Source organism: Acinetobacter sp. ANC_7504, from assembly GCF_056779995.1.
The window spans coordinates 1-47,675 of record NZ_JBWYIZ010000017.1 but is presented as its reverse complement, the minus strand read 5'-3'; the positions used below and the strand labels follow the sequence as shown (position 1 = coordinate 47,675).

48 protein-coding genes and 1 pseudogene are annotated in these 47,675 nt (G+C 38.8%); 12 read left to right on the top strand and 37 right to left on the bottom strand.

The features are described 5' to 3' along the window. The 5 genes and pseudogenes from AC1M9F_RS13870 to AC1M9F_RS13850 all read right to left on the bottom strand — a co-directional run. Nucleotides 1-80 (bottom strand): annotated as a pseudogene (locus AC1M9F_RS13870) (hypothetical protein); the annotation flags it as partial. Nucleotides 81-172: 92 nt separating this feature from the next. Continuing rightward, nucleotides 173-2,308, bottom strand: coding sequence for an elongation factor G (fusA, locus tag AC1M9F_RS13865; protein WP_035268315.1), 2,136 nt, complete (start codon nucleotides 2,306-2,308; stop codon nucleotides 173-175). A gap of 131 nt (nucleotides 2,309-2,439) precedes the next feature. Continuing rightward, the gene (gene rpsG, locus AC1M9F_RS13860) at nucleotides 2,440-2,910 is read right to left on the bottom strand and encodes a 30S ribosomal protein S7 (protein ID WP_004648014.1); all 471 of its coding nucleotides are present in this window, start codon (nucleotides 2,908-2,910) and stop codon (nucleotides 2,440-2,442) included. Between the two features lie 180 nt (nucleotides 2,911-3,090). Next, complete coding sequence (gene rpsL / locus AC1M9F_RS13855; RefSeq protein WP_004648013.1) at nucleotides 3,091-3,465, bottom strand: 30S ribosomal protein S12; 375 nt, start codon at nucleotides 3,463-3,465, stop codon at nucleotides 3,091-3,093. A 210-nt stretch (nucleotides 3,466-3,675) separates the two neighbouring features. Next, nucleotides 3,676-5,064, bottom strand: coding sequence for an EcsC family protein (locus AC1M9F_RS13850; RefSeq protein ID WP_481598055.1), 1,389 nt, complete (start codon nucleotides 5,062-5,064; stop codon nucleotides 3,676-3,678). A gap of 272 nt (nucleotides 5,065-5,336) precedes the next feature. Between AC1M9F_RS13850 and AC1M9F_RS13845 the strand changes: the two genes are divergently transcribed. Both AC1M9F_RS13845 and AC1M9F_RS13840 read left to right on the top strand, forming a co-directional pair. Further along, the gene (locus AC1M9F_RS13845; RefSeq protein ID WP_035268310.1) at nucleotides 5,337-6,566 is read left to right on the top strand and encodes a beta-ketoacyl synthase N-terminal-like domain-containing protein; all 1,230 of its coding nucleotides are present in this window, start codon (nucleotides 5,337-5,339) and stop codon (nucleotides 6,564-6,566) included. Between the two features lie 28 nt (nucleotides 6,567-6,594). Next, the gene (locus tag AC1M9F_RS13840) at nucleotides 6,595-7,047 is read left to right on the top strand and encodes a CopD family protein (RefSeq protein WP_481598054.1); all 453 of its coding nucleotides are present in this window, start codon (nucleotides 6,595-6,597) and stop codon (nucleotides 7,045-7,047) included. A 52-nt stretch (nucleotides 7,048-7,099) separates the two neighbouring features. Here the strand turns inward: AC1M9F_RS13840 and AC1M9F_RS13835 are convergent, their stop codons facing one another. From AC1M9F_RS13835 to AC1M9F_RS13820, 4 genes are all read right to left on the bottom strand, one after another. Beyond that, nucleotides 7,100-8,521: an amino acid permease gene (locus tag AC1M9F_RS13835; protein ID WP_481598053.1), complete on the bottom strand. Its 1,422-nt coding sequence runs from the start codon at nucleotides 8,519-8,521 to the stop codon at nucleotides 7,100-7,102. Between the two features lie 134 nt (nucleotides 8,522-8,655). After that, nucleotides 8,656-9,015 (bottom strand): RidA family protein, encoded by a 360-nt coding sequence (locus tag AC1M9F_RS13830; protein ID WP_481598052.1) that lies wholly within the window; start codon nucleotides 9,013-9,015, stop codon nucleotides 8,656-8,658. A 56-nt stretch (nucleotides 9,016-9,071) separates the two neighbouring features. Next, nucleotides 9,072-10,175, bottom strand: coding sequence for an alanine racemase (gene alr, locus AC1M9F_RS13825; protein WP_481592387.1), 1,104 nt, complete (start codon nucleotides 10,173-10,175; stop codon nucleotides 9,072-9,074). A gap of 44 nt (nucleotides 10,176-10,219) precedes the next feature. Next, nucleotides 10,220-11,479, bottom strand: a complete 1,260-nt coding sequence (locus tag AC1M9F_RS13820; RefSeq protein ID WP_481592386.1) for a D-amino acid dehydrogenase — start codon at nucleotides 11,477-11,479, stop codon at nucleotides 10,220-10,222. Nucleotides 11,480-11,617: 138 nt separating this feature from the next. On the opposite strand from AC1M9F_RS13820, the gene AC1M9F_RS13815 reads away from it, so the two are divergent. Further along, nucleotides 11,618-12,082: a winged helix-turn-helix transcriptional regulator gene (locus AC1M9F_RS13815; protein WP_092768640.1), complete on the top strand. Its 465-nt coding sequence runs from the start codon at nucleotides 11,618-11,620 to the stop codon at nucleotides 12,080-12,082. 54 nt (nucleotides 12,083-12,136) lie between these two features. Here AC1M9F_RS13815 and AC1M9F_RS13810 read toward each other — a convergent pair whose 3' ends face one another. Then, a complete protein-coding gene (locus AC1M9F_RS13810; protein WP_481589576.1) occupies nucleotides 12,137-12,784 on the bottom strand; it encodes an HAD-IA family hydrolase in 648 nt (215 codons plus the stop codon). 83 nt (nucleotides 12,785-12,867) lie between these two features. On the opposite strand from AC1M9F_RS13810, the gene AC1M9F_RS13805 reads away from it, so the two are divergent. Continuing rightward, a complete protein-coding gene (locus tag AC1M9F_RS13805; protein ID WP_035268321.1) occupies nucleotides 12,868-13,635 on the top strand; it encodes a hydroxymethylpyrimidine/phosphomethylpyrimidine kinase in 768 nt (255 codons plus the stop codon). A 31-nt stretch (nucleotides 13,636-13,666) separates the two neighbouring features. On the opposite strand, the gene AC1M9F_RS13800 is transcribed toward AC1M9F_RS13805, so the two are convergent. From AC1M9F_RS13800 to rpe, 5 genes are all read right to left on the bottom strand, one after another. Next, entirely contained in the window at nucleotides 13,667-14,335 is a 669-nt protein-coding gene (locus AC1M9F_RS13800; RefSeq protein WP_481598051.1) for a nuclease-related domain-containing protein, read from the bottom strand. Between the two features lie 36 nt (nucleotides 14,336-14,371). Beyond that, nucleotides 14,372-14,860, bottom strand: coding sequence for a methylated-DNA--[protein]-cysteine S-methyltransferase (locus tag AC1M9F_RS13795; RefSeq protein ID WP_481598050.1), 489 nt, complete (start codon nucleotides 14,858-14,860; stop codon nucleotides 14,372-14,374). A 32-nt stretch (nucleotides 14,861-14,892) separates the two neighbouring features. Further along, nucleotides 14,893-15,210 (bottom strand): quaternary ammonium compound efflux SMR transporter SugE, encoded by a 318-nt coding sequence (sugE, locus tag AC1M9F_RS13790; protein ID WP_035268289.1) that lies wholly within the window; start codon nucleotides 15,208-15,210, stop codon nucleotides 14,893-14,895. A 53-nt stretch (nucleotides 15,211-15,263) separates the two neighbouring features. Further along, the gene (locus AC1M9F_RS13785) at nucleotides 15,264-15,581 is read right to left on the bottom strand and encodes a DMT family transporter (protein ID WP_092768625.1); all 318 of its coding nucleotides are present in this window, start codon (nucleotides 15,579-15,581) and stop codon (nucleotides 15,264-15,266) included. A 614-nt stretch (nucleotides 15,582-16,195) separates the two neighbouring features. Further along, the gene (gene rpe / locus AC1M9F_RS13780) at nucleotides 16,196-16,882 is read right to left on the bottom strand and encodes a ribulose-phosphate 3-epimerase (RefSeq protein WP_481594039.1); all 687 of its coding nucleotides are present in this window, start codon (nucleotides 16,880-16,882) and stop codon (nucleotides 16,196-16,198) included. 229 nt (nucleotides 16,883-17,111) lie between these two features. On the opposite strand from rpe, the gene AC1M9F_RS13775 reads away from it, so the two are divergent. Then, nucleotides 17,112-17,402: a DUF2218 domain-containing protein gene (locus AC1M9F_RS13775; RefSeq protein WP_481594038.1), complete on the top strand. Its 291-nt coding sequence runs from the start codon at nucleotides 17,112-17,114 to the stop codon at nucleotides 17,400-17,402. Nucleotides 17,403-17,431: 29 nt separating this feature from the next. Here AC1M9F_RS13775 and AC1M9F_RS13770 read toward each other — a convergent pair whose 3' ends face one another. From AC1M9F_RS13770 to AC1M9F_RS13730, 9 genes are all read right to left on the bottom strand, one after another. Continuing rightward, nucleotides 17,432-18,457, bottom strand: a complete 1,026-nt coding sequence (locus AC1M9F_RS13770) for a M48 family metallopeptidase (protein WP_481592380.1) — start codon at nucleotides 18,455-18,457, stop codon at nucleotides 17,432-17,434. A gap of 11 nt (nucleotides 18,458-18,468) precedes the next feature. Further along, a complete protein-coding gene (locus AC1M9F_RS13765; RefSeq protein ID WP_481598056.1) occupies nucleotides 18,469-19,479 on the bottom strand; it encodes a YjgN family protein in 1,011 nt (336 codons plus the stop codon). Nucleotides 19,480-19,698: 219 nt separating this feature from the next. Further along, nucleotides 19,699-20,535: an S-formylglutathione hydrolase gene (gene fghA / locus AC1M9F_RS13760; protein WP_481598049.1), complete on the bottom strand. Its 837-nt coding sequence runs from the start codon at nucleotides 20,533-20,535 to the stop codon at nucleotides 19,699-19,701. Nucleotides 20,536-20,566: 31 nt separating this feature from the next. After that, entirely contained in the window at nucleotides 20,567-21,991 is a 1,425-nt protein-coding gene (locus AC1M9F_RS13755; RefSeq protein ID WP_180028728.1) for a C13 family peptidase, read from the bottom strand. Nucleotides 21,992-22,109: 118 nt separating this feature from the next. After that, nucleotides 22,110-22,928 carry a class I SAM-dependent methyltransferase gene (locus AC1M9F_RS13750; protein WP_481598048.1) on the bottom strand — a complete coding sequence of 273 codons (819 nt, stop codon included), beginning with the start codon at nucleotides 22,926-22,928 and terminating at the stop codon, nucleotides 22,110-22,112. Next, nucleotides 22,922-23,746: an undecaprenyl-diphosphate phosphatase gene (locus AC1M9F_RS13745; protein ID WP_481592376.1), complete on the bottom strand. Its 825-nt coding sequence runs from the start codon at nucleotides 23,744-23,746 to the stop codon at nucleotides 22,922-22,924. The genes AC1M9F_RS13750 and AC1M9F_RS13745 overlap by 7 nt, the downstream gene beginning before the upstream one ends. A 12-nt stretch (nucleotides 23,747-23,758) precedes the next feature. Beyond that, nucleotides 23,759-24,424 carry a tRNA (adenosine(37)-N6)-threonylcarbamoyltransferase complex dimerization subunit type 1 TsaB gene (tsaB, locus tag AC1M9F_RS13740; RefSeq protein WP_481598047.1) on the bottom strand — a complete coding sequence of 222 codons (666 nt, stop codon included), beginning with the start codon at nucleotides 24,422-24,424 and terminating at the stop codon, nucleotides 23,759-23,761. Nucleotides 24,425-24,546: 122 nt separating this feature from the next. Beyond that, complete coding sequence (locus tag AC1M9F_RS13735) at nucleotides 24,547-25,077, bottom strand: gamma carbonic anhydrase family protein (protein ID WP_481598046.1); 531 nt, start codon at nucleotides 25,075-25,077, stop codon at nucleotides 24,547-24,549. Nucleotides 25,078-25,104: 27 nt separating this feature from the next. Beyond that, complete coding sequence (locus tag AC1M9F_RS13730; RefSeq protein ID WP_035268255.1) at nucleotides 25,105-25,719, bottom strand: CoA pyrophosphatase; 615 nt, start codon at nucleotides 25,717-25,719, stop codon at nucleotides 25,105-25,107. Between the two features lie 130 nt (nucleotides 25,720-25,849). Here AC1M9F_RS13730 and AC1M9F_RS13725 point away from each other — a divergent pair, with 130 nt between their 5' ends. Next, entirely contained in the window at nucleotides 25,850-26,398 is a 549-nt protein-coding gene (locus tag AC1M9F_RS13725; protein WP_035268253.1) for an NUDIX hydrolase, read from the top strand. Nucleotides 26,399-26,433: 35 nt separating this feature from the next. Here the strand turns inward: AC1M9F_RS13725 and filF are convergent, their stop codons facing one another. The 6 genes from filF to filA form a co-directional block, all read right to left on the bottom strand. Next, nucleotides 26,434-28,341, bottom strand: coding sequence for a putative pilus system protein FilF (gene filF / locus AC1M9F_RS13720; protein WP_481598045.1), 1,908 nt, complete (start codon nucleotides 28,339-28,341; stop codon nucleotides 26,434-26,436). Nucleotides 28,342-28,353: 12 nt separating this feature from the next. Beyond that, a complete protein-coding gene (gene filE / locus AC1M9F_RS13715; RefSeq protein ID WP_481598044.1) occupies nucleotides 28,354-29,610 on the bottom strand; it encodes a putative pilus assembly protein FilE in 1,257 nt (418 codons plus the stop codon). After that, entirely contained in the window at nucleotides 29,610-31,277 is a 1,668-nt protein-coding gene (filD, locus tag AC1M9F_RS13710) for a putative pilus system OmpP1/FadL family transporter FilD (RefSeq protein WP_481598043.1), read from the bottom strand. Before filD ends, filE begins: the two co-directional genes overlap by 1 nt. A gap of 12 nt (nucleotides 31,278-31,289) precedes the next feature. Next, the gene (filC, locus tag AC1M9F_RS13705; RefSeq protein ID WP_092768595.1) at nucleotides 31,290-32,498 is read right to left on the bottom strand and encodes a putative pilus system protein FilC; all 1,209 of its coding nucleotides are present in this window, start codon (nucleotides 32,496-32,498) and stop codon (nucleotides 31,290-31,292) included. Between the two features lie 65 nt (nucleotides 32,499-32,563). After that, nucleotides 32,564-33,397 carry a putative pilus system C39 family peptidase FilB gene (filB, locus tag AC1M9F_RS13700; RefSeq protein WP_035268934.1) on the bottom strand — a complete coding sequence of 278 codons (834 nt, stop codon included), beginning with the start codon at nucleotides 33,395-33,397 and terminating at the stop codon, nucleotides 32,564-32,566. Nucleotides 33,398-33,580: 183 nt separating this feature from the next. Next, nucleotides 33,581-34,450, bottom strand: a complete 870-nt coding sequence (gene filA / locus AC1M9F_RS13695) for a putative pilus system protein FilA (protein ID WP_481598042.1) — start codon at nucleotides 34,448-34,450, stop codon at nucleotides 33,581-33,583. 246 nt (nucleotides 34,451-34,696) lie between these two features. Here filA and pabB point away from each other — a divergent pair, with 246 nt between their 5' ends. Next, nucleotides 34,697-36,043: an aminodeoxychorismate synthase component I gene (pabB, locus tag AC1M9F_RS13690; protein ID WP_481598041.1), complete on the top strand. Its 1,347-nt coding sequence runs from the start codon at nucleotides 34,697-34,699 to the stop codon at nucleotides 36,041-36,043. Between the two features lie 48 nt (nucleotides 36,044-36,091). On the opposite strand, the gene hisC is transcribed toward pabB, so the two are convergent. Both hisC and hisD read right to left on the bottom strand, forming a co-directional pair. Continuing rightward, nucleotides 36,092-37,183 carry a histidinol-phosphate transaminase gene (hisC, locus tag AC1M9F_RS13685; RefSeq protein WP_035268929.1) on the bottom strand — a complete coding sequence of 364 codons (1,092 nt, stop codon included), beginning with the start codon at nucleotides 37,181-37,183 and terminating at the stop codon, nucleotides 36,092-36,094. A gap of 150 nt (nucleotides 37,184-37,333) precedes the next feature. Next, complete coding sequence (gene hisD / locus AC1M9F_RS13680) at nucleotides 37,334-38,635, bottom strand: histidinol dehydrogenase (RefSeq protein ID WP_171076792.1); 1,302 nt, start codon at nucleotides 38,633-38,635, stop codon at nucleotides 37,334-37,336. Between the two features lie 165 nt (nucleotides 38,636-38,800). On the opposite strand from hisD, the gene AC1M9F_RS13675 reads away from it, so the two are divergent. Then, entirely contained in the window at nucleotides 38,801-39,571 is a 771-nt protein-coding gene (locus AC1M9F_RS13675; protein WP_481598040.1) for a hypothetical protein, read from the top strand. On the opposite strand, the gene hisG is transcribed toward AC1M9F_RS13675, so the two are convergent. The 5 genes from hisG to AC1M9F_RS13650 all read right to left on the bottom strand — a co-directional run bounded on the left by hisG (nucleotide 39,494) and on the right by AC1M9F_RS13650 (nucleotide 43,842). Continuing rightward, nucleotides 39,494-40,204, bottom strand: coding sequence for an ATP phosphoribosyltransferase (hisG, locus tag AC1M9F_RS13670; RefSeq protein ID WP_481590807.1), 711 nt, complete (start codon nucleotides 40,202-40,204; stop codon nucleotides 39,494-39,496). The two genes, AC1M9F_RS13675 and hisG, sit on opposite strands and share 78 nt — an antisense overlap. Before the next feature lie 4 nt (nucleotides 40,205-40,208). Beyond that, the gene (murA, locus tag AC1M9F_RS13665) at nucleotides 40,209-41,468 is read right to left on the bottom strand and encodes a UDP-N-acetylglucosamine 1-carboxyvinyltransferase (RefSeq protein ID WP_180000148.1); all 1,260 of its coding nucleotides are present in this window, start codon (nucleotides 41,466-41,468) and stop codon (nucleotides 40,209-40,211) included. 7 nt (nucleotides 41,469-41,475) lie between these two features. Continuing rightward, nucleotides 41,476-41,727, bottom strand: coding sequence for a BolA family iron metabolism protein IbaG (gene ibaG, locus AC1M9F_RS13660; RefSeq protein ID WP_180000146.1), 252 nt, complete (start codon nucleotides 41,725-41,727; stop codon nucleotides 41,476-41,478). Between the two features lie 142 nt (nucleotides 41,728-41,869). Beyond that, nucleotides 41,870-42,202, bottom strand: coding sequence for a ribosome hibernation-promoting factor, HPF/YfiA family (gene hpf / locus AC1M9F_RS13655; RefSeq protein ID WP_035268921.1), 333 nt, complete (start codon nucleotides 42,200-42,202; stop codon nucleotides 41,870-41,872). A gap of 188 nt (nucleotides 42,203-42,390) precedes the next feature. Next, a complete protein-coding gene (locus AC1M9F_RS13650; RefSeq protein ID WP_481598039.1) occupies nucleotides 42,391-43,842 on the bottom strand; it encodes an RNA polymerase factor sigma-54 in 1,452 nt (483 codons plus the stop codon). Nucleotides 43,843-44,299: 457 nt separating this feature from the next. Here AC1M9F_RS13650 and AC1M9F_RS13645 point away from each other — a divergent pair, with 457 nt between their 5' ends. From AC1M9F_RS13645 to AC1M9F_RS13630, 4 genes are all read left to right on the top strand, one after another. Beyond that, complete coding sequence (locus AC1M9F_RS13645; RefSeq protein WP_481598038.1) at nucleotides 44,300-45,199, top strand: amino acid ABC transporter substrate-binding protein; 900 nt, start codon at nucleotides 44,300-44,302, stop codon at nucleotides 45,197-45,199. A gap of 69 nt (nucleotides 45,200-45,268) precedes the next feature. Continuing rightward, a complete protein-coding gene (locus tag AC1M9F_RS13640) occupies nucleotides 45,269-46,111 on the top strand; it encodes an amino acid ABC transporter permease (RefSeq protein WP_481592365.1) in 843 nt (280 codons plus the stop codon). Between the two features lies 1 nt (nucleotide 46,112). After that, nucleotides 46,113-46,790 (top strand): amino acid ABC transporter permease, encoded by a 678-nt coding sequence (locus AC1M9F_RS13635; RefSeq protein ID WP_180028741.1) that lies wholly within the window; start codon nucleotides 46,113-46,115, stop codon nucleotides 46,788-46,790. Between the two features lie 11 nt (nucleotides 46,791-46,801). Continuing rightward, a complete protein-coding gene (locus AC1M9F_RS13630) occupies nucleotides 46,802-47,545 on the top strand; it encodes an amino acid ABC transporter ATP-binding protein (RefSeq protein WP_481598037.1) in 744 nt (247 codons plus the stop codon). The last annotated feature ends 130 nt before the right edge of the window (nucleotides 47,546-47,675 follow it).

Below are 47,675 nucleotides of genomic sequence, written 5' to 3'. Positions count from 1 at the left end.
GTTGTTTTACCATGGTCAACGTGACCGATTGTGCCCACGTTAACGTGTGGCTTATTACGTTCAAACTTAGCCTTAGCCATGAGATCTTCCTTTTTAAACTACTCATGGAGGATCACTCCATGAGCACTTGGTTTTAAACTATGAATTAGTTGGGCTTATAGTAATCGAAAGATTACTCGTCGTCACCTTTTTTACCACCAGCTTGGAACTTAGCAATAATGCCTTCAGCCACGTTACGTGGAGTTTCAGCATATTTAGCAAATTCCATAGAGTAAGTCGCACGACCTTGAGACATAGAACGCATGTGTGTTGCGTAACCGAACATCTCAGAAAGTGGAACTTCAGCACGGATTGCTTTAGTACCGCCAGGTAAATCGTCCATACCTTGAACCATACCACGACGACGGTTTAAGTCACCCATGATATCGCCCATGTAGTCTTCTGGAGTTTCTACTTCAACTTTCATGATAGGTTCAAGAAGAACAGGATCTGCTTTCATGAAACCATCACGGAATGCGTAAGAACCCGCCATTTTGAACGATAATTCGTCAGAGTCGACATCATGGTAAGAACCATCGAACAATGTCGCTTTGATGCCAACAACTGGGTAACCAGCTAGGACACCATTCTTCATACGTTCTTGAATACCTTTGTCTACAGCACCAAAGAATTCTTTAGGTACAACACCACCAACAACTTCTTCAGCGAACTCGTAGTCTTTACCAGCTTCAGGATCCATTGGCTCTAAACGTACATATACGTGACCGAATTTACCTTTACCACCAGTTTGACGAACAAACTTACCTTCTTGCTCAACAGATTTTTTAATCGTTTCGCGGTAAGCAACCATTGGTTTACCGATGTTCGCTTCAACACCGAATTCACGCTTCATACGGTCAACGATGATGTCAAGGTGAAGCTCACCCATACCAGCAATAATAGTCTGACCAGATTCTTCATCAGTACGAACGCGGAATGATGGATCTTCTTTCGCCAAGCGGCCCAAAGCAACTGACATTTTTTCTTGGTCAGCTTTAGTTTTAGGTTCAACTGCAAGTGCAATTACTGGTTCTGGGAATTCCATACGCTCCAATGTGATCACGTTGTTTTCATCACAAAGTGTATCACCTGTAGTCGTATCTTTAAGACCTACACATGCCGCGATATCGCCCGCACGAATTTCTTCGATGTCATGACGGTCATTAGCGTGCATCTGTACAATACGGCCAACACGTTCACGTTTAGATTTAACAGGGTTATAAACTGCACTACCAGCTTTTAGAACACCTGAGTAAACACGAACGAATGTCAAGTTACCAACGAATTTGTCGTTCATAATTTTGAACGCAAGCGCAGCAAACGGTGCTTCATCAGACGCTTCACGAGAACCTTCTGTCTCATCTTTGTCGTCTAAGATACCTTTAATTGCTTCAACGTCAGTAGGTGCTGGTAAGAATTCAATAACAGCATCCAACATACGTTGAACACCTTTGTTTTTGAACGCTGAACCACAAAGCATTGGTTGAATTTCATTCAATAATGTACGTGCACGAAGACCACCGATGATTTCTTCTTTAGTCAAATCACCTTCTTCTAGGTACTTATCCATGAGTTCTTCTGATGCTTCTGCAGCAGCTTCAACCATGTTCGTACGCCATTCTTGAGCAAGCTCAACAAGGTCAGCAGGAATTTCACCGTATTCAAACTTCATACCTTGAGATGCTTCATCCCAGATAATCGCTTTCATTTCGATAAGGTCTACTACACCTTGGAAGTTTTCTTCTGCGCCAACAGGAATCACGATTGGCACTGGATTACCACCAAGACGTGTTTTTACTTGTTCAACAGCACGGAAGAAGTTTGCACCAGTACGGTCCATTTTGTTAACGAACGCAATACGAGGTACTTTATATTTATTTGCTTGACGCCATACAGTTTCTGACTGAGGTTGTACACCACCTACAGCACAGTAAACCATGCACGCGCCGTCAAGAACACGCATAGAACGCTCAACTTCGATCGTGAAGTCAACGTGTCCCGGTGTGTCAATTACGTTAATACGGTGTTGTTCGAACTGGTTACCCATACCTTTCCAGAAGCAAGTTACTGCTGCTGAAGTAATAGTAATACCACGTTCTTGCTCTTGTTCCATCCAGTCAGTTGTTGCTGAACCTTCGTGAGTTTCACCTAGTTTGTGGCTCTCACCTGTGTAGAACAAAATACGTTCAGAAGTCGTTGTTTTACCAGCATCAATGTGTGCTGAGATACCAATGTTACGGTAACGAGAAATTGGGGTTTGACGAGCCATGATTTCTTGCATTCCTAAATTTTGTTGTTTAAAACAGGACGCTTTAAGCTGCTGAGCAGCTTAAAGCGATTCGATGACAAATCAGTGAAACCCGACTTACCACCCTCCTGAATAGGGGCTGTTTTATCCGCTTAGAAACGGTAGTGAGAGAAGGCTTTGTTGGCTTCAGCCATACGATGCACATCTTCACGTTTCTTGATCGCTGAACCTTTACCTTCAGCTGCGTCAAGCAACTCACCAGCAAGGCGTAACGCCATAGTTTTTTCAGAACGCTTAGCAGCAGCATCTACTAACCAACGCATCGCTAAAGCAGTACGACGGGATGGGCGTACTTCCATAGGAACTTGGTATGTAGCACCACCAACACGGCGTGCTTTTACTTCGACCATAGGACGAACTTTTTCAAGAGTAGTCTCGAAAAATTCAACTGGGTCTACTTTAGATTTTTCTTGAACGCGGTCTAAAGCACCGTAAACGATACTTTCAGCAATAGATTTTTTACCATCTTGCATTACGTGGTTCATGAACTTAGCGATTGTTTGGCTGCCGAACTTAGGATCCGGAAGGATTTCACGAGCAGCGACTACGCGACGTCTTGGCATTTTAATACTACCTATAAATATGACACTTCAGGTTTATCCAGCAGCAGTACAAAGTGTCATGTACTATTCGCTGGCCTTACTACACGTCGCTTGAATTTCACAAAATTAAATGCAGAAATCAGACAAGCGAGACGATAAAGGATTGCAGTTCTATACGTTTAAGAAAATGATCTATTTAGATTATTTCTTAGGACGCTTAGTACCGTATTTAGAACGAGACTGGTTACGATCTTTAACACCAGCACAGTCTAAAGAACCACGAACGGTATGGTAACGTACACCTGGTAAGTCTTTAACACGACCACCACGGATAAGAACAACACTGTGCTCTTGTAGGTTATGGCCTTCACCACCGATATAGCTAGATACTTCGAAACCTGAAGTTAAGCGAACACGGCAAACTTTACGCATTGCTGAGTTAGGTTTTTTAGGTGTAGTTGTGTAAACACGTGTACAAACACCACGACGTTGTGGACAAGCCTTCAACGCAGGAACTTTTGATTTTTCAATCAAAGTCGTACGACCCTTACGGATCAACTGATTTGTTGTTGCCATGTGGCAATTCTCCCGTTAATAAAAAGCCCCAAAAAATACTACTTTTTGAGGGCATGCAATTGTAAGCCAAGAAGTAAAAATGGTCAACATTCAACATGACATCAAATATTGACCATTGTGTGCTTACAACGAAATTTTCAGAATGATTTGATCAACCATTCATAACTAAATTTATTGTTTTTTCTGTGACGTAGGTAGTGAGTTTGCTGCTTAATCTTTCTTTTTTGAATTACGACGCTTAGGAGACGCTTTTACCTGCACAATAGGTTCGCCTTGAGGCTGGTCTTTATCAGCGTCTTGAACACTTTCATTAGAAGCCGATTCCACATGTTTTTCAGCTAAGGCCTTAAGACCATCCTCAACACTGACCGCTTCTTCTTTTTCAGACTCGGCAGATTTTGCTTCAATTTTAATTGCTGAAATTGAATCATTATGAACTGCAGACTCATCAACTTGAATAGACTCTTCTCCTTCAAGTTTTTTTGCAAACTCTTCAACCTCAACCACTAACTCATTATTGATTGACACTGCGGAATTCAATGCGAGTGAAGATTGCTTTAATAATTCTGTACCGCGCTCAAAGGCCTCCTGAACAGTTACCTGCTCATCTGGATGTTGGAGAATGTACTGCTGTGCTCCTGAAAAAACAGCTCTAGCTTTAGAATGAGCCTCTTCCACCAAACGCCAGCTATATACTGCACCAATACCAGCACCAGCCACAGGTGCTAATTTAGATAAAATTGAAATTTGAGGAATCTGATTCAACCAATTCCATTTATAACCACCTTCAGGATTACTCAGCCATTTTTTTAAAGCCGTGAAGTCGTTACTAGAGCCCAATAGGGTTTGTAGCTGATGAGTATCTTGTGTTTCCAATAAATTTGCGACTGTTCTTAATGCCACTAAAAGTGTTTGCTTTTCCGCAATAACACCTAAATCGACTTGTTTGAATACATACTCAACGATCTCTTGCTCTTGACGATGATTAAGTTCAAAACCGTGCGCGCGCCCTTCTTGGTAAATACTACGCAACGTAAATGCTAACGAGAAAGGAATATCGATGGCCGTACCAACTACACCTGTCGCACCAGACACTGCCCCCTGAACCGCTGCAATCAACTTATTTTGATTGGCTAATGCTTCACCGATACGATTCGCACGATCAGGGCTTGATTTAAGTTCATCCAAGCTTTTTGCACCAACTTCCTTTAACACATGCTCAACTGAACTTAACTCAGAAACAAAATCATTCAATTTATCAAAAAAATAATCTGCAACTTTGTTGTTTAAGTCCGGAGAGATAAAAGAAGCAACATTATTTAATTTACTGTAATGACGACCAAAAATTTTTTGAGAAACTTGAGGGACATGATCACGAAATAATTGTTGAGGGGTTTCGTACTTTTTTTGTTCAGTCATTTTTCTCTCATCTAAAGTTATGTCAATAATTTTTTGTGGATCAGGTTGTTGCGTCAATTTCGCAATTGATCCTGGTGCAACATGTTGTGCCAGTTCAAATCCAGTAGCACTGAGCTTTTTAGCCACTCCAAATGCTTTTGATACCAGTCCGCTTGATTGCTTATTATTAGAATTTGCCATTTACAACCCTCCTTCGCATTTATCACTTATGTTTAAAATTCTATGTGCAGTCAAGAGTTATCTCAACTTTATCGTGTTTTATTCGGTTGCAATATAGTGAACATATCTGCCAATAAGCGTTTTAACGCTGCGATATTGATTTGCCATAAGAATTTAAAATAGATTCTGATATCATGATACGAATTTTTGACAAGATCTTATGGACTTTTACATCCAATCAAATCGATGTGAATTTTTCCATAAAATGACTTCACCATAATAGGGAATTGTAAATGAAACGTGTTGTAATCACTGGTATGGGCATTAACTCATGCATTGGTAATACATTAGAAGATGTAAATCATGCCTTACAAAATGGTATTTCAGGCACACGTTTTAACCCAACTTATGCTGAACTTAATTTTAAAAGTCATGTTAGTGCTGCAGCAGAACAAAATTTTGACGGTATTGACCGTAAACTGAAACGCTTCATGGGTGTATGTGCGATGTATGCCTATAACGCTGCAGTCGCTGCGGTTGAAAATGCGGGTCTAACCGCTGAAGATCTTGCGGGCAATCCTCGTTATGGTATTGCGGGTGGTTCAGGCGGCAACTCTACAGCTTCTGTCGCTGAAATGATTGAACTTCTTGAAGAGAAAGGCGCACGTAAAATTGGCCCTTTCTTTGTTCCACGCAATATGTCAAATACTATTACAGCTAACGTTGGTGTGGCATTCAAATTACAAGGTATCGCCCACTCTATTACAAGTGCTTGTGCAACCTCAGCTGATGCCATTGGTTACGCATACAACCTGATTCAACTTGGCAAACAGGATCTAATGCTCGCTGGTGGTGGTGAAGAAGACCATTGGTCACAAAGTCTATTATTTGATGCAATGGGTGCTTTATGCTCAAAATATAATGACTCACCAGAAACCGCTTCTCGCCCTTACTCTGCTGATCGTGATGGTTTTGTCATTGCTGGCGGCGGTGGTTTCGTGGTACTTGAATCTCTTGAGCATGCTCAAGCGCGCGGTGCAAATATTCTTGCTGAAGTCGTTGCATATGCAGCCAACTCTGATGGTGCTGATATGGTCGCACCATCAGGTGAAGGTGCAACACGTTGCATCTTGATGGCACTTGATGAAGCAAAACAGCATGGTGTTGAAAAAATTGATTATGTAAATACACACGGCACATCTACACCAGCTGGTGATGTGACTGAATTGAAAGCAATGGAACGCGCATTCGGTGAAGGTCAAGTACCACCTTTAAGTTCAACAAAATCTATGACAGGTCATAGCTTAGGCGCTGCAGGTGTACAAGAAGCGATTTACTCTATTCTCATGATGCAGAATGACTTTATTGCACCAAATATCAACGTTACTGAGCTTGATGAAGGTGCAAAACCATTTGATATCGTACTTGAAAAACGCGATACAAAACTGAATACTGTAATGAGTAACAGTTTTGGTTTCGGCGGCGTAAATGCCTGCCTCATTTTCAAGAAATGGGAAGGCTAATTTAATTCCGCCCATAATGGGTGATTAGATGGATGCTCCTTCAGATGCTTTCCTATGGGTAAAAGCATTACATATTATTGCTGTGGTATGTTGGTTCGCTGCTTTGTTCTATCTACCACGGCTTTATGTTTATCATGCGATGAGTGACGATGCCATAAGCCATCAACGCTTTGAAGTCATGGAACGTAAGCTTTATCGTGGCATTATGTGGCCTGCGATGATCGCAACATTGATCACTGCACATTTTTTAGTGGACTGGGGTGATGCAACTCGACATTATCATGAAGCTTTATGGTTTTATTTAAAAGTTTGTTTAGTCGGATTACTGGTCATATACCACCTAACGTGTGGATATTACCGTAAAAAACTCATTGATAATGCACACTATAAAAGTCATAAGTTCTGGCGCTATTTCAACGAAATGCCCACATTGATCTTATTCGCAGTTGTAATTTTAGTTGTGGTTAAACCTACATTCTAACTAAAGAATATAAAAAAAAACCTCCATTCGTGGAGGTTTTTTTCTTTAAAAATTAATTATGGTTACGCTTACGCATACGTGGTTTATAAAGAACACGATATGTTACAGCCAACAAAATTAACCAGATTGGACTAATCATCAAAGCTTTCAGCGTGTCTGGCTCTAAACTTAAAATGATTAATGCAAATAGCAAAAATGCCAATACAACGTATGACATTGCCACTCCACCCGGCATTTTAAAATTCGACTTTTCATGTAGCTCAGGTCGCAATTTACGGTAGCGTATATAGCACACCATGATAATCGCCCAAATACTAATGAAAAGAATCACACACAGCGAACTTGCTAATGTAAAAGCTTCCATCGTATTTGGCACAAAATACTGAAATGCTGCACCGGCCATAATAAATGTACATGAAAAGATTAATCCCTTAGCAGGTACGGCACGACTTGAAAGTTCTGCTAGCTTTTGAGGGGCTTGGCCGTCACGTGCCAATCCAAATAACATTCGACTGGTAGAAAAGACGCCACTGTTCATGGAAGACATCACAGAAGACAAAACCACTAGGTTCATAATCACAGCAGCTGAACCAATACCCGCAAATAAGAATAATGTCACAAATGGACTTTGATCTGCTGGGATATTGATCCAAGGTGTCACAGACATAATCATGATCAACGAAAGCACATAGAAAATGATAATACGTGTCGGAATAGCATTAACCGCTTTTGGTAAATTTTTTTCAGGATCTTTGGTTTCCGCAGCCATCGTCCCGAGTAACTCTACACCAACAAAGGCAAACATTGCGATTTGAAAGCCTGCCAAAAAGCCCATGGTTCCTTTCGGGAACATTCCACCATGAGACCAAATGTTACTGAAGCTTGCAACAGCACCACTTGGTGACTGAAAACTCGTAAACACCATGAAGGCACCCACCAAGATCAATCCAATAATGGCTAGAATTTTGATTAATGCAAACCAAAACTCAATTTCACCAAAAAGTTTTACAGTGACTAAGTTAATTGCGAGTATGAATAAGACACATCCTGCACTAATCGCTGCTTGCCCCATTGGGGTAAACATTTGATCTGGAGGTAACCAAAAACTGAGATAATTGATAATTGCTGCTAAATCAGCAATACCGACCAAAATCCATCCCAGCCAATAGGACCAACCAATATAATACCCTGCACCTGGTCCAATGAGATCATGTGCCATATCAATAAATGATTTGTAGTGCACATTAGATAAAAGAATTTCACCAAGGGCACGCATCAAGAAAAAAAACATAGCACCAATAATCATATAAATGATGATGATTGAAGGTCCTGCAAGTGAAATCGTTTTTCCTGAGCCCATAAACAACCCTGTACCAATCGCTCCACCGATGGCGATGAGTTGTAAATGTCGATTTGAAAGCTTACGCTGTAATTCATTGGGAGATGATTGTTCATCAATATTTGTGGTTGTCATTATTCAACATCCTTTTACACCATCTAATCTAATCGATCAGCCTAAATTCCGCTTCAAACTGAGATTCGAGAGATTTTGTTATTATGAGAGGAGCCATAAATGACTCTTCCTCGTGAAGTCTTACTTATATTCAGTTATTTCAATGCAGCAATCACTGCGATTTCAATTAACCATTCTGGATTAACGAGGTCAGCCTGAATGGTTGCTCGTGATGGTGGTATTGAATCCTCCATCCATTCAATCCAAATTTGATTGAAGATTTGAAAATCTTCCAAATTCTTCACGAAAACTTGTGCTGACAATAAACGAGATTTATCTGTGCCTACTTGAGCCAAAAGAGCGTCGATCGTATTCAGCACATCTTTCGTTTGTAAGGCGATATCAGGCGTCGTAATCTTAGGTACTTGACCAGAAAGATAAGCCACTTGATTAAAGAATGTAACTGCACTCATCACGCCATTACTATTGAATTTTTGAATATCCTGATTTTGCATATTAATTCCTTGATTACTCAGTATCGATCCTAGTGTTGATCGTTGAATTTTTAACATTAAATTTCTACAACAAATGGAACCCGCGTCGTTACGCCACACATTAACTCATATCCCACAGTACTCGCTCCTGCAGCGACCTCATCAATCGGTAACAAACTTCCGTACTTTGAGACGCCCCACAGTACGACTTCACTGCCAATTTTTGCATCTTCAATATGCGTGATATCAACAGCTAGCATGTCCATACTTACACGACCAATCAAAGAAGTTTTTTGTCCATTCACAAGCACTGTTGTGCCAGATTGAGTAATCCGTTGATATCCATCTGCATATCCACAAGCGACAATGCCAATTTTCATAGCTTGTTCTGCAAAAAAAGTCGATCCATAGCCAATACTTTGCTGAGGATTAATTTCTTGAATTGCAATCAATTCACTTCTTAAAGACATTGTTGGTTTTAAGTCCCAATCTTGAATAGTATGGGTTGGATAATCCGGTGAACTCCCATACAACATAATGCCACTACGTACAATGTTAGAGTGGACATGATTGGCATGTCTAAGAATGGCTGCGCTATTACTTACTGAGCAAGGACCACCTAAAGCACTGACGATTTGATTGAATACTGAAATTTGATAGTCAACGCCAACCTGATTCAAGCGCTCGCCATCAGCATCAGAAAAATGTGTCATGTGAGTGATTGATGACACTTGCGGCAATTCAGTTAACAGACTCCAAATTTCAGAGTAACGTTGAGGTTGGAATCCTAAACGATTCATGCCACTGTTCATTTTCAGAAAAATATTAAAATGAGCATCTAAACCGCACCGATTAATCCATTCGACTTGAATCTCATTATGAACGGTAAATTGAAGTTCCAAATCATGACACAACTGTAAATCCGCTTCTTGAAAGATACCTTCCAAAAGCAAAATTGGGCCTTTCCAACCTAAATCTCGAACTCGTTGTGCTTCACTCAGCTCTAGAAGTGCAATCCCATCAGCATCCTTTAAGGCTGAATAAATGCGCTCGATCCCATGGCCGTAAGCATTAGCTTTTACAACAGCAAAAATTTGGGCATTTGGCACATGTTGCTTAGCAACTTTCAAATTATGTTTGATTGCGTTTAAATGAATGACAGCCTGTATCGGGCGAGACATATTCCTTGTCCTATTATATTTTTTAATAGCAAACCACGCAGCCTTTAAGCTGCGTGGTTATAACGTTGAATTGAAAGTCCATCGGTACTAATCTCTGGAGTCCGATTCAGCACTAAATCACTAATCAGCTTTCCAGAACCACATGCCATGGTCCAGCCGAGCGTGCCATGTCCAGTATTTAAAAATAGATTCTTATATTTCGTCGCACCGATAATAGGCGTACTGTCTGGTGTCATCGGTCGTAGTCCCGTCCAGAAACTGGCTTGTGCCATATCTCCACCTGGGAACAAATCACGTGTTACCATCTCTAAGGTGCCACGGCGATCCTCATTTAACTCTTTATTAAAACCACTTAACTCAGCCATCCCACCAACACGAATTCGTTGATCAAAACGAGTTATTGCAATCTTGTAGGTTTCATCCAATACGGTTGATTGAGGCGCATATTGCGCATCCACGATAGGTATAGTTAATGAATATCCCTTTACTGGATAAATGGGCAAATCTAGACCTAATGGTTTAATAAAATCTCGTGAATAGCTACCGAAGGCAAGTACATAACGATCTGCTGTAAGTACTTGACCGTCGACAACAACGCCTTTAATTTCATCACCTTCAACTACGAGTTTTTCAACATTTTGATTAAATTTAAACTCAACACCAATACCTTTTGCATATTCAGCAAGCGCGTTGGTAAAGATATAGCAATCGCCAGTCTCATCATTTGGAAGATGTAAACCACCGACCAATTTGTCTTTAACTTCCGCTAAAGCAGGCTCAACTCGACCTAGACCTTCACGATCTAATAACTCAAATTCGACACCTGTTTCTTTTAAAACTTCAATGTCTCGTTGAACTGCGTCTAATTGCGCATCCTTACGAAAAATTTGTAATGTTCCTTTTGAACGATTCTCATAAGATATGCCAATATTTTCGCGTAATTCTCTTAAACAATCTCGACTGTATTCAGCAACACGTACCATACGCTCTTTATTGATAGCGTAATGTGCCGCATTGCAGTTCTTCAACATTTGAGCCATCCATTTCAGCTGCCACAAGCTTCCATCTACATTAATTGCTAATGGTGCATGATGTTGAAACATCCATTTAACCGCTTTAAATGGAATTCCTGGTGCGGCCCATGGTGTAGAATACCCAGGAGAAATCTGTCCTGCATTGCCAAAACTCGTTTCTTCGGCAGGACCTGATTGACGATCTAATACAGTGACGCTTGCTCCTTGTTGCGCTAGGTAATACGCACTTGCAACACCAATGACACCACTACCTAATACAATAACGCGCATGAACTATCCCTCAGCACTGTGTAGTTTATTTCACTAGTATATTTTTGCTTTAATAGTTTTTTTCACTCTTTTAAACGTTATAATTTAGGTAATTTAAGGGTTTTATCCTAAAAAAATTAAAAAATAAGGAAATTATTCATGCGGAAATTAGATCGCACTGATCGTATGATATTAGATATTCTGCAAAAGGACGGTCGTATCGCCATTAGTGAACTGGCTGCAAAAGTAAATCTTTCTACAACCCCTTGCTCAGAAAGAGTCAAAAGACTAGAACGAGATGGCATTATTATGGGCTATTACGCCCGATTAAATCCGGAGTTATTGGAGCGTAATTTACTCGTCTTTCTAGAAATTAAATTATCGGCGAAATCTGGAGACGTTTTTGATCAAGTCGCCAAGAATTTAGTTGAGATACCTGAGGTATTAGAGTGTCATTTAATTTCAGGTGAATTCGATTACTTGGTGAAAGCGAGACTAAAAGAAATGAGTGCTTATCGCCAACTACTGGGTGACCTGCTTAAAATGCTTCCCTCCTCTGCATCCTCCCATAGTTACATCGTGATGGAAGAGGTCAAAGAGTCCTTGTACTTGGATCTAAGCTAAGCTACGAAGAGCAATCTCTTGAGAGTTGCTCTTGAGCCCAAATTTCGGCTTAGATTAATCAACGTAATTTAAAATTTGATGGAAAGCTTGAATTCTGGCTTTGGGTGCAGCAGCGGCTAACTCTGCATCACTGCCATAACCGTATTCCACCGCAATCGTTTCAATCCCATTTTTTCGAGCACCGATAATGTCATGCTCTCGGTCCCCTACCATTAAACAGGTTTCTGGCTTAATTTTTTCTCGCTCTAAAATATATGCAATAAGTTCAGCTTTATTGGTGCGGTCACCATTTAACTCACTGCCATAGGCATAATCAAAATACGGTGTGAGATTGAAATGTTCAAGAATTTTCTGGGCATACACCTCAGGCTTTGCAGTAGCTAAAAACAATCTGTAACCTTTGTTCTTAAGTGTTGCCAATGTCTCTGCTACATCTTCAAATAATAAATTTTCAAATAAACCTTTTACAGCAAAGCGTTCACGATAACCAAGTAAAGCCTGTTCCGCCAAATCATCATTCACATCAACCTTCAAAATTTTGGCCAACGAGGCTTTTAAAGGTGGTCCAATAATCCAATCAATATTCTCATCCTCCGCGATAAGATGACCTACTTTTTCTAAACCATAGCGTGCAGAAGTCGTAATACCCACTTTAGGATCAGTTAGCGTTCCATCTAAATCAATGAGAATATTTTTAATCATGCTGTACCTTTTTTAGAAATGCTATCGAGACTTCTCAGAAACTTGCCTATACTACTCCAAATTGATCAATGAAGGACATTGTTGTGCGCCCTACTGTATTGTGCTTTTCTGGTTTAGATCCATCTGGTGGTGCTGGCTTACAAGCAGATATTGAAGCGATCGGCCAAAGTGGTGCTCATGCAGCAATCGCATGTACAGCGTTAACCATTCAAAACTCTCAACAAGTTTTTGGATTTGAAGCAACCTCAAAAGATTTACTGCTGGCTCAAGCGAATGCTGTAGTGAATGATCTTCCTATCAAAGTAGTGAAATCTGGCATGCTCGGTACTACCGACAATATCGCCGCTTTGGCAGAATTCCTAAGAGCACATCCTGATTTTCAATACGTACTCGATCCAGTTTTGGTTGCCAATAGTGGTGGCTCATTAGGAAATCAAGCAACATTGGTCAAGGCTTTTGTTGAATTGATTCCTCTTGCTACGATTCTTACACCCAATACCGTTGAACTTCGCGCATTAACAGGCTGTGAAGATTTAGATCAAGCCACACAGAAGCTATTTGAAATGGGTGCTAAAGCTGTATTAGTCAAAGGTGGTCACGAAGACACACCGACTTATATTAGAAATGCACTCTACATTAACGGTGATATGGTCTCTGAAACAAAATGTCCTCGTCTTGAAGGTGAGTATCATGGTTCAGGCTGTTCTCTTGCTAGTTTTATTGCAGGGAGGTTGGCACAAGGTGATCAAATTAAAAATGCAGTTCACCATGCGGAAACATGGCTATTTGGTGTATTAAAACGCGCTGAAATCCCAGTTGAAGGTGGCCAAAGAATTCCAAAACGCTTCTAAATAAAAAGCCCACTGACTGTGGGCTTTTTTATTAATCTTTTAGTCTTTTTTTGACTGATAGGATATGTTCTCTATTGGTTTTCCACGATTTTTGAAGCGCTGCTTTTTCAATACGATATTTAATTCTCTGTAGTCTACGATCATCGATCACTTTCATTTTGTAGCTTTTAACTTCTTCAATCCAACTTTTACCCCAATGAACATGTACAGGAATTGGTGTTTTAAACTCACAATTAGGCACGAAAACCACTAACCCATGTATCGACAGATTTGGATCGATTAAGTCATTTAATAATCCCTCTAAAACCTTTATATGCTTGTAGTTTTGGTGCAATGGATTTTGAAATTTATGGCTGGATTTATAAATTTTTTGAGTCCACATTTTTTGATGTGATGAGCCAAAAATCCAACCTTTATAGTTTTTAGTCTCAATCACAAATATTCCATAAGGACTTAATAAAATATGGTCAATCTGTGTGGTCTGATTGTCCTGATCCAAAAATGTAAGATCATTCAGTAAAATATAGTCCTCATTCAAAAATTTTTTTGCATGATATTGGACAGTGTATTCACCCAATTTTCCTTTGATATAAGGTACAAACATTTTGAATACAGGGATGATTGCTAGAATTAAGATCAACCACCATAACTGCGATATGAGATTAAAAACAATTGTAATTATAGGATTTTCATTAGACATAATTTTTGTATTTCATATGTTTATGCTGTTATAACATCACCACTTATCATCTTCAAGCTGCAGCAGCTTAAGCTTATTCTCCACACCACCTGAAAATCCGACCAGCTTGCCATTGACACCTATTACACGATGACAAGGTACAATGATCGCGATAGGATTTTTCCCATTGGCCAAGCCTACCGCTCGAACCGCTTTTACATTACCAACATCCTCAGCAATTTGCTTATACGTTCTAGACTCTCCAAAAGGAATATTTAACAGCGCATTCCATACCGAACGTTGGAATTCTGTCCCATAAAGTTCTATGGGCAAATCGAATACCTGACGTTGTTTTAAAAAATATTCGCGAAGCTGTTTTTCGGCAATGCATAAAATCTCGTGATCATCCCGCTGAATGATTATTTGATTTTGAATAAACTGAGGAAGTGCATTTTCCCAAGCGACAACAATCAATGCTTGATCATGAGCAACCAATTGAAGTTCACCGACAGGTGTCATTATTTTTTTTAAATAAAGCTGAGTCATTTTTTTAATCGCTTGTAAATTAAATCATCTAACTATGTTGATGATAACTTCATTAAGACCAAACCCGAAATAATCAATACTGCGGCGATCATTCTCATTGCATTTGCAGGTTCTCCAAGAATAAAAATCCCAACCATAAAAGAACCTACAGCGCCTATGCCTGTCCATACGGTATAAGCTGTCCCGAGTGGTAAAGTTTTCATCGCATGGGAAAGTAAAGCAAAACTTGCGATCATGAAAACGATCGTCAAAATACTGGGTGTCAATTTGGTAAAGCCATCTGAAACTTTCATAAAATAGGCCCAGACAACTTCCAACAACCCTGCAACAATCAAGACTAACCAAGCCAAAATAAACCCTCTCTCAATTTAAAAAGCAGCGTATGGATACGCTGCCTTAAATCTTACGCTGAAGCTAATTTCATCATGACTAAACCTGAAATAATCAGAATAGCCGCAATCATCCGCATTGCTGTCGCAGGCTCACCCAGAATAAAAATGCCGACTAAAAAAGACCCTACTGCACCAATCCCCGTCCAAATCGTATAGGCAGTTCCCAGAGGTAATGTTTTCATGGCATGTGCCAACAACCCAAAACTGAGAACCATAAAAAATAGAGTAATTGCAGTCGGTGTGAATTTAGTAAATCCTTCAGACATTTTCATACTATATGCCCAAACGATCTCAAATAAACCCGCGAGAATAAGAATAAACCAAGCCATGATGCCTGCTCCCAATTAAAATAATTTAAGAGTCAGGCCGTCCTGACGATTTTTCTCAGAGAAATGAGGGAGGTCGTTCCTCCAAATGATGGTTGAATTATATCAACACACGCACAAAATAGGCGCAATTTTACAATTTTTGACCCAAAATACACCTACAAAAAATACGTCATTATCGGACTAGCTTTTCTAGATTATTTCTGCATTTTTAGGCTATTGCATTGCGAACGCGATCGCTATTGTCAGATGGAAGACTAAATCCGCACCAAATTAGAACACTTCACTGCACTATAGAAAATCACTGGTCTAGGATGTTTAAATTTAAATTGATTTTTTATCTCGCTCTTTTAAGACTTATTCACGAAGATAAGCCAAATAATGAGCAACGAAAATTTCTCCCCCAAACAATTCAACAGAAAGGATAAGAAGATCCATTTTTTGTAAAAAAGGACTCAAATGAGTCCTTTTTATACATTTATTGTCTAATAAACAAACCATTGAACCAAATATGATTATAATCTAATCAAATTATCCAGACTGTTATCAACACAGATATCCACCAAGTTATCCATAAACTTATCCACAGATGTGTGTAGTGTTATACATGTTTCGGATCAAACGTTAATTGAACCTACTTTCGCCAACTCTGCACGCATTTCATCAATTACAGCTTTATAATCTGGCTTTCCAAAAATGGCAGAACCAGCCACAAACATATCAGCACCAGCTTCAGCGATTTCACGAATATTTGCTGGACCAACACCACCATCAACTTCTAAGCGAATATCTTTACCAGATGCATCAATAATTTTGCGTGCTTCACGAAGTTTATCTAGCGTTATTGGGATAAATTTTTGTCCACCAAAGCCAGGGTTGACGCTCATTAATAAGACTTGATCCACTTTATCCAGTACATAATCAAGGTAATGTAAAGGCGTTGCAGGGTTAAAAACTAAACCTGCTTTAGCACCACCAGCTTTAATCAGCTGCAATGAACGGTCGATATGGTCTGATGCTTCTGGATGAAAAGTGATGATATCTGCACCCGCTTCTAAGAAATCTCCGATCATACGATCGACTGGTTTCACCATAAGATGAACGTCAATTGGAGCCTGAATACCATATTTTTTAAGTGCCTTACATACACCAGCACCAAAAGTTAAATTTGGTACATAATGATTGTCCATTACATCGAAATGGACCACATCTGCACCTGCTTCAAGTACATTTTCGACTTCTTCACCTAAGCGAGCGAAATCAGCAGATAAAATCGATGGAGCAATTAAGAATGGCTTGGACATGTCAGGACCTGGCGGGAAATTAGAATTCAAAAGATGATTATAGCAAAACTTCGTTTATTCATTCCTTCGAAATTACTGCTATTTAAATTTCAACTCAAAATGCAAATCGTTGATTAAAAAATATTAAAGGACGGAATATGACTTATGCAAAGCTATGTTGCATATTCGGAACAACCTTATAGTGAGATGAATGTTAAGATACAATAAATTTCAAGCATTACGGTAAATAATGAAAACAACCACAACGATAGACAGCTCCGAAGCATTACGTATCGCTAAACGATTAAGCAATCATTGGAAACATAAATTTGATGTCACCAATACCGATGACCAATATCAAATTTTTATGCCAAAAGTGACAGTTGAATTATCAATACAACCTGATCAACTTCATGTCAGTATTGTGAATAAAGAAGAAATATCTTTAGAAGAATTAATACGACTAGAAAATGTCGTGCTTGATCATATCAATCGCATGGTTCAAGCTGACTATCAAGTTATATGGTCTAGAGAAAGTTAAAGAAAAACCGACATAAAGTCGGCTTTTCATTATTGTTGCTGTTTAAATTCAGTAACACGGCGAATTCGTTCTTCAGTGGCAGGATGACTTGCAAAGAGATCAAGAATTTTTGATTGATCTTCGTCTTCTCCCATATCATCACTCATACGTTTTAAAAAGTTTGCAAAATGCACTGTATCCATTTCATGTTTATGCATGAGTTCTAGCGCATACTGATCTGATTCTAACTCAAACTTCCGTGAATATCCTGCACCAATCATGGCAACTGGCAAAGTCGCAATTAAATCCGATCCATCACCAGTGATAGCAATATAAAGTACACTGAATCCTAGGCTCGAAAGACCTTGTTGTAAGCTGTGACGTTTTAATAAATGTGCTTGTTCATGTGCCAAAACGCCGATAATTTCCTGATCATTCTTGGCAAGCTTCACTAATTCATCGGTGAGATAAATTGTATTGTTTGGCAATGCGAGTGCATTGGCTCCAAGCGAGGTACCTTCCCTAAATTTCAACTGAGCGGGACGACCCTCAGCAACATATTTCAGATAATCCGCGAGAATCCGATCCTGTCTTTGCTGTGATAACTGAGAAGGTTTAGTGTATTCGGCTAAATAAACTTCTGCCTGTCCACCCAAACGATTCAGCGTATTTTCTGGCAGCTGGAAAGCAACAATGTGCGATGCCGTCGGTATTCCCCATTTAATGACGGAGAAACCAAGTGCGACCACGAAAATAACACTAAAAATAATCAACGATGGTGTACGTTCAAGTTTCCATACTTTTTGATGAAAATTTTTATGCTCAACAGGCAACCATTCAGGAAGCTGACGCTCATGAAATTCAATCCTAGCGTCATGTGTTAACTCTAAAGCTGGATTACGTCGACCAATTTTACCAAGCAATACCATTTCATCTGCATGATAGTAGACTGTTTTCACTTCGCCTTGATCTGTATAACTGACAGCGATACTGTCTTGATTAGCAGGGCGAATCTGTGCTGTAAAAGGCTTAGAAAGAACACCATCATAATATGTCACTGTGAGAGGTTGATTCATTGAATTAACTCCTAAAGTGAAATATCAATATCAAAAATATCACTAATTTCTTCCGCGATGGCACTATGATCACTTTGCGCAATATTCATCATCAGGTTTGGATCATCATTTAATTCTAAGCTCATCGATTCAACTTGGTATCGATAAATGCGAATAGCAGCCCATGCTGACAATAATCCTAAACTTAAGATTCTAGCGATCCAATTACTCGCAACAATCCATGCATAGCGCCATTGATTACAACTGGTCTTAAACTGACTGCTGTTGAGTGTTGTGCTATTCCACGTAGTAATAAAAATTCGTGCCTGTATTAACGGACCAATAAACAACATTCCAATCGCATAAACGGCAAAGATCATCATCAGCATCATATCCATTCCATGACCACTGAGTATTGATAATGTCGAACCACCAAATCCGATGAGCATAAGAATCAATACAAAGAGAATCATGGGAACATATACTGCTCGCATATAACTAGGCCAGTCATTGTTTAATTGAAATTTGAGTTGTCCAACGTACAAATGATTAAGCGTATATTTTTTATAAATCCAAATTGCGACAGGGCTAAATATACCTAATGTAAAAATGGTGATAGCAAGCGCAATTAAAAATTGTTTATAGGCTTCTTTATTCGTGCCAGAAAAATAAAAACGGCTGTTCCCAAATTTACTGTTGCGCGCATTAAATCGAATTGTGGCTCGTACCAACCATGGAAGAGCAATATAAATAATCAGTCCACCAAATGCTGCTATCGTCATATCCATATATGAGGCAATCGCAAATACTGCCCAAATGCCAATGGCTATCAGTCGACCAATCAAAATTTTAGTCGGTAAACCAGTAAAATCAAAAAAGCGATGAAAAAATTCGGTATTGTTATAAAAATATCTTAAACGACGTACTTTCGCCCATGGCGCATATAGGCTCAATGTCGCAATCGTCAACAGAATGTTGATGATCCATATGCCAAAGTACTCCATCGCGTTGCCATGAAATTTAAATTTAAATACTTTCCCCATATAAATCGGTCGATTTTCATCTGCATCAGATAATGGAAATGGATCGTTGATCAATGGTAAGGGTGCTTGTTCAGCGGAGTGTTCTAATGAATTCATTATTATTTTCTCTGATTATAAAAAATGACATCCCGAGAGATGTCATCATTCAACATGGTTTAAATGTGATATCGCACACATTATAACGAACTTAAGTATGAATATCTTAAAATTCAAATGAGATTAATTTTGCAATTGTAAAGCATGGAATTGCAGATGATCATCAATAAAACTTTGGATAAAGAAGTATCCGTGATCATAACCCTCGTGCTCACGCAATGTGAGCTTTTGACCTACGGTTTTACATGATTCAGCAAATAGTGCTGGATTAAGTTGAGCATAAAACTGATCTGCCCCCCCCTGATCAATTAAAACTTCGTGATATAGAGCACCCTTAGCTTTCACGAGCTCATTCGCATCATGTGCTTTCCATAACTCACGATCTTCTCCGAGATAAGCTGAAAATGCCTTTTCACCCCATGGACAAATTGATGGCGCACAAATCGGTGCAAATGCTGAGACTGACTTAAATAAGTCTGGATACTTCCAAGCAAGCGTGAGTGCACCGTGTCCTCCCATGCTGTGACCAAAAATACCAATCCCCTCATCCTGTACAGGAAACGATGTAAGAACTAGAGGATACAGCTCCTGTATAAGATACGACTCCATCTGATAATGCTCAGCCCAAGGTGCTTGAGTTGCGTTTAAATAGAATCCAGCCCCTTGCCCTATATCCCAAGAATCCCCGACCGCCACGTCGTCACCACGAGGCGATGTATCTGGAGTAATCAAGATAATTCCCAATTGTGCAGCTAAACGTTGTGCATGTGCTTTGATAACAAAAGTTTCTTCAGTACAAGTCAAACCTGCAAGATAGTACAACGCAATACATTTTTGACCTTCTAATGCCTGTGAAGGTAAAAATACAGAAAATTTAGTGGGATTTTTCAAAAACTTTGAATTGATCTGATAAACACGTTGTTCACCATCAAAACATTTATTCTTTTGAACCAATTCCATTGCACTGCCTCACACATTTAATTTTTAAACATCATCGCATATTCGTAAACTGAGCACTATCACTCTGGTGTTCACTACTTACGGTTGATAATCCAACCTGAGGAAATAATCTCTTTTCAAGTTGCGGCAACATAATTTCCATATTCTTACCAATGACCCATTGTGGCTCTGATGGCATAAACCCTTGTGCATTTTCCCAATGCGCAATATTGACTGATGCATCTTCAAAGGCTTCACGTAAGCTATTTTTTTCACGCATCGCTAAATCAAAGAAAGCACGTCCAAAATAAGTCGAGTCTGCATCATTTGAACAACCAAAAGACTCTCGATCTGCTGCAGCTGCAGTAATGACTAATGTATCTGGCGATTGCAACGCTGGAATAAAACTACCAGAGAAACATGATGAAATCACAATAACTCTCCACCTGATCCCTGATTTATCAAGCGTTTGGCGCAACCATTTTGGATCTATGTCTTCCAAATCAATTGGCGTATTCTCCATTTGAAATTGGTTACTCAATCCATGGGAAGTCATATAAAGAAACAGGACATCACTTTCACGATTCATCTGAGCGCCAATACGTTGCAATGCCAAATCAATACTGGTCTTTGACGCAATTGGATATTCTTCGCGAGTCGCAGGATTATTAATTAACGCAATTGAACGACCAAAGGTTCCGAAACGCGTATCAAATTGATCTTTAAATCTTTGAATTTCCAATTTGAATACATCTTGATAACTTGCACCAGCTACGCCCATAAAATACCAATGCGAGTTCGCAAACTCTCCAAATTGGATCTGTTCAAGCGCCTGATTTAATAATCTGCTTTGCGCGTAAAATGATTGTTCTGAAATACTTGGAGGCGCCTCATCTACCTTCCAAATTGGTTGACTTTGCGACGAAATCTGCCACACAAAAAGTGTAAAAAACGTGGCGATCATGATGAGCAGTCGCTCCCACCAAGGCCATTTTAATTCACGCGAAAAAACCCAAACAACAGCTAAACTTTGCCAAACAAACAATAAAGAAAATATGTGCTGCAAATGATCAACAAGGAAATTAGGTTGATAGTCAAAGTTATTAAAATAATATTGGATAAGACACTGAATCAAAACAATATGTGTGTCTAGTACTAACCAAAGTAATGCTGGCACCAACATCAAACGTGGATTATTAGTACGCTGTGAAAGGAAAATCCCAACAATTAAAGCAATAAATGGCCAGAGCGCATAACTCACTAATCCTTGAGAGTTAAATTCTCCAGCACCATTCGATAACAACCAGCTAAATAAAGAGCTCGCTGAACCTCCAAGAATTCCCCAAAAAATAAGTTGAAGAATTGATGGCCTTACAATCTGTAGTGATTTCCTTGAACCTAAAAATAACCAAATCCCTGCAAGCTGGTTACTTTTTAAATCATGCCAAAAGTTAATTGAAGGTTTAAGGTCTATCATAAGATTACTGTGTAGGTGCTTGGATCAGCTTTTTTAAGTTTATGCTCGGTTAAATAATTATCAATGCTACTTTTAACTATATAACAATTTTTCGATTATTTTTGAGTCATTTACCAAACTACTCAGAAACAATCGTTTGAAAATAGGCATCAAAGCGACATGCATCACCTAACCATTGATGATCAGGTTTTTGCGCATTGAGATAAACAGCATGCCTTGGTCGCTTTACAATAACTCGCTTAGCAACGCTTTGAGCCAATGCCAACAATTCTTCACCTAAATCCATCTCTCCATCCTCAGGCAACAGAAGATGTAACAGCTGCATTTGTTTTTTAACTTGCGCTTGTTTTTTAATGGCATTTTGATTCTGATCGCGCTGTGGAAACATTGGATCTAAATATACTACATCGGCATCGACGTGTTGGTTTGCACATTGCTTAAGATAATCAGCGGAATCTGAAAAAACCAGCTGAATACGCGCAACAATACTCTTTAAAAATGGGTCAAGACTCGCTTGTTGATGAGTAGATTCTAACAAAGTATATAAAATTGGATGTCGTTCAACTAATGTGACATTTGCCCCTAAATGTGCCATCAGTAAACTGTCATGCCCAAGCCCTGCGGTGGCATCAATGAGCTGGGGTTTTTCAGATAACTGGCATGCCCTCGCAATCATTTCAGATTTCAAGCTAGCACGTTTTAAGCGACCGACTTCGGCTTTCCAATCAGGTTGCATACGCATGCCCTGTGCGCACAGCCACAACCCATCTTGATCAACACAAAGCGCAAGTTCAGGATGATGTCTGAAAAATCGAGCATTCAATTTTTCAACCTCTTCGATTGTTGACTGCACCCCACGAGAAGAAAGCACAGCATTAAAATGCTGTGCTTTCTTAAGAAAATCTCTTTCAGCAAATAAGCGTATTTCGCTTACCATAATTTCCAACCTGTAAATGCAAAGAGAAGGATCACTAAACCTGAAGCAATTCGATACCAAGCAAAAATCATAAAATCACGTTTTGCGACATAGGCAACCAAAGCTCGAATGAGTAATAAAGCTGAGACAAATGAAACAATCAACCCAGTTGTCAACACTGCCCAATCTTCAGCAGTCTGGAACACATCATAGCTTTGATATAAATCTAATAATCCAGCACCAATAATGACTGGAATTCCAAGAAAGAATGAAAATTCGGTCGCTGCTTTGCGGGAAACGCCTAAAAACATTGCCCCGATGATCGTAGCACCAGAACGTGATGTACCTGGGATCAAAGAGAGCACTTGAATTAAACCAATCCAAATTGCATCTTTATAACTGAGCTCTTCAACTTCTTTGACACGTATTCTTGGGGGATTTTTTTCTACCCAAATGATAATTAAACCACCCACAATCAGGCCAATTGCAATCGCGTAGTTATTAAATAATAGCTCTTTTACTGTTTGCCCAAAGGTCAAACCTATTGTAACAATTGGGATTGAAGCCAAGATTAAACCAAATCCGAGTCTTCTACCTTGTGCTTCGCCAGTGACCATACCCGTTGCAGCACCCCATAAGCGCGACCAATATTCATAAATAACCGCTGCGATTGCCCCCATTTGAATGGCAATCACAAAGACATCACTTTTTTCCTTGGTCCAGAAATTCATGAGTTCAGCGGCTAAAATTAAATGGCCTGTACTAGAAATGGGTAAAAACTCAGTAATACCTTCAACGATACCCATAATTGCCGCTTTAAGCAGCAGTAAAAGATCCATAGAAATTCCTAATTATGCTTTGCCTTGTTCTGGAATTTTTTTCCACGCATTGTCACGTAAATAAACGGGTAGTGCGAGATCGGCACTGAGCCATTGTTCTTTAAAAGCATGTTCACGTGCAATCGTCGCTATATCCTCAGCAGTTGCTTGGACATTTGAATAATCATTTAATTCGGGATGAATACATTTTGTTCCCGAACCAATCATTTGAAACTTTTGATAGGCTGCAGCATTTTCATAATTTAATAATTGCTCTTCATCCACCAACTGCATTAAACCTTGAGCATTTAACTGAAAACTTGCGATGTAGACCTCACTCATTCTTGCATCAAGTACAGCCGTAACTTCTGTCAGTTGATAGATTCGATAAGCAGCCTGTGCCAGAGCTTGAAGGGATGAAACAGGAATCACAGGCACGTCATGTGACCATGCAAGCGCCTGAGTGACCGCTGCATTAATACGCACACCGCTGAATGAGCCAGGACCACGACTAAAAGCGATCGCATCCAAATCTGAAACGTGTACTTCAGCTTGCTGAAAAGCTGCTTCAATCATTGGGAGGATAGATTGGGTCTGCGCTTTTGCACGATCATCTAGTTTATAAAAAAGTACTTGATTCTCATCAATTAACGAAACTGAGCACTGCTCATTGGCAGTTTCTAATGCAAGCAATTTCATGCATGCCCCTATAAATCGTTAAAAACGGTGCTAATCATACTCCACTCGAATTATTCCTGCGAGAGCAGATCTGTTCAGATTTAGTGATTATTGAACGCTGGTATCAATCTCAACACTTATATTTAAAATTCAAATTTTTCAAGCTGAGTGAAATTTTTGAAATGATGCGCATAATGCATCGCACTCATTTTAAGTTTAGCTTCTGCAAACTCATCTAATGTTTTAATTACTTTGCCAGGAGAGCCCATCACCAATGAATTATCTGGGATGATTTTACCTTCTGGAATCAACGCATTCGCGCCAATAATGCAATTTTTACCGATTACAGCATTATTTAATACGACGGCGTTGATACCAATCAAACTATTATCTCCAATCGTACAACCATGTAACATTGCTTGATGACCAATGGTGACATATTGCCCAACATTCAATTCAATGCCCGGATCAGTGTGTAAGACGGCATTTTCTTGAATATTACTGAAATCACCAATACGAATTTTGCAGTTATCCCCGCGTATTACCGCACCAAACCAAACACTCACCTCTTGTCCAAGTTCAACATCGCCAATCACAGTGGCATTTTCTGCAATCCATCCATTCCATGGTTGAATCGTCGTTGAAGGGGTTTTGTCTTGAAATTTGTACATCATATGCAGCAATCCTATGCATTTAATATTTTAATGTTGTTTGAAAATTGAAGATTTAAAACTTGGGGAATTGAGCAAAAAGGGCCAGTTTTTTTTATAATTTAAGCCATACTGAAACAACGAAATCAGGATCCTTGCTGTAAGACCCCATATCACCTCATTCTCAACTCTTAAACTTGGAAAATAGATTGATTGCTTAGCCAATCGAACTTCATAAGGTGTTGGGCGAGCATCCATCATTTCGCGGATTGAAGCAAAAAAAATACGATCGATTTCTGTAGGTTGTGGGACAAGCTTCACATTAGGCGGTATCAATCCAACCACAGGTTTTACTAAAACACCCGCTTTTGAGCGCTCTGAAGGCAGATCACCTAGCAACTTTACATCGAACGGATTCAAAGCCGTTTCTTCCCACGCTTCTCGGAGTGCAACAACAATATTACTGGTGTCGTTCGGATCTCTTTTTCCTCCTGGGAATGACACTTCACCCGCATGATTATTCATATAAATAGAGCGACGCGTCAGCAGAATTTTAGGATCATCTTCATTGGTGATTGCAAGTAATACTGCAGCATCAGCTTTTTGAATGCGTTTAGAAAACCTAAGGTGTTGTTGCAGTTGCAATGTTAATGAATGATCCATCATCTTGAATAGCTCGATCTCTCTTTTTTATTCTCATCCCATCATATATGAAATTTTGTGCATAAGGCTATAAATGATGCGAAAGTTATTTTTTTGGGGTATGCTGAATCATCTCATTTTTACTTGACAGCATATGCCTTTTTGCACGGCCTGTGGGCAACCGACGACCGAACAGATTCCTTTAGGTGATCATAAAGTACGCCAAGTCTGTACGCATTGTAAGACCATTCACTATGTGAATCCGAAGGTCATTTGTGGAGCCTTAGCGATTTGGGAAGATAAAGTACTCTTATGTCGTAGAGCGATTGAGCCACGCTATGGTCTTTGGACGCTACCAGCAGGATATATGGAACTCTTCGAGACAATGGAGCAAGGTGCAGCTCGTGAAACTCGTGAAGAAGCTGAAGCTGAAGTGGAAATTGAGCAATTGTACTGTATGTACAATATCCCTCGTATTGGTCAAATTTACGTATTATTTAAATCTCACCTTGTTGAAGGTAAATTTGGGGCTGGTGAAGAAACTATCGAAAGTCGTTTATTTGAAGAACATGAGATTCCATGGGATAGTTTAGCTTTCCCAAGTGTTGAACGAACGCTTCGTCATTATTTTGAAGACCGAAAATCGAATCATTTTCCTACACACTTAGAGACCTTAGGTACTCGACTTGATCAAACAGGTTAAAAAAAACTCCATCTCATAAGATGGAGTTTTTTTGGTTAAGCTTTTCGACCTATTTGATAACAAGGTGTTAAAGCAATTTCAATTGTTCCTGTTCTAAGCTTTGCTAGATTAAGTTGTTCAGTCGTTGGTTTATTCTCTGGAATCGAATTGTACGTGTGTTGGTATGTCGCATGCGTATTCACCCATTCAGCTGCGGCTGTAGAGCCCTTAGTATCCCAACTCGTGATATTAATACCCGCTCTTATGTCATTATTTACGATTAAGTTTTGTAAATTTAAACGTACACCTCCAGATGACACAAGTTCACTATTAGAATCGACTCCAAAGTCTGGTCTGTTATTTAGTCCAGCTCTGACCCCATTTAGGTTCCCAAAAATTGGATTCGCTAGAATCATACGTATTGTCAGAGATTTATCATTTGCAGTTGAATATGTTGTGCCTGTCGTACCAACAATGAATTGTTGAACATCCAATTCATCTGTCATGGTTGAAGTATTCTTAATGCTTGGACAAGTGGTAGATTTTAAACTCGATGCAGTACGATTGGTTCGTATATCTCCATTTTCATCAATGACGATACTCACTGTTTGTGATGGAATCGTTTTATCATTAAAGTTAAACACTAAATCTGCGTATAATGGAAAAATAATTTGATCCCCAGCTTCAACATTTTTACGTGTTTTGAACACTTTACGATCTAAATAGCTCACTGGACTGTATTTTAGAATATCAAGCTTACCTGTATAGCGCTCAGAATTGACATCTTGACGCCACTCCCCATATACCTCAGTGCTTGTAGGTGTATCCTTGCTGCCTAAGAATCCTTGATAAGCATACTGATTACCAGGAATAATGGATTGACCAAACAGAGTTCCTTTATAGATTTCTAATTTGTCATTTGAAGATTCAATACTTTTAAAAACTAAAGGTTTTTGTATTTTTTGTGAGATATTATTCAACCAATCTTTTGAATTAGAAACGACATCTAATTTTTCAGGTGGTACTTGATTGATTAATAATACTCGTGCTAACTCTTCTGAAGTATTACTACCCGTAACAATTGGTTTCCCTCTCCACTGTGAGAGATAACCACTCGCATAACCTTCGCGCGTAGTAATTACGCTCATATCAGCAATTGCTTGATTATTGTTTAGGCTTGAGCCGTGAAACCCTGCGAAATTAGTATTTTGTCCAATAAAGAGTAAGTGATTGGCCTGATAAATACCCACACTTCTCATTCTGATGATCTGTTGTGCTACTTTTTCCGCATCATCAATTGATACCTTATCGACATCTAACCATGGTTTCAGGATCTGAACATAACTGCCATTGTTGAACTCATTGGCCGTTATATTTTGGCTGATCACTTGAAGACCATCCAAATTGTCTTTTGACAGCACAACTTGCTGTATATCACCAGGTACATTACTGATTTGATCTACACCTAATGTTTGCAAAATTCGTATAATTCCGACCATTGCGTTATAGGTAGGATCGGACATATTAAAATTTTCAATTGGCTTACCAGTTAGCCCTTGAGCCATATCTTGTACACCAATCTGAATATAAACATCGCTCATTTTCTTAGGCACAATTGAACCTAGATCGACCGTCCCTAACTCAATTTTTCGAGCACTGGCTTCACCCTGAATATAAAATGTAACTTTGTCTCCCACTTGGCATGAACCAGTTGCAACATTAGGATCGAGTTCAGTTCGATAGTGATTCAGTTTGTCAGTACTACAATCGAACTTTAGTCCCTCTACAGGATAGTCCAAGACAAATCCAAGACAATTAGCATCATTTGAGGTTAAACAACCATTAGAGGTTGTAACGGAACCACGGTTAGGATCTTCATTTATTTTAGCACTCTCTCCACCACATCCAGTCAGTGCTAAAAAAAGCGTGGAAAACGTGAATGGGATAATATTAGACTTTTTCATTCTAGTTCTCTTTTATTTGATGGCCTTAAGCTTTAGCTGACCAGTATTCACGAGTTTTTGATTTTGAATATCAATTGATTCGACTAAAGGGGTGAGTAATAAATATCGTGTTTGAGGTGGTTTTTTTAATATACCTTCGAGTGCAGAGTATGTCGTGACGTTGGCTTGAGTATCTGTACTTTTAAAACCAGTCGCTCCCTCTAAAATGCAACCTTGCTGATCCAAAAATACTGCAATCGGCCAATAAAAAGTTGGGTTATTTTGAGATGAAGCAAATGATTGAATTTGAATCTGATCAATTGATTCATCTAACTCCACCACCTCGTAAGCAAAACGTTCTTTCAATGGCGCAACTGGCCATAAACCAATTTCACCTTGAGCACCCTTCAAACGCTTAGCTTTCTGAATTTTTTTATCTTGAAAACATGTATGTTCCAAAGATTCTGCAAGATCTTTTGCTTCAATACGCATGTACGTACTCGATAAAGCCATTGCTTCTTTCGCTGTAGGCTCTGTCGGCTGTAGGAACTGAGATAAAACGGCTTTGGTAATCCCTTTTTGTCGCTCAATTGTTTCAAAACGAGCTGCACCTACACCCTGCGTATCAGGAACTACATAAAACCGTTTTCTTCCTTCCAGATTAAACTCACGATCTTCAAGATATTCATGATCAATGTATTCAACACCATCAATTACAGTTACAGGACTTCCTGTTTCAGCTTTCAGTGAACCACCTGCGTTTTTGCTATCTGAAATCTGCTCAACACGTTGAACGCTTTCTTTAGAATTTTGATCGTGTGTAGATTTATTTTTTGTTAATGACTGCTCATGTTTTGTATTGACTTTAGTCTGTGCAAGATCAATTTTCGTCATTTGATCTTGAGTCTTTTTTTCAACATTCACTGTTGATTGTTCAACATTGTCATTTTGACTGCGCCCAACTGATTTGCTCGCTGTAGGAGCTTTAATACTCGGCTGAGCGATTTCAACATGTATTTTTTTAGGCTCATCTGCTGGTTTTTTTTGAATGATTTTTGGCTGAATATTTTCTCTTTGAACTGATTTTTGATTTTTAATAGATTCGTTTTTTTGAGCACTAGATGCAGCTCTTTCGATGACAATCGGTCTGCCATCTGGACCTATAATTGTGTAAAAGTCTTGGGCATACAATGTAGGACTTACTAAAAAAGAACCTGTACACATAACACAACCGAGAGACTGGCTCACTCTTGTTTTTATTTGTTTAAATTGCTCAAGATTTAAGTCCATTACCATCTCGTTCTATAATTAATACCTAAAATCGTAACTTTGGTATTTGTCGATACATTTAAGCCTGCATATGGATTAAGTAATAAATTATCCACGGCGTCTAGATTGGCTAGGCTACTTGATCCCGCTGGAATTCTATCGCGGCTACGCAGGAACCCGACTGATAAATCAATATCTGTATCTTCATCAAAACGGTAACCAATACCCAATCCAAACAATTGTGCATTATTGATCGGTACCATTGTATTCCGCTTTCCATCTGGAATCGCACTTGTTCTAGGTTCATAACCAGCACGGAATTTCAAACGGTCATTGGCAGAATATTCAATGCCAACGCCCCAACTCCATGGAGATTGAAAACCTAGAGGCAGAGATAAAGAAGAGTCTGTTACATCATTAGATAACAGTTTTGCAATCTTCAGAGCAGAAATTTGACGATCGAACTCAAATTTAAACTTATCCCAAGCCGCATAGTCAGTCCATCCCACATCGAAATTTACCTGTAAGTCCGGGAATACTTTGTACTTAATCCCCGCTTGGAAATGTGCTGGATATTCTAAATCCATAGACATTAGACCAGTTTCAATCGCAGGTACATAGTTTGGAAAACCAAGTATGGTTGCCAAAACTTGCCCCGTAGGTGAGGAATTTAGTCCTTTGATTAATTCTCGGGATGCGTTTCCATTTTCTACAATATATTTACCCTTCAAGCGCATTTTAGCACCGCTTTGGTAAACCAGCCCCAAACCAAACTCTTCAGTGGGTTCCCACAAGACACCTAAGTTGTAGCTTGGTGATAAACTCTGCTCCATTTCAACATTGATTTTCCCGAAAGTTGAAAATGGATTCATGCCCTCATTGGTATTACATAAGCCGAATAACAAAATATTCGTGACAATATTGTCATTCCCTCCACGGAAAGGGGCACAGACAGACTCATCCACCATCCGAAGAAGACCAATCATTTCATTTGGAAAACGTAAATCTGTTTTCATGGCAATGGCTTGATAAGACATGCCCACTGAAGCACCAATTGAAAGTTCATCATTTACTTGATATGCAATCGATGGTGATAAATATGTAATACGCTCCATGGCAACTTGCTGCCCCATGAAGTTACCCGGATTACCATCTTCTGCACCGAAACCTGCAACCATTGGTGCATAAACTGCTGTAGCGAAAGTAAACTTAGATCCTGGTGGGTTGTAGGAGATTCCTCCAGTTGGAGCTACTACTGGCCATCCCTCTCCTAAATCCACCATTTTTTTCAATATAGGAATATATAAGGATGCGTACTCGACATCACCTCTCACAGAATCCTTAAAATCAGTACAGAGGTTTGATGGATTATCAAGCGCATCATTACAGATTAATGGATCATCAGAATATCCAAAGACGTCATAACCAGATGGCGCGGAAAATTCACGCTGAATATCAAAATTAGCAACTAAGCCTTGAACGTCGGTTTGTAACCCTTTGAGTTTGGTTAAACCCGCAGGGTTAAAGTGAATTGCACTAATCCCGGGTGGATCTGCAGTGACAGCATTACCCATTGATAATGAGCGTACATCTACAGATAAATTCTGCCCAAGGTGTGCAAAGACTTGCGTACTACATCCACTCAGAACAATTGCTGTAACTAAAGGATGCAAACGGAATTGACTCATTTCCGAACTCCTTTAGCTTGCTTTTTTCTTACCGAAGCCAAGTATATCTAATGGGAACGATAGGCCGAGAGAAACATCTGGAGAGTCTTCAGTTAAACCGATACCTATCGTTCCATTGACAATCGTCTTCGGACTAACACGTACACCGAGTGCCACCGCAAACATAGAGCTGGTCTGAGTCGCAGGCTCGTAATATTCACCTGTATCATATGTAAATTTGGTACCCATGTTCATCGATTGCTGATAAGACATGGTCAAGGAGACATCATAGTTAAATGAATATGCAAACCCGAACGAGAATCCAGCCGTAACACCGGGTTCAAAAGTATCTAAAACACGGTTACGCCCAGTTAAACCTTCACCTTGAGTATTTCCTCCCCCTCGGATTTGATTTAAGCCAGATTCTTTAAAACCATAATTTGTTGATACTGACGCAAACAATACAACTGGATCAATATATTTTCTTGTACTTGCACCAACACCAACTGAATAATACCCCTTACCTGTTGAGAGATCCGTCAAAGGATTAATTTCATAGGGGCTATCACCTGTTTTTGTCGATAGATTACCAAACAAAATAAGTGGCAAACGACCTTCTTTCAGTGGAAATGGCTCCCAACGCGCCCCTAAACTAATATCACCCAAACCAGCAGTGGTCGTATCTTTGACACTATCAGACTTTGCAACCAATGGAATTGAAGCGTTTAGCGTGATGTTATCTCTTAAACCATATTGCGCTGTGATGGTATTGGTAATCGTATGATTTGCATCTTCATCAATACGAAGTTGATACAACTGTCCTTCATCGATCGAAGCATTTATTTGTGAATCCCGATAGTACGAATAATCAAGATCATAGAACGTTGAAAACTCACCACGCTTAATCAGTGAATATTGTCGCTCATTAGAGGAAAAAACTTCCTGCAAGTTAGTCTCTTGCGTCGCATCACCTTCTTTTTGTTGGAGCGCATTTGCAGCCTGCCCTTCAACACCTGGCTTAAGAGAAGGTGTTGCATCAACATTTTCAGTAGATTCTGCCGTATAACTTGATTGTGCTTGTTCAAGCTCGGTCGCCGAACTATTTTCAGTATTATTTTGAGTATCTTGAGAAATATTCTCTTCTGATGGAGCTTCAACTGTTTCGGGTGCTGCATAGACGCCTGTGACAATCATTTGAATACTGATTGCGAGTAGCGTTCTTTTCGTCCATTGATTATTCATTTTACTTCCTACCACAATTCTTCATTATTTGGATTTTGTTTCAATTCAATTTAATTGCATTTAAATTACTTACGTTTATAGTAAAGCCGCATATATGTTGTAATGGGTTGATTATACGTTGGAGATTTGGGATCAAGATCTAATACTTTCCGCATAGTTGAGGCTTTATCTGCGATTTTATTCATATAATCTGACGAAAATTGTGCATCAACTAAGGCGTAACGGTTAATTGTTGCATCATCGACATGTCTTAAATCTGTTTCTTGTAATGCCAATAGATCTGTCTGTTGAGATTCAGGAACGTTCACTAAAAATAAGGTATTGTTTTCCCAAATTTCTTTAAATCGTGCTTCATCAAAACTGATATTTCCTAATGCAGGGTCAGCAACATAAACCCTTCCATCTTTATATGCTTTGTATACAACAAAGTGCTTAAAACCCGCATAGTGAATTGGAACAATAGCTGGTTGTGTCTGTTTAATCAGGTCTTTGAATTCACCACGGTAACCCCCACTTTCATAACCTAACGCAGTGACGAAGCGCTTCATATCCAATAATGAAAAGCTTCTACGCTCAATGATTCGATCATACTCGCCAAATCGCAACAATCCCTCCATGGTTTGTTGTTCTGTCAAATTTAGACCAGCGTGACCATTAAGAACTGTCGTCAACGCCGCAGAACCACAACTATAGTCATACGCTTGACGGACTATTCCTCTAAACTGATTTTCGATAGCCGGCTTGATAGCTACAGGTTCACGGTGATTTTTTGTATAAGATAGATGTCGTGAGTCTGCAATCTCACTGTAATAAACTGCTTCGCGTGGTTTTTCTTTAATTTCGAGAGCATGACTCGCAAAAAAATACATAATTGCAGAGCCTAAAGTAATTTCTATCATAATGTTAACTGTTCTAGTTCGGCGTACTTGCCTTTATGATTCTGTAGTTGGAGTTTGCACTCACATTTATTCTTATATTCAGAATACCTTTTTCATCCTAAAAATACAGTACTTTTACTTTTTAATTTCAAATTCGCAAAATTTAAAAAACGCGTGATCAACACGCGTTTTTTGTATAAAAACTTAGTGACCAGAAATTTTGATTGAAGTGCTACCCAAATTCAAACCTTGAACTTCGATTGAACCGATACTCTTACTAGCTTCACCTAAAGAAACTTTTTGGATGTAAGCATTCAATGGTGATTGAGCTGGGCTGATATATAATCCATCTTTTGTTACACCAATTTTGGCGTCAGCATTCAGGTTTTTACTGCCTGAACTTGTAACTTTCAAGCCCTCGATTCCAATGCTACCACCACCCGATGTAGATGTATCATTAATAGTTAAGCTTGTAGATAAACCACCAGTGATTTCAGAATCAACGACAATCATAGCGCCTTGAGGTGCATTACCTAATTGAACGTTTGCTTTGGTTGCACCTAATGATAATGTTAAACCTGTAATAATTTGTTTTTCAGAACCTTCAACAACACCACGAACATTGTCATCAGAACTGTAAGTGCCAGAGCTTGCAACCCCAATAGAACCAACATTGATGTCTAAAGCACCAGTTTCAGCAAGAACATTAAGCACCGCTTGACCACCAACATCTGCGGCATCAACTTTCAACGTTGCTAAGTTTTGAGTATTTCCAGTACCCTTTGAAATCGTTAAACCGTTAACCGTGATTGCACCAGCACCAATTGTTGGATCAGCAGTGCCAGCTGTATTAATGGTCGTATCACCGAATGTCAAAGCGCTATTTGTAAAACCATCATTATCATGAATATATAACTTATCGATTTCGATACCAGCAGTTGTATCAATGGCAATAGTAATACCATCTTGACCAGTCGTTGCGCTGAGTGATGCATCATCCATTGCCTGCATCGCCATAGCATTCACGCTCACCGCCATTGAAGAAACTAAAGCCAATTTTGTGAATAATTTCATTATGTACTCTCCCAAGAGCATTTTTTTCATTTTTTTGACTGCTCTCCGTGTTTCTGAAGTTTTTATAATTTAACTACTGAAACTTCATCCTTGAGCAGTTCGCTTTGCAGTATTAAGTTAACCTTATGTTATCTTATGATCAATATCTGTTAAGAAAATTCGACCTATTCCCGATAAATGGCATAAGTGTGAACTAGTATTAAATGGGTGATGCAAATTTTCTGAAAAGAGTGTAACAAGTCACAAATGGTAAGTGCTTCATTTTTTAAACAAAACTTAAAAATTTCAGGACTAAGTAAAGCTGATTTTTTGCAAAAAATTGGTTCATTGACAGGATTGGTATATCTTGAAAATCAGGATTTACCGATTATCGGATTTTTGCCAAAAAAATATTGCGTTTATATAAACCGCGGATTCAGTCAATTTGTGCGTTGCTCTGATTTTAATTATCAGTATGAAAGCCAATTTTCTTCACTCAAAGATTTTGTTCAATGTAGCGAAAATTCACTTCCAGATTCTGCAAGCCATTATTTCAGAGGCGGTTACATTGGTTACTATGATTATAATTTTGCAGCAAATTTTCAAATTAACACCAAGGTAAAAAAACAACCACAATTGTTTTTTGGCTTGTATGAAAGCTATTTGATTTATGAAAATAATGATTGGGTTTTCTATAGCACTGAACATAATGCCGAGTGCCTTTATACACGATTATTAGACTGTTTTCAGCAATCTAGTCCATCATCATTTCAACTCAGTTCACCCATGCAAGCACGTTGGACTAAACAACAATATCGAACTGCATTTCAACGAGTACAAGATTACATTGTTGCTGGGGATTGTTACCAAATTAACCTAACTCAAGAATTTGTAGCACAAGCTGAAGGTGAGCTACTGAGTATAGCTAAACCTTTTTGGGCACTCACAAATGCTCCTTATGCTGCTTATCTTAAAATTGATAACCTTGAACTTTTGAGCTGTTCACCTGAGTTATTTATCGAGTTTAGACCCAATAAAAAAATGATCACTAAACCGATCAAAGGCACCATGCCACGCTTTAAAGATCCTCAAAAAGACCAAGAATCAAAACAAACACTCATCAACTCTGAGAAAGATAAAGCCGAAAATCTAATGATTGTTGACCTTCTCAGAAATGATTTAAGCATTTATGCAGAAACTGGCACTGTCAAGACACCAAAATTATTTAACATTGAAAGCTTTAATCAAGTCCACCACATGGTCAGTGAAATTGAAGCGACGTTAAAATCCGATGTTCATCAATTAGATGTTTTACACGCAGCGCTCCCCGGCGGTTCAATAACGGGGGCACCCAAAATTCGAGCGATGGAAATTATTGAAGAACTTGAAGAGTCCCCACGCGGTGCATACTGTGGCTCTATTGGTTATTTCAATTTTGATGGTACTGGTTCTTGGAATATTTTGATCCGAACAATTCAAAAATATCAGCAAGATGTGTCTATTTGGGCTGGTGGTGGTGTCACAATCAGTTCAGATTGCGATGCAGAATATCAAGAATGTTTTGATAAGGTTGAAGCCATGCTAAAACTGATGAATCAATGGTACGAATCATAAAAAAGCGACCTATCTGGTCGCTTTTTCAACAACAAAAATTTGCAGCACTCACACTTTTAAAATGTCATTCTTCAAGGTGTCTACTAAACGTTGATTTTGCTCATCTGTACCAATGGTGATACGCAAATACTGATTAATACGTGGTTTATTAAAATATCTTACGATAATGCCACGCTCTCGCAATTCATTTGCAAGCTGACCTGCATCTTTGCTAGGCAGTGTTGCAAATATAAAATTTGCGGCAGAAGGCAACACATCAAACCCTAAGGATTTCAGTTGCTCAACTAACTTTATACGACTAGCAATCACTTTGGCATTTTGCGCTTCGAAATAGGCTTGATCCTCGAAAGACGCCACTGCAGCGGCAATCGCAAAACGGTCCATTGGATATGAATTGAAGCTATTTTTTACCGCTTCTAACGCTGCAATTAAATGCGGCTGTGCAATCGCAAACCCGACCCGTAATCCCGCAAGCGAACGTGATTTCGAAGTTGTTTGACAGACCACCAAGTTGTCATATTTTTCTACGAGAGCCACTGCAGATTCAGCACCAAAGTCTACATATGCTTCATCAATCACAACCACTGAATTTGGGTTCGATTGAAGTACTTCCTCAATTGCAGACAAACCAAGTGCAATACTGGTAGGGGCATTTGGATTGGTGATAATGATGCCGCCATTTGGTTGCTTATAGTCATCCACAACAATTTCAAATTTTTCGTTTAAAGGCAAAATTTGAGTTTTCACACCAAAAAATTGGCTATAAACAGGATAGAAACTGTAGGTAATATCTGGATAAAGAATTGGCAAATCTTGAACAAAAAATGCCTTAAAAATATGAGCTAAAACCTCATCAGAACCATTACCAACAAACACGTGTCCCACTGGAACATGTTGCTGTTTCGCAATTGCTTGCTTTAATTCCGATGCGTCAGGGTCAGGATACAAACGTAAAACATCCGCGCCATTTGCTAAAACTTGTTGTACCGCTTCTACAACTTTTGGAGATGGTGGATACGGGTTCTCGTTGGTATTCAATTTTAAAAGATTTTGGATCTTGGGTTGTTCACCAGGCACATAAGGCTCTAGTTCACGTACTTCGGGACTCCAAAAACGCATTTGCTCTACTGTAATATTCATTTTTAAATTCTCTAAATTCCCCTCACTGACTAAGGAGGTTAGGGAGAGATTTTTTAATTACCTTCACCTAACCTCACTTGCATTTCGATTTCAAGCAATGCTTAAAAACAGATTTAGAGAGGAATATTCATTCTAAATTTATCGCTTAAATTACTGATAACGATATCGTGCTGAACGAGCGTGAGCATCTAAGTTTTCTTGCTGTGCAAGAATATCTGCTGTTTTCGCTAAGGTTTTCACGCCATCCTCTGAACACATGATTAAGCTTGAACGCTTTTGGAAATCATACACTCCGAGTGGTGATGAAAAACGTGCCGTACCCGAGGTTGGCAATACATGGTTCGGACCTGCACAGTAATCACCAATTGCTTCAGGCGTATAACGCCCCATGAAGATAGCACCTGCATGGCGAATACCTTCAGCCATTTCTTGTGCTTCATCTAAACATAACATCAAGTGTTCAGGGGCAACTTGGTTGATCAATTCTGCACCTTCGGCACGGTCTTTAACTAAAACAAGCGCACCACGATTAGCAATAGAAGTTCGTGCGATTTCTGCTTTAGGAAGTGCTTTTAAGTGCTCTTCAATTGCAATCGCGACATCATGAAGCAGTTGCTCGTCTGGCGTAATAAATACAGCTTGAGCAACAGTATCATGCTCTGCTTGAGACAGAAGATCCATTGCAAGCCATTCTGCATTATTGTCCCCTTCAGCATACACTAAAATTTCTGAAGGACCTGCAATCATATCAATACCTACCTGACCAAATACGGCGCGTTTTGCTGCTGCAACAAAACGATTGCCCGGTCCAGTAATTTTATCTACTGCTGGAATAGTTTCAGTACCATAGGCCAATGCTGCAACCGCTTGTGCACCACCAATCGTAAAAACTCGAGTGACACCTGCCAAATACGCAGCTGCCAACACCAATGGATTTAAATCACCATTTGGTGCAGGCACAACCATAATAATTTCAGGTACTCCTGCGACGTGAGCAGGAACCGCATTCATGAGTACTGATGATGGGTATGAAGCCAAACCACCTGGCACATAAATTCCAACACGGTCAAGCGGCGTCACTTTTTGACCTAAGGTGTTACCCAAAGCATCAACATAGGTCCAACCATCTTGTTTTTGTGCCTGATGGAATTCACGGACACGATTTGCAGCCAACTCTAAAGCTTCTCGAACTTCAGTCGTTAAATGATCAAATGCAGCTTTAAGTTGCTCTTGTGTCAGTTCTAAATCTGAAAATTGATGCGCTGGATGTCGATCGAACTGTTGTGTGAGTTTGAGAACATGAGCATCACCATGTTGACGAACATCGGCAATGATTTGGTCTACTGTTTTTAAAAGTTCTGGGTCACTCACGGTTTCAAAAGCGAGCAAGTCAGCAAAGTCTTGCTTGAAGTTTTGATCTTGAGTCGATAAACGTCGCATCAATTTATCCACAATGAAATTAAAGGGAAGCTTTAGTTTACCTGTTTTCTGTTGATTTGTGGGCATCTTCATTCAAGCAACCCAGATAGAAATGATTGAAAATAACTTTTGATTAAATTGAATTTTCTATTGAGCTCTGTTCTTATCATGATTTGATTTTATTCGGGGGAGTTTTAGATGAAAGAAATAGAAAAATATGTCGGTTACTATTTAGGTGTTTATGTCGTTGTTTTAGCTATTTGTGGATTCTTTCAATACTTTTATTACTGTCAAGGTCAATCATTGATTTGTGCTGTAAGTATGCATCGAATAAATACCATAATTACCACAACAGCTTATGTACTGACGCCAATAGTTGCTATTGTTGGTTTTCTTTCATGGAAAAAACAATTTAACTCCCAACAAATTTCAAAACTTTCTTTTCAAATTATCAGCTTACTAAACACCAACTATAGGGAACAGCTTAATTTATTATATTGGATTTCTGAAAGAAAAAACTCTTATGATGAGTTAAAATCTTCAGAAGACTTTAATCATAAAGTACAAGAAATTAAAGACAATACTGCCTATATTTACTCGTTAATATCAGATTTATCACGGTTTACTTTAGATAATCAATTAAATAGATTTCTTAATGATTGGAATCAAGGATGCAATATTTTCATATCAGATTTGAAAGTGCTAAATACAAAGCTAACGATAAATCAAATAAATTTAAAACTTAGAAAACATCCAGAATATGAAATTGATTTTATCCCAGTATATGTAAATCTAGATAAATTACAATTTCAATTAATAGAACAAATCAGAAAAATACAGTCTTGTATAATAAAGAACCGCCCTTTCGGGCGGTTCTTAAAATCAACAAACTCAAGCAGTTTTCACTTGCTTTGCATTTTCTCGTTCATCCACCGCTTTTTCAAGCTGTGCAAGAATCGGATTAAGTAAGGCTTGCTTACGCTTAAAGCTCGCTTTGTTCACAATCAATCGAGAAGACACTTTACAGATTTCTTCAAGAGGCTCTAAGCCATTCGCGCGAAGTGTATTACCTGTGTCCACGACGTCGACGATGTAATCACCCAAACCAACCAATGGTGCAAGCTCCATCGAACCGTAAAGTTTAATCACATCAACTTGCTCACCTAAGCTCGCATAGTATTGACGCGTCAAATTCACGTACTTGGTCGCGATCTTTAAACGACCTTTCGGACGCTCCATACCCACTTTGCCCGCTGTCATTAACTTACAGTTTGCAATTTTAAGATCTAATGGTTCATAGACATTTTGTGCACCATGTTCCATCAGTACATCTTTACCTGCAACACCAATATCAGCCGCACCATTTTCTACATAAGTTGGTACATCAGATGCACGTAAAATTAAAATTCGAACATGTTTATGCGTCGTAGGAAAAATTAATTTACGCGATTTATCTGGGTCTTCTAAAAGATTAATCCCTGCTGTTTCTAGCAATGGCAATGTCTCTTTTAAAATACGACCTTTACTCAATGCTAAGGTTAAACCATGATCAAAATTGCCCATTACGTCAAAATTAGGATCATCGTTTCTCATATCGCTCATTAACTTACTCGCTCACTCGCTTAATTTGGGCACCTAAACCTTGTAATTTTGCTTCAACATCTTCATAACCGCGATCAATGTGATAAATACGGTCAATTAAAGTCTCTCCTTCAGCAGCTAAAGCAGCCAAAACTAAAGAAAATGAAGCACGCAAATCTGTTGCCATAACAGGTGCAGCTGAAAGTTTTTCAACTCCTGTTACAACTGCATCATTACCTTCAACCTGAATATTAGCGCCCATACGTGACAATTCAGGTACATGCATAAAACGGTTTTCAAAAATCGTTTCTGAAATTGTTGCAAACCCACGACCGATTGCATTGACCGCCATCAATTGTGCTTGCATATCTGTTGGAAAATCTGGATGAGGCAATGTACGGAAACTAACAGCCTTAGGACGCTTACCCATCATATCGAGTTCGATCCAATCATCACCGCGCGTAACTTCTGCACCCATTTCTTCAAATTTATCCAACACTGATTCCATCAGCAATGGATCTGTATGTGTCGTTTTAACTCGTCCACCCGTAATAGCAGCAGCCGCTAAATAAGATCCTGTTTCAATACGGTCAGCAACAACTGAATACTCACAACCATGCAAACTTTCTACACCAGTGACGATTAATGTATCCGTATCTAAACCTTCAATCTTCGCACCCATCTTAATGAGCATTTGTGCAAGATCAGTGATTTCAGGTTCACGAGCCGCATTACGGATGGTAGTAACACCTTCTGCTAAAACAGCAGCCATGAGGATGTTTTCTGTCCCACCTACAGTGACCATATCGAAAACAACTTCACCGCCTTTTAAGCGACCATCAACTTTTGCATTGACATAGCCTGCTTCCACTTCAATTTCCGCACCTAAAGCTTCTAATGCTTTTAAATGCTGGTCAACAGGACGTGAGCCAATAGCACAACCACCAGGTAAAGATACTTTTGCACTACCGTAGCGCGCCAGCAATGGGCCAAGCACCAAAATAGACGCTCGCATAGTCTTTACGAGTTCATATGGTGCAAATTGATTATCAAGGGTTGAAGTATCAGCGACAACAGTGTCACCTTCATACTTCATGGTAATCCCAAGACCTGCAATTAATTTTACAAGCGTATGAACATCTTTAAGCTTGGGTACATTTCTGAGCGTAATTGGTGTTTCAGCAAGAATCATTGCTGCTAAAAGTGGCAATGCAGCATTTTTTGCACCAGAGATGCGAACTTCGCCTTCTAGTCTTTTACCACCAGTGATTAGAAATTTATCCATTTATTCCTTAAGCTCCGAAAAGACTAGCTTTGCGCCATTCTTCTTTTGTCATTGCGCGTATGGTTACAGCGTGAACTGCACCACTTTTAATATATTCGTTAAGAGGAGCATAAACTGCTTGTTGACGAGCAACTGTTCTTTTACCTTCAAACAGATCATCTACAATACGGAGGTCAAATTTCCCACCTTGTCCACTTACAGCAACATCAGCAGAAGGGAAAGCAGCTTTTAAGATTTCAGTGAGCTGTTCACTATTCATTGCAAAGACCTCTCATGGGACGATCGATTGTGTAAAAACGGATTATTTTACTATAACTCATTCAATGAATTCATCTGCTATACAATTTATCTATAAAAAAAAGAGGCAATATACCTCTTTTTTTATTTTCAGCTACAGACCGTCATATAGGCAGCGGCTGAAAAGCCATTTGCATTTTACGATATCGCATTAACTGTCTTTTTATTTTCTCAGTTAATTTTTTAATTGATGCATACATATCATCGCCAGATGCTTGAGCAAAAAGTTCGACGCCGGGTAAACGCACGATTGCTTCAGCGATATGATTCGAGCTTCCTTTTTTCGAACGCTTATCGACTTGGTGATCCTTTGTGAGTTTCACCTGCATACTATTGACCTGATCAAGGTGCTTGGTCATTTCGGCGAATTTACAACGAATATTCTCTTCTATTGCAGGAGTAATACTTAAATGATGTCCACGAATTGTTATTTGCATAATCCTATCCCTCTCCTTCTAAAGGATTTGATTGAGTTAAGCCATGTGATTGCATGACAGAACATTCAACATAGAATTATTCTGCAAATTTAAGTCATGAAATCATGCTGGCTAAACCTCGTGTAACTAAAAAAAAGAGATTCATTATTTCGTCATAATGAACCTCTAGAATAATCACACTTCAAATTTCAGATCAAGACTTTTCGATCGGATGATGCAGGAATATGTAACGATTCACGATATTTTGCGACTGTACGACGTGCAACATCGATACCATCCTCATTTAACAACTTAGCTAAACTATTATCAGATAATGGTTTTCTTGGGTTCTCTTCAGCAATCAACTTTTTAATTTTTGCTCGGATCGCAGTTGAAGACGCTTCACCACCTGACGTTGTTCCAACATGGCTTGAGAAAAAATATTTAAGTTCAAACAACCCTCTCGGAGTAAGCAAATATTTATTGGTCGTTACACGAGATACTGTTGATTCATGTAACTCAACCTCCTCCGCCACATCTCTCAACACCAAAGGTTTCATTCCTTCAGCACCCAACTCTAAAAAATCTCGTTGATGCTGAACAATACATGTCGCTACTTTTAAAAGCGTTTTATGGCGCTCATCTACACTTTTAATAAAATTTTTAGCATCAAGCATTTGATTGCGTAAGTATTGATTATCTGCACTTTGATCAGCTCGACGAATCATATTTGCGTAATAAGGGTTGATACGTAATTTTGGCAAAATATCCGGATTTAAGTGCACATGCCAACTGTCATTTTTCTTTGCCACCACCACATCAGGTACCTGGTAATCAGATTCTTTATTCTCAAAAATTAGACCTGGATAGGGTTGTAATGATTTTAAAAGTTGTATTGCTGCTTTTAACTGTTCAAGTTTAAAACCTGTTTGCTTCAGTAATTTATTTAGGTCATTGGCAATCAATAATTCATAATGCTGCAATAACAATAACGCGTCATTACGGCAAGGTAAGGTATTAGGCAATACTTGAAGCTGAACATATAAGCATTCCACAAGATTGCGTGAACCAACGCCAATCGGCTCTAGTCTTTGTATATGTTTCAACACCACTAAAATTTCATCAATCTCAACATCTTCTTCAATATCCATCTGTGCGAGTAAAGTCAGCACTGCGTGGTGAATTTCTTCAACGCTCTCATCTAAAAAGCCTTTTTCATCCAAACCATCTACGATGCAATAGGCAATCAAAAGATCAGTTTGGGAGAAATTTAGGAGATTAACTTGCTCTAAAATATGATCTTTCAGTGTATTTTGAATTGAACGATTATCCTCACGTTCTTCATATTCTGGTAATTCCATTGATGATGATTGATGGGTATAGACATCATCCCATTCCGTATCTACAGGTAAATCATTTGGTAAATGATCTGCATTTAATTCTCGAGTAAGATCACTAGCAGACTGCTCCTGATTCAACTCCTCCAAACTTTGCATTGGGGAATCGTCTTCCACCTTCTCAAGTAAGGGATTACTATCCAACTGCAATTGAACTTCTTGCTCCAACTCTAAGCTGGATAATTGTAAAAGTCGGATCGCTTGTTGGAGTTGGGGTGTCAAAGACAAAGAATTGGATACTTTTAGTCCTAACGCTAATTTCATTAATCATTACCCCCTAACATCGTTATTATTTAAGCAATAATCATGCCTACAATTCTTATAACATAAGTTTCAAGTGTTAGGTTAATCAATTAGTCTTAATTTTTAATAACAAATAAGGGTAAAATACATTATAATTCAATGACTTTTTTTTAATTAATATTCAAAAAAATATGAGCACTCAAGTTTAAATTAAAAAAATAATTTTTTAGCGTTATCTGCAGTTATGATTGATTAAAAATAAACCACTTACTCATGATCAAGGTTTTATAAGCTCATGATTTGTTTCGCGTTAATCAAAAAATCTAAATTCATTTGAATTTCGAGTATTTTTTATTCTTTACTTATTCTCATAGAAAGTATAAAAATAATTAATAGCTTATTTTGAATAGATTTCAACCAAATTTGAGAACTGTCAAAATTATAAGAACGATATATTAAAAGACATGGAGATCTCTTGATGAAAAGTCTATCTGGTAAAGTCCTTCTCAGCGCATTAGGCTTCATCATCGCTGGTGGAACAATGAGTCAAGCCAATGCTACTGACACCATTGCGAAAATCAAAAAAAATGGAAAAGTGATCATCGGGTATCGTGAATCTTCTGATCCAATCTCATATATTGTTGGTGGTAAACCTATGGGGTATGCCATCGATATCTGTAATAACGTAGCCCACGAATTAAAAAAAGAGTTAAAACTCCCCAACTTAAAAGTTGAATATAAAGCGGTTACTTCTTCCACGCGAATTCCTGAAATGCTCGCTGGAAACATTGATATGGAATGCGGCACAACAACTAATTCTGTTCAGCGACAACAGCAAGTCAACTTCTCTACAAATTACTTTGCCACTGAAGTACGTATGGCAGTCAAAGCTTCAGCGCCTTTCAAAGATTTAGGAGATTTAAATGGTAAAGCCGTTGCCACAACGCAAGGAACAACCTCGGATAAATACATCAAAATGGGTGCACGAGGAGAAAAAATAAAAGTTACCAATGTCTATGGTAAAGATCATGCTGATTCTTTTGCAATGGTCGCTTCGGGTCGTGCAGCTGCATTTGTTATGGATGACAATATTCTTGCAGGGCTCATTGCCAAATCATCAAAACCTCAAGATTTTAAAATTGTAGGTCCAGTCCTTTCGTCAGAACCTTACGGAATTATGCTGCCTAAAGGCGATGCCAAGTTTAAAGCGATTGCAGATCGTGTGGTAACTGGAATGTGGAAAAATGGTCAAATGGATACCCTTTATAAAAAATGGTTCTTATCACCTATTCCACCACGCAATATCAATCTAAACATGCCTATGAGTAGCTCATTTAAAAAATTAAAAGCATCTCCGAATGATGCAGGGATTAAATAACAAAAATTATGAGGGCTTAAATAGAAACACTTAAGCCCTTTTTTCTCATAACCATTGCAGGGAATTTCAATGGCTGTTGGTTCTTTAAATTGGACGTCATTTTGCTTGGCATCCAACGAATATGGCGTTGATAAAAAAGATTGGGCTGAATCTATCTGTAGTGCGATTGGAGGTTCAAGTTATTCAGCTGTTGCTGATGCACCGACTTGGTTACAGATACTTGGATCAGGTATTTGGACCATGATCTGGACTGCTGTCATTGCCTTTTTCATCGCATTTATACTTGGTTCACTTATTGGCATTATGCGTACATTACCCAATAAGTTACTTTCATTCATTGGGACTTGTTATGTAGAGTTGTTCAGAAATATACCCTTAATTGTTCAATTATTTTTCTGGGCATTCGTTTTCCCTCAACTTCTACCATTGAGTATGAGTACTGGAAGTGGTGAAATGGTTTCTGGCGGATGGTGGCAAAATATTTTAAATAATAATCCAGCAATTATTGGTGTATTTGCGCTGGGTCTATATACCGCTGCAAGGATTGCTGAGCAGGTTCGAGCAGGTATTAATACCGTTTCACAAGGTCAAAAAAATGCAGCTTATGCGATCGGTTTAAATTTAAACCAAAGTTATCGTTATGTCATTCTGCCAGTGGCTTATCGAATCGTTTGGCCAACACTAACATCAGAAGCAATGAATGTATTTAAAAATTCAGCCGTGCTTTTTGCCTTAAGTGTTTTGAATTTTTTTGCCTATACCAAAACAATGCGAGAAGAAACCTCTCAAGACGTGGTCATTTTAATTCTTTCAACACCTGTTTACCTCATCATCACTTATTCAATTAAATACCTGATGGCATGGATTGAGAAACGAATGGCTGTACCAGGTCTAGGTTCGGGAGGTAAATAAAATGGACTTTAGTGTTCTAACTCATCCCGATGTCGTTGCAAGTTTGATCGCTGGTTTTAAATTTACAGTTACAGTAACCATTCTTTCGATTATTGGTGGGATTCTTCTTGGTACACCAATCGCGATGATGCGTCTATCGAATAATAAAATTGCCAGTGGATTTGCAAAATTTTATGTCGACTTTTTTCGAGGTGTTCCCCTCATTCAAGTTATTTTTATCTTTTACTTTTTACTTCCTAAGTTTTTCGATTTCCAATATCACACCTATTGGGGACCTTTATTTTCAAGTGTAGTAACCTTCGCCATTTTTGAGGCTGCTTTTTTTTCAGAAATTGTCCGTTCTGGCATTCAATCAGTTTCTAAAGGACAAGTGAATGCAGGTTACGCCTTGGGTTTTAATTATCGCCAGACAATGTCATACGTAGTTTTACCCCAAGCTTTTAGAAATATGTTACCCGTGATATTGACGCAATCCATTGTTCTTTTTCAAGATGTTTCTTTGGTTTATGTCATCAGTGCACCAGATTTCTTAGGCAATGCAAATACTTTAGCTAATACCTATGGTTCGGAAACCAAAGCCGTTTTCTATCTAGTTGTTGCTGTCGTGTATTTTGTCATTTCATTTGCACTTTCACGACTAGTTAAACGCTTACATCAAAAAATAGCCATTATTCGATAAGGAGAATCAAAATGCCAATGATTAAAATTCAAGATGTATCCAAATGGTATGGAGATTTTCAGGTACTTAGCGAATGCTCAACCACTATCAACAAAGGTGAAGTTGTCGTTGTATGCGGTCCATCTGGCTCAGGTAAATCTACACTTATTAAGACAGTGAATGCTTTAGAACCTTTTCAACAAGGAAATATTATCGTTGATGGTACCGCTTTAAAAGACTCTAAAACGAATCTAGCAAAATTCAGATCTAGAGTAGGTATGGTATTTCAACATTTTGAACTATTTCCTCATATGACTGTGTTAGATAACCTAACAATAGGACAAATCAAAGTACTTAATCGCTCAACTGAAGAAGCTAAAATAAAGGCCTTACAATATTTGGATCGAGTGGGTTTGACAGCACACAAAGATAAATTTCCAGGACAATTATCAGGTGGTCAACAACAACGTGTCGCGATTGCACGTGGTCTTTGTATGGACCCAGTCTGTATGCTTTTTGATGAACCCACTTCCGCATTAGATCCTGAAATGGTCGGTGAAGTGCTTGAAGTCATGAGCCAACTTGCAAAAGAAGGCATGACGATGATGTGTGTTACGCATGAAATGGGATTTGCAAAAAAAGTTTCAGATCGAGTGATATTTATGGATCGAGGCAAAATTCTAGAAGATTGCCCGACTGATGACTTCTTTAATAAGCCACAAGAGCGACATGAAAGAACAAAGTATTTTTTAGAGAAAATTTCAGCAGTACATTAAATATTAGATTAAATCCGAAAATTTCGCGATATCTACTTAAATTATTTTCAAATTCAATTTTTATATATATAAAAAAACACCCCCTTCGAATGAAGGGGGTGTTTAGAATAATGAGCTGGCGATGACTTAC

What these genes read in the sequence shown, in the direction of transcription:
- rpsG (WP_004648014.1), bottom strand. Translation starts at nt 2,910, where the DNA reads ATGCCAAGACGTCGCGTAGTCGCTGCTCGTGAAATCCTTCCGGATCCT.
- AC1M9F_RS13850 (WP_481598055.1), bottom strand. Translation starts at nt 5,064, where the DNA reads ATGGCAAATTCTAATAATAAGCAATCAAGCGGACTGGTATCAAAAGCA.
- filC (WP_092768595.1), bottom strand. Translation starts at nt 32,498, where the DNA reads ATGAATAATCAATGGACGAAAAGAACGCTACTCGCAATCAGTATTCAA.
- AC1M9F_RS13845 (WP_035268310.1), top strand. Translation starts at nt 5,337, where the DNA reads ATGAAACGTGTTGTAATCACTGGTATGGGCATTAACTCATGCATTGGT.
- AC1M9F_RS13785 (WP_092768625.1), bottom strand. Translation starts at nt 15,581, where the DNA reads ATGGCTTGGTTTATTCTTATTCTCGCGGGTTTATTTGAGATCGTTTGG.
- AC1M9F_RS13650 (WP_481598039.1), bottom strand. Translation starts at nt 43,842, where the DNA reads ATGAAATTAGCGTTAGGACTAAAAGTATCCAATTCTTTGTCTTTGACA.
- AC1M9F_RS13795 (WP_481598050.1), bottom strand. Translation starts at nt 14,860, where the DNA reads ATGACTCAGCTTTATTTAAAAAAAATAATGACACCTGTCGGTGAACTT.
- AC1M9F_RS13675 (WP_481598040.1), top strand. Translation starts at nt 38,801, where the DNA reads ATGAAAGAAATAGAAAAATATGTCGGTTACTATTTAGGTGTTTATGTC.
- AC1M9F_RS13630 (WP_481598037.1), top strand. Translation starts at nt 46,802, where the DNA reads ATGCCAATGATTAAAATTCAAGATGTATCCAAATGGTATGGAGATTTT.
- AC1M9F_RS13640 (WP_481592365.1), top strand. Translation starts at nt 45,269, where the DNA reads ATGGCTGTTGGTTCTTTAAATTGGACGTCATTTTGCTTGGCATCCAAC.
- AC1M9F_RS13765 (WP_481598056.1), bottom strand. Translation starts at nt 19,479, where the DNA reads ATGGGGAAAGTATTTAAATTTAAATTTCATGGCAACGCGATGGAGTAC.
- hisC (WP_035268929.1), bottom strand. Translation starts at nt 37,183, where the DNA reads ATGAATATTACAGTAGAGCAAATGCGTTTTTGGAGTCCCGAAGTACGT.
- rpsL (WP_004648013.1), bottom strand. Translation starts at nt 3,465, where the DNA reads ATGGCAACAACAAATCAGTTGATCCGTAAGGGTCGTACGACTTTGATT.
- AC1M9F_RS13815 (WP_092768640.1), top strand. Translation starts at nt 11,618, where the DNA reads ATGCGGAAATTAGATCGCACTGATCGTATGATATTAGATATTCTGCAA.
- fusA (WP_035268315.1), bottom strand. Translation starts at nt 2,308, where the DNA reads ATGGCTCGTCAAACCCCAATTTCTCGTTACCGTAACATTGGTATCTCA.
- AC1M9F_RS13745 (WP_481592376.1), bottom strand. Translation starts at nt 23,746, where the DNA reads ATGGATCTTTTACTGCTGCTTAAAGCGGCAATTATGGGTATCGTTGAA.
- AC1M9F_RS13725 (WP_035268253.1), top strand. Translation starts at nt 25,850, where the DNA reads ATGCCTTTTTGCACGGCCTGTGGGCAACCGACGACCGAACAGATTCCT.
- AC1M9F_RS13820 (WP_481592386.1), bottom strand. Translation starts at nt 11,479, where the DNA reads ATGCGCGTTATTGTATTAGGTAGTGGTGTCATTGGTGTTGCAAGTGCG.
- hisG (WP_481590807.1), bottom strand. Translation starts at nt 40,204, where the DNA reads ATGAGCGATATGAGAAACGATGATCCTAATTTTGACGTAATGGGCAAT.
- AC1M9F_RS13750 (WP_481598048.1), bottom strand. Translation starts at nt 22,928, where the DNA reads ATGGTAAGCGAAATACGCTTATTTGCTGAAAGAGATTTTCTTAAGAAA.
- fghA (WP_481598049.1), bottom strand. Translation starts at nt 20,535, where the DNA reads ATGGAATTGGTTCAAAAGAATAAATGTTTTGATGGTGAACAACGTGTT.
- filB (WP_035268934.1), bottom strand. Translation starts at nt 33,397, where the DNA reads ATGATAGAAATTACTTTAGGCTCTGCAATTATGTATTTTTTTGCGAGT.
- AC1M9F_RS13755 (WP_180028728.1), bottom strand. Translation starts at nt 21,991, where the DNA reads ATGATAGACCTTAAACCTTCAATTAACTTTTGGCATGATTTAAAAAGT.
- filE (WP_481598044.1), bottom strand. Translation starts at nt 29,610, where the DNA reads ATGGACTTAAATCTTGAGCAATTTAAACAAATAAAAACAAGAGTGAGC.
- alr (WP_481592387.1), bottom strand. Translation starts at nt 10,175, where the DNA reads ATGTCTCGCCCGATACAGGCTGTCATTCATTTAAACGCAATCAAACAT.
- AC1M9F_RS13635 (WP_180028741.1), top strand. Translation starts at nt 46,113, where the DNA reads ATGGACTTTAGTGTTCTAACTCATCCCGATGTCGTTGCAAGTTTGATC.
- filF (WP_481598045.1), bottom strand. Translation starts at nt 28,341, where the DNA reads ATGAAAAAGTCTAATATTATCCCATTCACGTTTTCCACGCTTTTTTTA.
- AC1M9F_RS13800 (WP_481598051.1), bottom strand. Translation starts at nt 14,335, where the DNA reads ATGTCTAATGAAAATCCTATAATTACAATTGTTTTTAATCTCATATCG.
- filA (WP_481598042.1), bottom strand. Translation starts at nt 34,450, where the DNA reads ATGAAATTATTCACAAAATTGGCTTTAGTTTCTTCAATGGCGGTGAGC.
- AC1M9F_RS13735 (WP_481598046.1), bottom strand. Translation starts at nt 25,077, where the DNA reads ATGATGTACAAATTTCAAGACAAAACCCCTTCAACGACGATTCAACCA.
- rpe (WP_481594039.1), bottom strand. Translation starts at nt 16,882, where the DNA reads ATGTCCAAGCCATTCTTAATTGCTCCATCGATTTTATCTGCTGATTTC.
- pabB (WP_481598041.1), top strand. Translation starts at nt 34,697, where the DNA reads ATGGTAAGTGCTTCATTTTTTAAACAAAACTTAAAAATTTCAGGACTA.
- hpf (WP_035268921.1), bottom strand. Translation starts at nt 42,202, where the DNA reads ATGCAAATAACAATTCGTGGACATCATTTAAGTATTACTCCTGCAATA.
- ibaG (WP_180000146.1), bottom strand. Translation starts at nt 41,727, where the DNA reads ATGAATAGTGAACAGCTCACTGAAATCTTAAAAGCTGCTTTCCCTTCT.
- murA (WP_180000148.1), bottom strand. Translation starts at nt 41,468, where the DNA reads ATGGATAAATTTCTAATCACTGGTGGTAAAAGACTAGAAGGCGAAGTT.
- AC1M9F_RS13830 (WP_481598052.1), bottom strand. Translation starts at nt 9,015, where the DNA reads ATGCAAAATCAGGATATTCAAAAATTCAATAGTAATGGCGTGATGAGT.
- AC1M9F_RS13730 (WP_035268255.1), bottom strand. Translation starts at nt 25,719, where the DNA reads ATGATGGATCATTCATTAACATTGCAACTGCAACAACACCTTAGGTTT.
- tsaB (WP_481598047.1), bottom strand. Translation starts at nt 24,424, where the DNA reads ATGAAATTGCTTGCATTAGAAACTGCCAATGAGCAGTGCTCAGTTTCG.
- AC1M9F_RS13835 (WP_481598053.1), bottom strand. Translation starts at nt 8,521, where the DNA reads ATGACAACCACAAATATTGATGAACAATCATCTCCCAATGAATTACAG.
- AC1M9F_RS13775 (WP_481594038.1), top strand. Translation starts at nt 17,112, where the DNA reads ATGAAAACAACCACAACGATAGACAGCTCCGAAGCATTACGTATCGCT.
- AC1M9F_RS13770 (WP_481592380.1), bottom strand. Translation starts at nt 18,457, where the DNA reads ATGAATCAACCTCTCACAGTGACATATTATGATGGTGTTCTTTCTAAG.
- AC1M9F_RS13810 (WP_481589576.1), bottom strand. Translation starts at nt 12,784, where the DNA reads ATGATTAAAAATATTCTCATTGATTTAGATGGAACGCTAACTGATCCT.
- AC1M9F_RS13645 (WP_481598038.1), top strand. Translation starts at nt 44,300, where the DNA reads ATGAAAAGTCTATCTGGTAAAGTCCTTCTCAGCGCATTAGGCTTCATC.
- filD (WP_481598043.1), bottom strand. Translation starts at nt 31,277, where the DNA reads ATGAGTCAATTCCGTTTGCATCCTTTAGTTACAGCAATTGTTCTGAGT.
- AC1M9F_RS13840 (WP_481598054.1), top strand. Translation starts at nt 6,595, where the DNA reads ATGGATGCTCCTTCAGATGCTTTCCTATGGGTAAAAGCATTACATATT.